Origin of the sequence: Sandarakinorhabdus sp., from assembly GCF_040398665.1 — a bacterium.
GTDB lineage: Bacteria > Pseudomonadota > Alphaproteobacteria > Sphingomonadales > Sphingomonadaceae > Sandarakinorhabdus.
In genome coordinates, this window is record NZ_JBBATQ010000014.1 from 1 (window position 1) to 54,432 (window position 54,432).

The 54,432-nt window shown below is 66.0% G+C and carries 54 protein-coding genes and 1 pseudogene (1 of these 55 only partly in view); 23 read left to right on the forward strand and 32 right to left on the reverse strand.

Annotation, left to right across the window (positions count from 1 at the left end; all coding sequences use genetic code 11):
* Nucleotides 1-51 precede the first annotated feature (51 nt).
* The 4 genes from ABWP22_RS14605 to ABWP22_RS14620 form a co-directional block, all read right to left on the reverse strand.
* Nucleotides 52-219, reverse strand: coding sequence for a hypothetical protein (locus ABWP22_RS14605; RefSeq protein ID WP_353200718.1), 168 nt, complete (start codon nt 217-219; stop codon nt 52-54).
* A 65-nt stretch (nt 220-284) separates the two neighbouring features.
* Nucleotides 285-1,427: an aminotransferase class I/II-fold pyridoxal phosphate-dependent enzyme gene (locus tag ABWP22_RS14610; protein WP_353200719.1), complete on the reverse strand. Its 1,143-nt coding sequence runs from the start codon at nt 1,425-1,427 to the stop codon at nt 285-287.
* A gap of 41 nt (nt 1,428-1,468) precedes the next feature.
* Entirely contained in the window at nt 1,469-3,397 is a 1,929-nt protein-coding gene (locus tag ABWP22_RS14615) for a S41 family peptidase (RefSeq protein WP_353200720.1), read from the reverse strand.
* A gap of 88 nt (nt 3,398-3,485) precedes the next feature.
* Entirely contained in the window at nt 3,486-4,607 is a 1,122-nt protein-coding gene (locus ABWP22_RS14620; protein ID WP_353200721.1) for a helix-turn-helix domain-containing protein, read from the reverse strand.
* 80 nt (nt 4,608-4,687) lie between these two features.
* Between ABWP22_RS14620 and ABWP22_RS14625 the strand changes: the two genes are divergently transcribed.
* From ABWP22_RS14625 to ABWP22_RS14640, 4 genes are all read left to right on the forward strand, one after another.
* Nucleotides 4,688-5,662 (forward strand): NAD(P)H-dependent flavin oxidoreductase, encoded by a 975-nt coding sequence (locus tag ABWP22_RS14625; RefSeq protein ID WP_353200722.1) that lies wholly within the window; start codon nt 4,688-4,690, stop codon nt 5,660-5,662.
* On the forward strand, nt 5,659-6,513 hold the full coding sequence (locus tag ABWP22_RS14630; protein ID WP_353200723.1) for an enoyl-CoA hydratase-related protein: 855 nt from the start codon (nt 5,659-5,661) through the stop codon (nt 6,511-6,513). Before ABWP22_RS14625 ends, ABWP22_RS14630 begins: the two co-directional genes overlap by 4 nt.
* 547 nt (nt 6,514-7,060) lie before the next feature.
* Nucleotides 7,061-8,386 (forward strand): S8 family serine peptidase, encoded by a 1,326-nt coding sequence (locus tag ABWP22_RS14635; RefSeq protein WP_353200724.1) that lies wholly within the window; start codon nt 7,061-7,063, stop codon nt 8,384-8,386.
* An 87-nt stretch (nt 8,387-8,473) separates the two neighbouring features.
* A complete protein-coding gene (locus ABWP22_RS14640) occupies nt 8,474-8,704 on the forward strand; it encodes a hypothetical protein (RefSeq protein WP_353200725.1) in 231 nt (76 codons plus the stop codon).
* A gap of 272 nt (nt 8,705-8,976) precedes the next feature.
* Here the strand turns inward: ABWP22_RS14640 and alr are convergent, their stop codons facing one another.
* Both alr and ABWP22_RS14650 read right to left on the reverse strand, forming a co-directional pair.
* Nucleotides 8,977-10,260 carry an alanine racemase gene (gene alr, locus ABWP22_RS14645; protein WP_353200726.1) on the reverse strand — a complete coding sequence of 428 codons (1,284 nt, stop codon included), beginning with the start codon at nt 10,258-10,260 and terminating at the stop codon, nt 8,977-8,979.
* Nucleotides 10,257-11,783, reverse strand: coding sequence for an N-acyl-D-amino-acid deacylase family protein (locus ABWP22_RS14650; protein WP_353200727.1), 1,527 nt, complete (start codon nt 11,781-11,783; stop codon nt 10,257-10,259). Before ABWP22_RS14650 ends, alr begins: the two co-directional genes overlap by 4 nt.
* A 120-nt stretch (nt 11,784-11,903) precedes the next feature.
* On the opposite strand from ABWP22_RS14650, the gene fumC reads away from it, so the two are divergent.
* On the forward strand, nt 11,904-13,289 hold the full coding sequence (gene fumC, locus ABWP22_RS14655; RefSeq protein ID WP_353200728.1) for a class II fumarate hydratase: 1,386 nt from the start codon (nt 11,904-11,906) through the stop codon (nt 13,287-13,289).
* Nucleotides 13,290-13,293: 4 nt separating this feature from the next.
* On the opposite strand, the gene madM is transcribed toward fumC, so the two are convergent.
* From madM to ABWP22_RS14675, 4 genes are all read right to left on the reverse strand, one after another.
* Complete coding sequence (gene madM / locus ABWP22_RS14660; RefSeq protein ID WP_353200729.1) at nt 13,294-14,055, reverse strand: malonate transporter subunit MadM; 762 nt, start codon at nt 14,053-14,055, stop codon at nt 13,294-13,296.
* A complete protein-coding gene (madL, locus tag ABWP22_RS14665; protein WP_353200730.1) occupies nt 14,052-14,408 on the reverse strand; it encodes a malonate transporter subunit MadL in 357 nt (118 codons plus the stop codon). The genes madM and madL overlap by 4 nt, the downstream gene beginning before the upstream one ends.
* A complete protein-coding gene (locus tag ABWP22_RS14670; RefSeq protein ID WP_353200731.1) occupies nt 14,408-15,934 on the reverse strand; it encodes an amidase in 1,527 nt (508 codons plus the stop codon). The genes madL and ABWP22_RS14670 overlap by 1 nt, the downstream gene beginning before the upstream one ends.
* Before the next feature lie 75 nt (nt 15,935-16,009).
* A complete protein-coding gene (locus ABWP22_RS14675) occupies nt 16,010-16,393 on the reverse strand; it encodes a metallopeptidase family protein (protein ID WP_353200732.1) in 384 nt (127 codons plus the stop codon).
* 33 nt (nt 16,394-16,426) lie between these two features.
* On the opposite strand from ABWP22_RS14675, the gene ABWP22_RS14680 reads away from it, so the two are divergent.
* Nucleotides 16,427-16,711 carry a 4a-hydroxytetrahydrobiopterin dehydratase gene (locus ABWP22_RS14680; RefSeq protein WP_353200733.1) on the forward strand — a complete coding sequence of 95 codons (285 nt, stop codon included), beginning with the start codon at nt 16,427-16,429 and terminating at the stop codon, nt 16,709-16,711.
* A gap of 70 nt (nt 16,712-16,781) precedes the next feature.
* Here ABWP22_RS14680 and ABWP22_RS14685 read toward each other — a convergent pair whose 3' ends face one another.
* From ABWP22_RS14685 to mutM, 7 genes are all read right to left on the reverse strand, one after another.
* Complete coding sequence (locus ABWP22_RS14685; RefSeq protein ID WP_353200734.1) at nt 16,782-16,955, reverse strand: YegP family protein; 174 nt, start codon at nt 16,953-16,955, stop codon at nt 16,782-16,784.
* A 53-nt stretch (nt 16,956-17,008) separates the two neighbouring features.
* Nucleotides 17,009-17,872, reverse strand: a complete 864-nt coding sequence (locus ABWP22_RS14690; RefSeq protein ID WP_353200735.1) for an SIMPL domain-containing protein — start codon at nt 17,870-17,872, stop codon at nt 17,009-17,011.
* A gap of 261 nt (nt 17,873-18,133) precedes the next feature.
* Nucleotides 18,134-18,913 (reverse strand): SDR family NAD(P)-dependent oxidoreductase, encoded by a 780-nt coding sequence (locus ABWP22_RS14695; protein WP_353200736.1) that lies wholly within the window; start codon nt 18,911-18,913, stop codon nt 18,134-18,136.
* A gap of 80 nt (nt 18,914-18,993) precedes the next feature.
* Nucleotides 18,994-19,860 carry a DMT family transporter gene (locus ABWP22_RS14700; protein ID WP_353200737.1) on the reverse strand — a complete coding sequence of 289 codons (867 nt, stop codon included), beginning with the start codon at nt 19,858-19,860 and terminating at the stop codon, nt 18,994-18,996.
* A 132-nt stretch (nt 19,861-19,992) separates the two neighbouring features.
* Nucleotides 19,993-21,396, reverse strand: coding sequence for a chromosomal replication initiator protein DnaA (dnaA, locus tag ABWP22_RS14705; RefSeq protein WP_353200738.1), 1,404 nt, complete (start codon nt 21,394-21,396; stop codon nt 19,993-19,995).
* A gap of 712 nt (nt 21,397-22,108) precedes the next feature.
* Nucleotides 22,109-22,375, reverse strand: coding sequence for a 30S ribosomal protein S20 (gene rpsT / locus ABWP22_RS14710; protein ID WP_353200739.1), 267 nt, complete (start codon nt 22,373-22,375; stop codon nt 22,109-22,111).
* 172 nt (nt 22,376-22,547) lie between these two features.
* The gene (mutM, locus tag ABWP22_RS14715; RefSeq protein WP_353200740.1) at nt 22,548-23,369 is read right to left on the reverse strand and encodes a bifunctional DNA-formamidopyrimidine glycosylase/DNA-(apurinic or apyrimidinic site) lyase; all 822 of its coding nucleotides are present in this window, start codon (nt 23,367-23,369) and stop codon (nt 22,548-22,550) included.
* A gap of 71 nt (nt 23,370-23,440) precedes the next feature.
* On the opposite strand from mutM, the gene ABWP22_RS14720 reads away from it, so the two are divergent.
* The 5 genes from ABWP22_RS14720 (at nt 23,441) to ABWP22_RS14740 (ending at nt 27,924) form a co-directional block, all read left to right on the forward strand.
* The gene (locus ABWP22_RS14720) at nt 23,441-24,172 is read left to right on the forward strand and encodes a class I SAM-dependent methyltransferase (protein ID WP_353200741.1); all 732 of its coding nucleotides are present in this window, start codon (nt 23,441-23,443) and stop codon (nt 24,170-24,172) included.
* A gap of 7 nt (nt 24,173-24,179) precedes the next feature.
* Nucleotides 24,180-25,718, forward strand: a complete 1,539-nt coding sequence (locus ABWP22_RS14725) for an AarF/UbiB family protein (RefSeq protein WP_353200742.1) — start codon at nt 24,180-24,182, stop codon at nt 25,716-25,718.
* A 155-nt stretch (nt 25,719-25,873) separates the two neighbouring features.
* Complete coding sequence (gene purS / locus ABWP22_RS14730) at nt 25,874-26,104, forward strand: phosphoribosylformylglycinamidine synthase subunit PurS (protein WP_353200743.1); 231 nt, start codon at nt 25,874-25,876, stop codon at nt 26,102-26,104.
* Nucleotides 26,101-26,766, forward strand: coding sequence for a phosphoribosylformylglycinamidine synthase subunit PurQ (gene purQ, locus ABWP22_RS14735; protein WP_353200744.1), 666 nt, complete (start codon nt 26,101-26,103; stop codon nt 26,764-26,766). Before purS ends, purQ begins: the two co-directional genes overlap by 4 nt.
* A 237-nt stretch (nt 26,767-27,003) precedes the next feature.
* Nucleotides 27,004-27,924, forward strand: coding sequence for an MBL fold metallo-hydrolase (locus ABWP22_RS14740; RefSeq protein ID WP_353200745.1), 921 nt, complete (start codon nt 27,004-27,006; stop codon nt 27,922-27,924).
* A 389-nt stretch (nt 27,925-28,313) separates the two neighbouring features.
* Here the strand turns inward: ABWP22_RS14740 and ABWP22_RS14745 are convergent, their stop codons facing one another.
* Nucleotides 28,314-29,090, reverse strand: a complete 777-nt coding sequence (locus ABWP22_RS14745; RefSeq protein ID WP_353200746.1) for a queuosine precursor transporter — start codon at nt 29,088-29,090, stop codon at nt 28,314-28,316.
* 96 nt (nt 29,091-29,186) lie between these two features.
* Between ABWP22_RS14745 and ABWP22_RS14750 the strand changes: the two genes are divergently transcribed.
* Together ABWP22_RS14750 and ABWP22_RS15680 are read left to right on the forward strand one after the other, a co-directional pair.
* Nucleotides 29,187-30,467: a DNA polymerase Y family protein gene (locus ABWP22_RS14750; protein ID WP_353200747.1), complete on the forward strand. Its 1,281-nt coding sequence runs from the start codon at nt 29,187-29,189 to the stop codon at nt 30,465-30,467.
* 678 nt (nt 30,468-31,145) lie between these two features.
* Nucleotides 31,146-31,256 (forward strand): annotated as a pseudogene (locus tag ABWP22_RS15680) (PEPxxWA-CTERM sorting domain-containing protein); the annotation flags it as partial.
* On the opposite strand, the gene ABWP22_RS14760 reads toward ABWP22_RS15680, so the two are convergent.
* Together ABWP22_RS14760 and ABWP22_RS14765 are read right to left on the reverse strand one after the other, a co-directional pair.
* Nucleotides 31,231-32,562 (reverse strand): NAD(P)/FAD-dependent oxidoreductase, encoded by a 1,332-nt coding sequence (locus ABWP22_RS14760; RefSeq protein ID WP_353200749.1) that lies wholly within the window; start codon nt 32,560-32,562, stop codon nt 31,231-31,233. The pseudogene ABWP22_RS15680 and the gene ABWP22_RS14760 overlap by 26 nt on opposite strands.
* A 102-nt stretch (nt 32,563-32,664) precedes the next feature.
* Nucleotides 32,665-33,069, reverse strand: coding sequence for a SnoaL-like domain-containing protein (locus ABWP22_RS14765; RefSeq protein WP_353200750.1), 405 nt, complete (start codon nt 33,067-33,069; stop codon nt 32,665-32,667).
* A gap of 90 nt (nt 33,070-33,159) precedes the next feature.
* Between ABWP22_RS14765 and purL the strand changes: the two genes are divergently transcribed.
* Nucleotides 33,160-35,313, forward strand: coding sequence for a phosphoribosylformylglycinamidine synthase subunit PurL (gene purL, locus ABWP22_RS14770; protein WP_353200751.1), 2,154 nt, complete (start codon nt 33,160-33,162; stop codon nt 35,311-35,313).
* Between the two features lie 64 nt (nt 35,314-35,377).
* Complete coding sequence (locus ABWP22_RS14775) at nt 35,378-35,731, forward strand: DUF4112 domain-containing protein (RefSeq protein ID WP_353200752.1); 354 nt, start codon at nt 35,378-35,380, stop codon at nt 35,729-35,731.
* A gap of 27 nt (nt 35,732-35,758) precedes the next feature.
* Here the strand turns inward: ABWP22_RS14775 and nadC are convergent, their stop codons facing one another.
* The 3 genes from nadC to ABWP22_RS14790 are packed head-to-tail and all read right to left on the reverse strand — an operon-like array spanning nt 35,759 to nt 38,461.
* Entirely contained in the window at nt 35,759-36,589 is an 831-nt protein-coding gene (gene nadC, locus ABWP22_RS14780) for a carboxylating nicotinate-nucleotide diphosphorylase (protein ID WP_353200753.1), read from the reverse strand.
* Nucleotides 36,582-37,574: a quinolinate synthase NadA gene (gene nadA / locus ABWP22_RS14785; protein WP_353200754.1), complete on the reverse strand. Its 993-nt coding sequence runs from the start codon at nt 37,572-37,574 to the stop codon at nt 36,582-36,584. The genes nadC and nadA overlap by 8 nt, the downstream gene beginning before the upstream one ends.
* A complete protein-coding gene (locus ABWP22_RS14790) occupies nt 37,574-38,461 on the reverse strand; it encodes an MBL fold metallo-hydrolase (protein ID WP_353200799.1) in 888 nt (295 codons plus the stop codon). The genes nadA and ABWP22_RS14790 overlap by 1 nt, the downstream gene beginning before the upstream one ends.
* A gap of 106 nt (nt 38,462-38,567) precedes the next feature.
* Here ABWP22_RS14790 and ABWP22_RS14795 point away from each other — a divergent pair, with 106 nt between their 5' ends.
* The 8 genes from ABWP22_RS14795 to ABWP22_RS14830 all read left to right on the forward strand — a co-directional run bounded on the left by ABWP22_RS14795 (nt 38,568) and on the right by ABWP22_RS14830 (nt 45,970).
* On the forward strand, nt 38,568-39,797 hold the full coding sequence (locus ABWP22_RS14795; protein WP_353200755.1) for an NAD(P)/FAD-dependent oxidoreductase: 1,230 nt from the start codon (nt 38,568-38,570) through the stop codon (nt 39,795-39,797).
* A gap of 14 nt (nt 39,798-39,811) precedes the next feature.
* The gene (locus ABWP22_RS14800) at nt 39,812-40,930 is read left to right on the forward strand and encodes a pyridoxal phosphate-dependent aminotransferase (RefSeq protein WP_353200756.1); all 1,119 of its coding nucleotides are present in this window, start codon (nt 39,812-39,814) and stop codon (nt 40,928-40,930) included.
* Between the two features lie 91 nt (nt 40,931-41,021).
* On the forward strand, nt 41,022-42,659 hold the full coding sequence (locus ABWP22_RS14805; protein ID WP_353200757.1) for a GMC family oxidoreductase: 1,638 nt from the start codon (nt 41,022-41,024) through the stop codon (nt 42,657-42,659).
* Nucleotides 42,656-43,834 (forward strand): epoxide hydrolase family protein, encoded by a 1,179-nt coding sequence (locus tag ABWP22_RS14810; protein WP_353200758.1) that lies wholly within the window; start codon nt 42,656-42,658, stop codon nt 43,832-43,834. Before ABWP22_RS14805 ends, ABWP22_RS14810 begins: the two co-directional genes overlap by 4 nt.
* Nucleotides 43,831-44,463 (forward strand): lipoyl(octanoyl) transferase LipB, encoded by a 633-nt coding sequence (gene lipB / locus ABWP22_RS14815; RefSeq protein ID WP_353200759.1) that lies wholly within the window; start codon nt 43,831-43,833, stop codon nt 44,461-44,463. The genes ABWP22_RS14810 and lipB overlap by 4 nt, the downstream gene beginning before the upstream one ends.
* A gap of 131 nt (nt 44,464-44,594) precedes the next feature.
* Complete coding sequence (locus ABWP22_RS14820) at nt 44,595-44,852, forward strand: hypothetical protein (RefSeq protein WP_353200760.1); 258 nt, start codon at nt 44,595-44,597, stop codon at nt 44,850-44,852.
* 78 nt (nt 44,853-44,930) lie between these two features.
* Complete coding sequence (locus ABWP22_RS14825) at nt 44,931-45,230, forward strand: SCP2 sterol-binding domain-containing protein (RefSeq protein WP_353200761.1); 300 nt, start codon at nt 44,931-44,933, stop codon at nt 45,228-45,230.
* Nucleotides 45,231-45,457: 227 nt separating this feature from the next.
* A complete protein-coding gene (locus tag ABWP22_RS14830; protein ID WP_353200762.1) occupies nt 45,458-45,970 on the forward strand; it encodes a hypothetical protein in 513 nt (170 codons plus the stop codon).
* A 145-nt stretch (nt 45,971-46,115) separates the two neighbouring features.
* Here the strand turns inward: ABWP22_RS14830 and ABWP22_RS14835 are convergent, their stop codons facing one another.
* The 9 genes from ABWP22_RS14835 to ABWP22_RS14875 all read right to left on the reverse strand — a co-directional run.
* Complete coding sequence (locus tag ABWP22_RS14835; protein ID WP_353200763.1) at nt 46,116-47,318, reverse strand: OmpA family protein; 1,203 nt, start codon at nt 47,316-47,318, stop codon at nt 46,116-46,118.
* Between the two features lie 144 nt (nt 47,319-47,462).
* The gene (locus ABWP22_RS14840) at nt 47,463-47,915 is read right to left on the reverse strand and encodes a DUF2793 domain-containing protein (protein ID WP_353200764.1); all 453 of its coding nucleotides are present in this window, start codon (nt 47,913-47,915) and stop codon (nt 47,463-47,465) included.
* 13 nt (nt 47,916-47,928) lie between these two features.
* On the reverse strand, nt 47,929-50,070 hold the full coding sequence (locus ABWP22_RS14845) for a GTA baseplate fiber-binding domain-containing protein (RefSeq protein ID WP_353200765.1): 2,142 nt from the start codon (nt 50,068-50,070) through the stop codon (nt 47,929-47,931).
* A 12-nt stretch (nt 50,071-50,082) separates the two neighbouring features.
* Complete coding sequence (locus ABWP22_RS14850) at nt 50,083-50,520, reverse strand: peptidoglycan endopeptidase (protein ID WP_353200766.1); 438 nt, start codon at nt 50,518-50,520, stop codon at nt 50,083-50,085.
* Complete coding sequence (locus ABWP22_RS14855; RefSeq protein ID WP_353200767.1) at nt 50,520-51,326, reverse strand: phage/gene transfer agent baseplate hub protein; 807 nt, start codon at nt 51,324-51,326, stop codon at nt 50,520-50,522. The genes ABWP22_RS14850 and ABWP22_RS14855 overlap by 1 nt, the downstream gene beginning before the upstream one ends.
* Entirely contained in the window at nt 51,313-53,658 is a 2,346-nt protein-coding gene (locus ABWP22_RS14860; RefSeq protein WP_502951135.1) for a phage distal tail protein, Rcc01695 family, read from the reverse strand. Before ABWP22_RS14860 ends, ABWP22_RS14855 begins: the two co-directional genes overlap by 14 nt.
* Nucleotides 53,658-54,212, reverse strand: coding sequence for a tail tape measure protein (locus ABWP22_RS14865; protein WP_353200769.1), 555 nt, complete (start codon nt 54,210-54,212; stop codon nt 53,658-53,660). The genes ABWP22_RS14860 and ABWP22_RS14865 overlap by 1 nt, the downstream gene beginning before the upstream one ends.
* Nucleotides 54,205-54,420 carry a phage tail assembly chaperone gene (locus ABWP22_RS14870; protein WP_353200770.1) on the reverse strand — a complete coding sequence of 72 codons (216 nt, stop codon included), beginning with the start codon at nt 54,418-54,420 and terminating at the stop codon, nt 54,205-54,207. The genes ABWP22_RS14865 and ABWP22_RS14870 overlap by 8 nt, the downstream gene beginning before the upstream one ends.
* On the reverse strand, nt 54,417-54,432 hold the 3' end of the coding sequence (locus ABWP22_RS14875) for a GTA-gp10 family protein (protein WP_353200771.1). The gene runs 320 nt beyond the window's last position; only the last 16 of its 336 coding nucleotides appear in the window; its start codon lies beyond the right edge, outside the window — the gene reads right to left on this strand; the stop codon is at nt 54,417-54,419. Before ABWP22_RS14875 ends, ABWP22_RS14870 begins: the two co-directional genes overlap by 4 nt.

A 54,432-nucleotide genomic window follows, 5' to 3' on the forward strand; every position in this document is an offset into this window, starting at 1 on the left:
CATTTCGCTTCTGCGGGCAATGACGGGGTATGGAACTTATGAGTTCACGGCCTAACGCGTCAGCGCATAGTAAATGACGTAAAACCAGCCGAAAATCCCGTGGATCACGGCCCACAACAGGGATTTGTGCAGGCTCCAGCTGATGGTGATGGCCAGCGCCGAGCCGAAGCCGATGCCGGTGGAAACCACATTGCCGCCATTCACGTGCCGCTCTGCCATCATCCGGTTCCCAGCATCTTGCCCTTGCCCATGTGCACTACTCAAGCAACACAGTCAAGCATGGGTCATGGCCGCGTGCGCGCCGCATTCAGCCGCGCCGCGCCAGCATCCAGCACGGCATCGGATTTGGCAAAGCACAGCCGGATGAACGGCGTTTGCCCACCATCTGACCCACCATCCGGCATGAATGCACTCAGCGGGATCGCCGCGACGCCGGCGCTGGCGACGGCCATCTCGCAGAAATCGCGGTCACGCATCGTCACGCCGGATGCGGTCAGATCGGCCATCACGAAATAGCTGCCCTGCGCCGGCAACAATCGCCAGCCGCCGGCGCTGAGGGCTGCCACCAACCGATCGCGCGCCGCCACGAAGCGTGCGCGGGTCGCGGCGAAATAGGCATCCGGCAACGCCAGCCCGGCCGCCACCGCCACCTGCAGCGGCGGCGGCGTGGTGAAGGTGAGAAACTGGTGCACCTGCGCCACACGCTCGGCCAGCGCGGTCGCTGCCACCACCCAGCCAACCTTCCAGCCGGTGAGCGCCAGCAGCTTGCCAGCCGAACCGATCTTGATGGTGCGCGCCGGCGCCAAGGCGAACGGGGAGGCATGCGGCGCGGCGCCGACGATGACTTCCTCCCACACCTCATCGCTGATGATGATCAGGTCGTGCGTCGCGGCCAGTTCGGCAATCGCCGCCAGCATGGCCGCGCCGGCGATGCTGCCGGTGGGATTGTGCGGCGTGTTCAGCAGAATCGCGCGGGTGCGCGGAGTGATGGCGGCGGCAATCGCCTCGGCACTGGCCTGCCAATCCGGCGGAAGCAGATCGACGAACACCGGCACCGCGCCGGCGCGGCGCACCAGCGGCGCATAGGCATCGTAAGCCGGCGCAAACAGGATCACCTCGTCATCGGCAGCGGCAACCGCCATGATGCTGGCCGCCAGCGCCTCGGTGGCGCCAGAGGTGACGATGACCTGGTCGGGCGTGAGCGCCAGCCCTTGCCGCCGCGCGTAGAATGCACACACGGCCGCGCGCAATTCGGGCAGCCCCCGCATCGGCGGATATTGATTGTTGCCGTGCAGGATCGCATCGGCTCCGGCGGCCAGCACCGCATCGGGCCAGCCGAAATCCGGAAAGCCCTGCCCCAGATTGACCGCGCCATGCGCACGCGCCAGGCCGGACATATGTTCGAAGATGGTGGTGCCGGCCTGCATGGCGCATGTCTTGCCATGCAGGCCGGCAAACGGCCAGTGGGTCAGGCCGCCGGGCGCAACTGATGGCTGTGGCGCATGATGAACGGCTGGCCGGGGCTGCGGCTCTGCCGGGTGATGCGCAGGGTTTCGCCGTCGCGGGTCAGGATGGTGCGCACGATCACGGCCTTGCCATTCTCGTTGCCAGTGCCGTCCAGCACGAGGGTGAGCGCGCCATCGCGGCTGCGGCGCAGTTCGGAAACCGTCATCGTTTCGCGACTGTCCTTGCCGGTGACGACCAGCGCCTTGCCATCTGGCGTGAACGTCCAGGTCTCGACGCTACGCACGGTCTTGCCCGGGCCGTCATCATAGGTCCAGGCCAGCGAAAGGCCCGTGGCGGTCAACAAGGTCGGCAGGCTTTCACGGCTGTCGTCGCCATGATCGCGATAATCGAGCCGGCCGGTCCAGTTGCCGGCGAGCGCCTTGGTCAGTTCCGCGCCCGCATCCAGCGGGGCCGCCGGCTGGTCGAGCGCGCGCGCCACCTCCACCGCGCGATCCCGCCCGGCGCTGAAGTCCGCCAGGGTCGGCACCACCAACAGATCCGCCGCCACCCCGCGCCGAGGCGTGAAGCGGGCGATGTTGGTGCGGTTCCATGCATTGGGCACGCGCAGCTTGATGCCGCTGGCCGGCAGGGTGACCAGGAAGATCTGCCCGGCGGTCGGCCCTTCGGCACTGCCCGAGCCTTCCTCGCCGACCAGCGTCGCGCCGCGCCGTTCCTTCAGCCAGGCGATGGTGCGCGTGGCGCCAGAGCCGTTCTGCGGCCCGGTCAGCACGGTCAGCCGCCCGGCGAAGCGCTGCGCTGCCGGCAGCACCTGATGTTCGATCGTGCTGTCATCATCACTGGTTTCGTCGGTGCCAGCCGGAATGCGATCAAACATGCCGTCAGCGGTGCGCACGAAATCCGTCTCGGGCGGGTTGAACAACGCGGCCGGATCACCCCAGCTTTCGATATGTTCGGGCAGATCGCCAAAGCGGATCGCCTTGTAACGCACCGGTTTTGACCAGGTGAACGGCGCGTCGAACAGATAGCGCGCCAGTGCAATCGACACATCTTCCGATCCGCCGCCGTTGTTCCTGAGATCGAGGATCAGATGCTCGGTGCCGGCAGCCTTCATCGCCATGAAGAAGCCGCCCAGGTACGGCGTGGGCGCCACCGGATTGCGGTAGTTGACGAAGGTGTCGATGCGCAGCCGCGCCGTCTTGCCGGCCATGCGCCAGCTGATGCCGTTGTAGAATTCCACGCGGTGGTTGCCGCCCGCCGGGGCCAACTGCGTCCAGGCGTCAAAGCTGATCGGCGCCAGTGTGCTGCGCTCGATCCCTGCCGCGCCCGGCATTTTCCAGGCGATATCCCAACTGGTCGGCGCGCCGAACAGGCCGGGCCAATATTCATCCAGATCGCTGCCCGACAAATCACTGTCGTCGGCGATCTTCACGGCGACATGCTGATCGGTGTCACCATCATATGACACCAGCGGCGCCAACGCGGTGAGGATGTGCGGGACCTGCCGACCATTGATCGCCGTGATCTCGGCCCCCCGGGGCAGCGCGCCCGACACCACGATCATCCGCCCTTCGATCAGGGCAAAGCGCAGCGGCAGGTGGCTGGCATTGGTCTTGCGCCAGCGTTCGATGGCGGCCGGCAATTCCGGCTTGCTGTGGTCACAGTGGATGCTGGCCACCAGGCGCGCGATTTCCCGGTGCAGCGCGAGCGTGCTGATCGGCGCGCGCGCCAGCGCCGCCAGCCGGACGAAATTTGCGTCCACTTCGGCCTTGGGCACATAACGATAGAGGCCGGGATGGATCGTCTCCATCGCGCGGCGCAGCAGGGCGACGTCGGCGCTCGCCTGCGCCGGGCTGAGCAGCGGGTTGGGCATCTCGGCCGCAATGGCTGGGGCGGCGGCAAGCAGAACGGCAACAAGGGCAGAGCGGAACATGGCGGGCCTTTCGGGATGGCATTGAACGCCACGTCCCTGGCCGATCCGCCGGGGCCCTTCGCCCGAAACGCTGAAAATCATGCGCCTTTCAGGATCTGAGACGTGCTTTCGACGGCGTTGTCCCGGCAAATTCGGCAAAGGCCCGGTTGAAACTGGCCTTTGATCGAAAGCCGGCGTCCATCGCCATCGCCAGAATCGCGCGTGTGTCGGCTGGATCGGCCAGCCACCCCTGCACTTCGCGCACCCGCCGCCGGTTGATCACCGCGTTGAAATTGGCACCCAGCCCATCATTGAAGGCGCGCGCCAGATAGTTGGTGTTGGTGCCCAGCGCGCGGGCCAGGCTGGCGGCGGTCAGATCCGGATCTTGCCACAGCGCCTGTGCCTCGATCTGCGCCACGAACCGCGCGCCCATCGCGGCCCAATCCTTCGCCGTTGCCGATTGCGGCTGCGCGGCCACCATCGACGCTGCGGCCACGGACAGGGCCGAATCCGTTGGCAATGGATAGCGCGTGCCGGCATGGCGCCAGCCTTCCACGCCGAGATAGATGACCAGGCCGGAAAAGAGCATATACAGCCAGAATTGATCGAAATAATTGCGCCCCGGATCGCGCAGGTTGGCAGCGAAAAAGCCCAGCCACACGCCCACCACCAGCGCAATCGCGATCAGGAAATTGCGCAGCCACAGCACATCGAAATCCACCGCATCCGTCACATTCTCGCCCAGCCAGCGGCGATAATCCGCCCAGCAGCGCCAGGCCATGCGGCCATAGACGGCCATCGACACAAAGCAGCCCAGGGTGAAGGCGGGATCGATGAAAGGCGCGTGCGCGGCGCCGTCCCACCAGTTCTTGGTGGCCAAAGGCAACGGAAACACCAGCGCGTCGGCCGCAAACTGCACGGCAACGGCCAGGAAATGCGGCCATACAAGCGCCGGGGCCCGCCCGGTCAGGTTGGCCGCATAAAGCCAGAGCAGCGGCCCGAACGCCATCGTATAGCTGAACGGCGCAAAACTGAGCCACGGCCAGGCATCATAAAAGCCGGCAAAGCCGATGATATAAGGCGTGATCAGCGCTGCCACCGCCACGATCAGCAGCGCCAGCCAGCGATTGGCGGCGCGATTGGCCGGCGCGCGCCACAACAGGCCCGCCAGCACCAGCCCCTGCACGCAGCCCAGCAGCAGCGTGATGCTCAACACGCCAAATTCGATCATCGGGCCAATCCTCCCACAATCGCGGCATTGCTGCCAGCGAACACGCGGGTTAGCCTGCGGCAAAACTTGGGGAACACAGCATGAAGACGCGCATCACGGAATTGTTCGGCATCCAGCACCCGATCATGCAGGGCGGCATGCATTATGTCGGCTTTGCCGAAATGGCCGCCGCGGTTTCCAATGCCGGCGGGTTGGGCATCATCACCGCCCTCACCCTGGGCACGCCCGAAAAGCTCGCCGCCGAAATCGCCCGCTGCAAGACGATGACCGCCAAGCCGTTCGGCGTGAACCTCACCTTCCTGCCCAGCGTCACCCCGCCGGATTATCCCGGCCTGATCAAGGCGATCATCGATGGCGGCGTGAAGGTGGTGGAAACCGCCGGCAACAACCCGGCGAAATATCTGCCGGCTTTGAAAGAGGCCGGCATCAAGGTGATCCACAAATGCACCAGCGTGCGCCACAGCCTGAAGGCGCAGGCGATCGGCTGTGATGCGGTGTCGGTGGATGGTTTCGAATGCGGCGGCCATCCCGGTGAAGATGATGTCGGCAACTGGGTGCTGCTGCCGCGCGCCGCCGAAGAACTGGAGATCCCGTTCGTGGCCAGCGGCGGCTGCGCCACCGGCAGCCAGTTGGTGGCGGCGCTGGCGCTCGGCGCCGAAGGCGTCAACATGGGCACCCGCTTCATCGCCACGGTCGAAGCGCCGGTGCACGACAATGTGAAGGCCGCGCTGGTCGCCGCCACCGAACTGGACACCCGCCTGATCATGCGCCCGCTGCGCAACACCGAGCGCGTGCTCAACAATGCCGCCGTCGAACGCCTGCTCGAAAAGGAGCGCACGCTGGGCGCAGACCTCAAGTTCGAGGATATCATCGCGGAAGTCGCCGGCGTCTATCCGAAGATCATGCGCGATGGTGACATGGATGCCGGCGGCTGGAGCTGCGGCATGGTCGCCGGCCTGATTCACGACATTCCCACCGTGCAGCAATTGATCGACACCATCATGGCCGATGCCGAACGCATCATCAGCCAGCGCCTGAACCGGTTCGCTGCATGAGCGAGCTATCCTCCGGTCCGGCTCGCGCACCGAGCGACATTCTCTATGATCTGGCGGATGGGGTGGCGACCATCACCCTCAACCGCCCCGAAAAGCTGAACGCGCTCACCCCGCAGATGCTGACGGACTTTTTCGCCGCCGTCGCCCGCGCCGGTTCCGATCCGGATGCAAAGGTGATCCTGATCACCGGCGCCGGCCGCAGCTTCAGCGCCGGGCTTGATCTGGGCATCATCGGCACCGGCGGCGGTGGCCGTGTGGAGACACACCCGGAAACCGCGCCGCAATGGGGCGACGATATCGGGCCGAAGCTGGCGCCCTATTACAGCGGCGGCTGGCCAGTGCTGATCACCTGCCGCAAGCCGACCATCGCGGCCGTCAATGGCCCGGCGTTCGGCTGGGGCTTCATCCTCGCCCTGCACTGCGACATCCGCTTTGCTGCGCAGTCGGCGCTGTTCAACGCCACCTTCGCCCGCATCGGCGTGCCCGGCGAAAAAGGCTCGGCCTGGCTGCTCACCCGCCTCATCGGCCAGGCCCGCGCCATGGACCTGCTCTACACCGCCCGCCGCTTCGACGGTGCCGAGGCCAAGGCGCTCGGCCTCGTCAACGACACATTCGCCGATGATGAGCTGCTGGCCCACGCCAAGGCCTACGCCCGGAACATCGCCACCTTCAGCGCCCCGCGCAGCCTCGCCGCAATGAAGGCGCAAGTATGGACCGCGCTCGACGAAGATTATTCCACGGCCTTCGCCGCCGCCGACCACGAGCAGGATCAGGCGACGAAAACCGAAGATTTCCGCGAGGCCTTCACCAGCTACCGCGAAAAGCGCGCCCCGCTGTTCACGGGGCGGTGATTCAGGAGCGCTGAATCAAGGGGCGCTGGCCGGGCTGGCAAGCGCCGCGACTCGCGCTGCGGGCGCAGGCGTGGCCCGGATCGCCGTGAAACCACAGCAGCGTGCGTGACTGCGCCGTGAATAGTGCGTTCACCCCGAGAAATGTTTCAGCCGGCCGAGCCGGCCGGTCCGCTGCCTGCGGCGCTGTGCCGGGGCTTGGGCCCGATCTGTGACCCGCAGGAATCCCAAACCAAAACAAGGCCATGAATTCACCGGACTGGTGGCTTAATTCACCATGAATCGGTCAATCAACGATTTTGTGCAATGCAATATCGCCAGATGACGGCGTCTATGCGGCTCTATCATAAATATTTTTGCAACAATATGATCGCACCATGGCTACACCGAACTGAATGACTGTAAATCCACGGCATGAACCGCAATCATATTTTGGCCTGATATCAGGGCAATGAATATTGGCGTGCTTGATTGCCAAAGCAAAGGCCCGCTCAACAACCAATTTCCACAAGCACAAATTATTACACAGCAGTAACCAAGGAGGAGGACGATGATGGATATTCTGACCAATCCTGACGAAATGCTGGAAAAAATGCTGAACAGCCTTGGCGCCGATTCGGTTGCCGAAGGCGGAGCGGCCCTGGAAACCGGGCGGCGGATCATCACCTTCAATCCCGACGCGATTGCGCAAGGCCGCGCCAGTCTCAATGATCTCGCGCCGGGCAGCATCGCCTCCTCATCGGATTTCGACGGTGATGACATCACGGCCGAAGGGCTGTCGGGCGCATCGGGCCTGGTGTTCGAAGAGCTTGGCGTCGCCATCCTCGATGAAGCATCCGGCATGGCCGCCAGCAGTTTTGGCGACGGCAGTTCGGCAACTGCGGCCTTTTCCGCCAATGAACCCGAAATCTTCATGTTCCCGGCCGGCGTCGATCCGGCCGAATATCTGCGCGGCTTTGCCGCCGCCGCGGCGCGCATCCGCGATGATCTGGCCGCCGGTGGCGGTGGTGGCGGCGGCGAAGGCGAAGGCGCCGACGATCCGGCCAGTGCCGTGCTCGGCAACACCTGGGGCATTGTGGCTGTGCGCGCCAACACCAGCCGCTTCACTGGCCGCGGCATCAAGATCGCGATTCTCGACACCGGTTTCGATTTCCGCCACCCGGATTTCGCCGGGCGGGCCATCGTGCACCGCAGCTTCATCAGCGGCGAGACCACGCAAGACGTCAACGGCCATGGCACGCATTGCACCGGCACCGCCGCCGGCCCGCGCGCGCCGGCCGGCAACATACCGCGCTATGGCGTGGCCTTTGAAGCCAACATCTTCATCGGCAAGGTCCTGTCCAACACCGGCGGCGGCACGTCGGCGTCGGTGCTGGCGGGCATGAACTGGGCCATTGCCAACCGCTGCGAAGTCATCTCCATGTCGCTGGGCGGCGGCGGCGGGCCTTATGCCTATTACACGCAGGCCGGGCAGCAGGCGCTCAATGCCGGGTGCCTGATCATCGCGGCCGCCGGCAACAGCAGCAACCGGCCCGGCACGATCAGCCCGTGCGGCGCGCCGGCCAATTCGCCAACCATCATGGCCTGCGCCGCGCTCGATCCCAATCTGGGCGTGGCCTATTATTCCAACGGGGGCCCGATCCAGATCGCTGCGCCGGGCAGCAGTGTCTTTTCATCGGTGCCGATGCCCACCCGCTATGGCCCCAAGACCGGCACCAGCATGGCCACCCCGCACGCCGCCGGCTGCGCGGCGCTGCTCGCCCAAGCCACCGGCCTGCGCGGCAATGCTTTGCGCGCCGCCCTGCGCGCCCGCGCCCGCCCGCTGCCCCTCCCGGTCACCGCTGTTGGCAGCGGCCTGGTCCAGGCGGTTCAGTAAGCCCAGTCTGCATAGTTCGAAACCTGCGTCTCGATGGCATCGGCCAAACCGATATCATCGAGACGCAATTCGGAGTATCATCCCGACATGGCCGATCCCGTGGAGTATATCGTCACCCTGGCGCCCGGCGCTCCGGCCGCCGCCGTCGCCGACGCCCTGCGCGCCAAGGGCTTCACCGCAACCAGCGTGCTCGCCGAGCTGGCAATGCTGGTCGGCACCGCCGATCCCGACACTGTCGAAGCCTGTAAATCGATCGACGGCGTCACCGCGGTCGAACCCAGCCAGCCGATCCAGCTGCCACCGGGCGACCCGCAGTAAGGGCCAGCGCTTGGCGTCAGAAATTTCCAAACTCGATTGCAGTTTGATCGAAGCACTTCAACTCCCTCCCCTTGCGGGGAGGGCGACTCGGCGCCAGCCGAGCAGCCTGCCCCGGACTTGATCCGGGGGGTGGGGGTCCCCGCCTGCTGTGACTCAAGGGGCTACCCCCACCCCGCTCGCGCCAAGGGGAGCGAGTCGCCCTCCCCACAGCCGTAGGCGACCGAAGGTCAACGGGGAGGAAGTTGGGCGCCTCAGCCCGAATGCGATCAAGTCTAGGCCTTCAACACCCGCGGCAGCCCCGCCCCCAGCATCGCCAGCAGTTCCGGGCCATAGCCGCTGCCAGCCGCCTCGAATTCCGCCTGGGTGATGCGCTCGCCCCCTTGCGCGCCGAACAGCACGACCTCGTCGCCCAGCGCGACCCGATCCTGCCGCCCGGTCACATCGACCATCAGCGTGTTCATCGTCACCCGGCCGACAATCGGAAAGCGTTGCCCGCCGATCAGCACCTGCGGATTGCGGCCCAGATCGGCGGGAAACTCAGGCCGGTTGGCATGGCTGAAGCTGCGGCGGAGGCCGTCGGAATAGCCGATGGGGATATTGGCCAGCCAGCTTTCGCGACCTAAGCGGAAGGTGCGATCATAATTCACCGTTTGCCCGGCGGGATAATGGTTCACCGCCGCCACCCGCGACTTGATCGCCATCGTGGGCAGATAGTCGCTGGTCTTCACCGAACCGGGATCGCCATAGAGCAGCCCGCCAACACGCACCATGTCCAGCCGCGTGGCAGGGTGTTGCAGCGTGGCGAAGCTGTTGGCGGTGTGGCGCTCGACCGCGCCCAACCCGGCGCTGCGCAGCCAGGCCAGATCGGCTTCATAACGCGCCAGTTGCGCCAATATGTCCGGGCCTTCCTCGCTGGGGAAATGCGTCATCACCCCGCGCATCTGCAGCCCCGGCAGTGCCAGGATCGCCCGCGCGTCGGCCTTGCCATAATCGGTGGACAGCTCGATGCCGTTGCGGGACATGCCGCCGCTGTTCAGCGCCAGGATCACCGGCAGCGCCCGCCGTTTGCCATACTGCCGCCACAGCATCGCCAGCCGGGCGGCGGCATCGGCATTGCCGATCGCTTCCTCGATATTCAGCGCGAAACCATCCGCCATCTCGTCCGGCGTGGCGGTGCGGATGCGCAGCAGCCGCCCGCGAAACCCGAGCGTGCGCGCCACCATCGCCTCGTCATTCGACGTGATCGCCACTTCGGTGATGCGCTTGGCGATGATCGATCGCATCAGCAGCGCGATGCCGTTCCCGTACGCATCCGCCTTCATCACGGCGCACAGCCGGGCGGGGCCGACAACGGACCGCACCCTGTCGATATTGGCCTCAAATGCGGCGGCGTCCACTTCCACCCAGCCGTTGCGCCGCGTCGCGCGTGCCAGCGTCAGCCGGTGATTGTCCGCCACCAGCACCGGCGAAGCCGCCGCGCCAGCCGCCAGCAGCGCGCCGGCGCCAGCCAGAAGCTGCCGTCGATCAATTGCCTTGGCAATCACCTTGGCAATCATGGCGCGCCGCGCTTCAGATACTGGCCCGGAAACGCGCCCGTCGCCGCGCCATCGCGATAGACCACCTGGCCGGCCACCATCACCATGTTCATACCCACCGCCAGCGCGTTGGGCTGCTGCACCGTCGCCTTGTCGGCGAAACGCTCCGCATCGAACAGCACCAGATCGGCGGTATAGCCCGGCTTGATCAGCCCGCGCCCGGCCAACCCCAGATGCGCGGCGGTCAGCCCGGTCATCTTGTGCACGGCCTGCGCCATGCTCAGCAATTTGTCCTCACGCACATATTGGCGGACGATCTTGCCGAAGGTGCCGGCGCCGCGCGGATGGCGGCCACCGATGCCGCCATCGGAACAGATGTTGCTGTGCGGCCAGGCGATGAAATCCGCCACATCCTGCGGGGCCATCGCCGTGCCGATCACCGATTCCACCCGGGTCGCTTCCGGGTGGGCAATGCGCCAGGCCTCTGCCGTCTGGATCAGCCACAAATAGGTCTTTGCCGGCTCCTCGCCGCGCATGGCGGCAATCTCGGCGATGGTCTTGCCCGCCAGCGCCGGATCGGGGGCGTAAAAGCCGATCAGCATGCCGGCCGGCGTCGTCAGCTCCGTCAACGCAAAGCGCGCCGCGGCGATGTCGGTGAAATCGCGCTTGGGAAACAGCACGGTCAACGTGGCCTGCCAATATTCATAGGGGTAGACATCCGCCGTCACCTGGATGCCGCGCGCGCGGGCAGCGTCCAGCTTGGCGAGCACCGCCTTGGCACCACCCCAGCGGCTGACCATGCCCAGCTTGATGTGCGAGACCTGCACCGGCACGCCGGTTTTCGCGCCCAGATCGATCAGCTCATCCAGCGCCGCATCCACCGCCACATCCTCGCTGCGGATATGGCTGATGTACCGCCCGCCGCCGGCTTGCGTGGTGCGGGCCAGCGCCAGCACCTCATCACGGCTGGAATAAATGCCGGGATCATATTCCAAGCCGGTGGACAGGCCGAGCGATCCCGCCTTGATGTCGGCGGCGAGCAGCGCCTGCATCTTCGCCACTTCACCCGCCGTCGCGACCCGCTTGTAATCCTTGCCCATCACCGTATCGCGCACGAAGCCGTGCCCGGTATAGGCCGCGACATTGATGGCGGCAGGCCTGGCGTTGAACGTGGCGGCCATTTGCGCAAACGGCGCATCGCTGCCGCCATCCTGGCCAACCACGATGGTCGTCACCCCCTGCGCCAGCAGTGGCAACATGGTGCGATCGGCATAATCATCGCGATCATGGTGGCTGTGGCCATCGATGAAGCCCGGCGCCAGCACCAGGCCCTTGCCATCGATCAGCGTCTCGCCCGGCTGCGGCGCCAGATCGCCGACCGCAACGATGCGGCCCCCATCGATGCGCACCGATGCCTGCCGGGGTGCCGCGCCCGATCCATCCTGCACCACCGCCCCGCTGATCAAGGTGGTCGCCGCCACCGCGCCAGCCCATAGCACGCCAATCAGCGCCGCCGCGCCGCCCCCCAACATCCTGACCTGCATCGCTTCACCCCCCTGTTGCCGCGCAGTGTGGCAGGGGCGGGCGGCGATGACCACTCGTTGTTGATGCAGGCGAAGATTCCGGCCCTCGCCGCGCGACCGCGCCGGCCCTAGGCTCCGGCCATGGCCAACACGCGCATCGAACAGGATTCCATGGGGCCGATCGCAGTCCCCGCAGCCCATCTGTGGGGCGCGCAAACCCAGCGCAGCCTGGAAAATTTCCGCATCGGCACGGAGCGGATGCCGCCGCCGATCATCCATGCGCTGGGCGTGATCAAGCTGGCCGCGGCGCGCACCAACGCGCGATTGGGCGGGCTCGATCCCGCCATCGCAGCCGCCATCGCCGATGCTGCAATGCGGGTGGCCGATGGCCGGCTGGACGCCGAATTCCCGCTGCTGGTGTGGCAGACCGGATCGGGCACCCAGACCAACATGAACGCCAATGAAGTGATCGCCAATCTGGCGAGCGAAGCGCTGGGCGGCATGCGCGGCGCGAGATCGCCGGTGCACCCCAATGATCATGTGAACCTGTCGCAATCCTCCAACGATGTCTTCCCCACCGCGCTGCACATCGCCGCGGCGCGCGAAATCACGGATCGACTGCTGCCGGCCTTGCACGCCCTGCACGCCGATCTGGCCGGCAAGGCGGCAGCGTGGGGCGACATCATCAAGATCGGCCGCACCCATGGCCAGGATGCCACGCCGCTCACGCTGGGGCAGGAATTTTCCGGTTACGCCGCGCAGGTGGCAGGCGGCCTCGAACGGATCCTGCTGGCGCTGCCCGGCCTGTATGAGCTGGCGCAAGGCGGCACCGCGGTCGGCACAGGCCTGAACGCGCCGCCGGGCTTTGCCGAAGCCGTCGCAGCCGAAATCGCTGCCTTCACCGGCCTGCCCTTCGTCACCGCCCCCAACAAGTTCGCCGCTTTGGCGGGCCAGGATGCGCTGCTGTTCCTGCACGGCGCGCTCAACACGCTGGCCACCAGCCTGCACAAGATCGCCAATGATATCCGCCTGCTCGGTTCCGGGCCACGGTCCGGGCTTGGCGAACTGGCACTGCCGGAGAATGAACCGGGCAGCTCGATCATGCCCGGCAAGGTCAACCCCACCCAGGTCGAGGCGCTGACCATGGTGTGTGCGCAAGTGTTCGGCAATCAGGCCAGCTTGAGCTTTGCCAACAGCCAGGGCCTGCTCGAACTCAACGTCTATCGTCCGGTGATGGCCCATGCCTTCCTGCAAAGCGTGCGCCTGCTGGCCGACGCGTCGCGCAGCTTCACCACCAACCTGCTGGCTGGCCTGGAGCCACGCCGCGACAACATCGCCCGCGGGGTCGCAAATTCGCTGATGCTGGTCACCGCGCTTGCACCCAGAATCGGCTATGACGCCGCCGCCAAGATCGCCAAGACCGCCCACACGCAAGGCCTGACGTTGCGGGAAGCCGCGATCAGAAGCGGGTTGGTGAGCGGGGCGGATTATGATGTGATCGTGGACCCGGCCAAGATGCTGGGGTGACGGCCTAACCCAGCACCGCCTTCACCGCCAGAAACAACACCGACGGCCCCATCAGGCAGCCCAGCCCGGTGTAGAAGGTGGCCGTCATCGCGCCATAGGGCACCAGTTTGGGATCGGTCGCGGCCAGGCCGCCGGTCACGCCGCTGTTGGTGCCCATCAGCCCGCCATAGACCATCGCGCTGGCCGGATTGTCGAGGCCGATGCGCCGCGCCACCAGCGGCGTGGCGATCATCACCAGCACCGCCTTCACCAGGCCGGCCGCGATGCTGAGCGAGATGATATCGGAGGCCGCCCCCAGCGAGGCGCCGGTGACCGGCCCGACGATATAGGTGGCGGCACCCGCGCCGATCGTGGTGATCGCCACCGGATCGCGCACGCCAAAGCCATAAGCCACGACCGCCCCGCACAGGAACGAGACCACGACGCCCAGCGGGATCGACAGCGCTGCCACCCAGCCGGCGCTGCGCAGATCGGACAGGCGCACGCCAAAGGCCGTGGCGACGATGGCGAAATCGCGGAGCATCGATCCACCCAGCACGCCGACCCCGGCCAACAGCGGCCAATCCGCCACGCCCTTGGCGCCGCCGGTCTGTTCGCCGGCCACCCAGGCCAGCAACAGCCCCAACGCAATGGCGATCGCCGATCCGTGCAGCAGCCCGCGCGTGAGATGGCGGGCGATCCAGTAGGCCAGCGCCATCACCAGCCCGACGAACAGGAAGCCGACCAGCAGGCCATTGCTGGCAGCGAATTTTTCCAGGACCATCATTTGCGTGCCATCCGCGCCAGCACCGGCACCAGTGCAAAGCCGGCCACCACCGCTGCCACACCCGCCAGCATCGCCATCGCGCCGCCCGACACCGCCGCCGCCACATTCTGCTGCGCCGCCATGGCGACGATGATCGGGATATACATCAGGCTCCAGAAATCGACCCCGTTGCCCGCCGGCGTGCCAGGCCGCAGCGGCGCAGCGCGCAGATTGGTGCAGGCGATCATCAGCAGCATCGCGATGCCGACGCCGCCCACATTCGCTTGCAAACCCAGCGCCGCGCCAAGCAGATCGCCGACATAAAGCCCGACCAAAGTGCAGCCGGCCAACACGGCCACGCCATAGACCACCATCAGATCAACGCCGGCGGCAGGCGGCTGATCACCGGCCGCATTGCCTGTTCATAGGCGTGCGCCAATTTCAGGCAGGCCAGATCGGCGCCGCGGCGGCCGATGATCTGGATGCCGGCGGGCAGGCCGTCTGCAGAGAATCCCGCCGGGGCCGCCAACGCTGGCAGGCCGGTCATCGTCACCAGGAACGTGCCCAGCATCCATTCGTGATAGCTGCGCATCGTCTTGCCGGCGACCTCGGTGGGCCACAATTGTTCCACCGGAAACGGCAGCAACTGCACCGCCGGTGCAATCAGAAAATCGTGGGTTTCGAACAATTTGTCCACCGCCCGCGTCCAGGCCGTGCGCACGGTGGAAGCATTCAGCACCTGCGCGCCGGTGATGGTGCGGCTGTTGGCGATTTCCCAATGCGCCTGCGGGCCGATCAGGTCGCGCGTCGCCGGATCGTCGGCATAGCGTTGCAGGCCGGTGCCCGACACCCAGGATCGCAGCAGCATCAGCGCCTGCCACACCGGCTCGATCGCGTGATCGACCTTGGCGTCATCCACCACGCAACCCAGGCTGCGAAACGCCGGCAGCGCACCCTCACAGATGCGCATCACTTGCCCGTCATGCGGCACGCGCCCGCCCCAATCGCCCAGCCAGCCGATGCGCACGCCCTTGTGGTCTGCGCCGAGCGGCGCGGCAAAGCTGCGCGCATCCACCGGCAGCGCACCCAGCACCCCCGGATGCGGCCCGGCCATCACCGACAGGACCAGCCCCAGATCAGACACGCTGCGCGCCATCGGGCCCGACGTGCTCATCTTCGAAATCCACTGCTCGCCGCCTTCCGACGGGATGGTGCCCAGCGTGGTGCGAAACCCGAAGACATTGTTCCACACAGCCGGATTGCGCAGCGAACCGCCGAAATCCGATCCATCGGCCAGCGGAACCATGCGCAAGCCCAACGCCACCCCGGCCCCGCCGCTGCTGCCCCCGGCGGATTTGGCCGTGTTCCAGGCATTGCGCGTCGGGCCATAGACGCGATTGATGGTGTGCGATCCCAGGCCGAATTCCGGCGCGTTGGTCTTGCCGATGAACAGCGCACCCGCGCTGCGCAACCGCTGCACCATGATGCCTTCGCTGGTGGGGATATTGTCCTTGTTGACCAGCGAGCCGTTGGTGGTGCGGATGCCGATCACGCCGGCCAGATCCTTCACCGCCCAGGGCATGCCGAACAGCGGCCCCGGTGCCGCGCCCGCCGCCAATTTCGCATCCATGGCGCGGGCCTGGCCCATCAGTGCATCGCCATCCTGCAGCGCCACCACCGCATTGTGCGCCGGATTGTGCCGCGCGATCTGCGCCAGCACGGCCGCGAGCGCTTCCACCGCGCTCACCTTCTTCGCCGCGATCAACCCGGCCAGTTCACGCCCCGGCATGGCCAGCAAGGGATCGAGCGGCGGGGCTTTTGCGTTCGCCACGGCCGGCGCCAGTGCCAACGCACCGGCCCCGCCCAGAAATTGCCGCCGTGTGCCGGAAAATCCGTTCATCCGCCCCTCCTCGCGCCCCCCGGCGCTTCACTGCAACTTGTTGCCGATGACCGGCACGCTGGCAAGCGGCCCGAATTACTGCGCCGCCGCCTCGATCGCCTCCATGTCGTCATCGCTCAGCCCGAAATGATGGCCGACCTCGTGCACCAGCACATGCGTCACCAGCCCCTCCAGCGACTCTTCGCCCTCCGCCCACAGATCGAGCAGCGGCCGGCGATAGAGGAAGATCATGTCCGGCAGCGCGCCCGACGGTTCATCGCCCTTCAGGCCGACATGTCGGCCCCAATAAAGCCCGAGCAGATCCCACGGCGTCTCCAGCGCCATGTCGGCCATCACCTCCGCGTCGGGGAAATCCTCGACGCGCAGGATCAGGCTGGCGAGATGCTGCCGGAACAGCAGCGGCAGGCGCTCGACCGCGGCTTGTGCCAGGGCTTCGATGTCGGCAAGGGTGGGGGCCATCAGCATCTGCCACCCTTAGAAAGGATCATGGCCATGGTCGAGAGACTGGACACCGCGGCGCGTGCCGCGCTGGCGGCGGCACTGCCGGGCTGGCGGATCGATGGCGAGCATCTGAAGCGCAGCTTCAAGTTCAAGGATTTCAGCGCGGCCTGGGGCTTCATGAGCCGGGTGGCGCTGCTGGCCGAGGCCCAGGATCACCATCCCGAATGGTTCAACGTCTACAACAAGCTGGACATCGCGCTGACCACCCATGAGGCCGGCGGCCTGTCGGTGCGCGATGTGAAACTGGCCAAGGCCATCGACGCGCTGCTGGGCTGAACCCTGCAAACAGGAAGGCCGGCACCCAAGGGTACCGGCCGGCCCATGTTCAGGCTGTTCGGATCAGCCTTCAGACCTCGACGGTCGGGGCGTCGGGCCCGTTTTTCTTGATGGATTCAATGGCGTTGATCGCCGAGGCTTTCGATGCATAGCCTTCGGTCGAGAACATCGTCTCGCTGTTGTACTTGAACCGCACCCGATACTCGCCGGCCTTGTCCTTGTAGATTTCGAACTTGTGGGCCATGTGCCACTCCTCCCCCAGTTACAAACCAAGGATAATCCGCGTCATCGGCAGCGTCAACCGGGCCCGCCGAGGCCATAGATCACGCAGGCCTGCGCGGTCAGTTCACGCAACGGTGGCTGCAAGGTCACCTGCACGGCTTCGGCGCGGTCTTGCAGCGACGGCGGCGGCGGCGGTGCAGCCATGGCCATGCGGCTGCCGGTCACCATCACCTGCGGCGCGTCCACGTCGGTGGCCGCTGCGGCATCGCCATAGCTTGGCCAGCCGGCCAGCACCTGCGTGGTGCACACGCTGCCTGAAGGGTCGATGATCTTCACCGGCCCCAGCCGCGCGCCGGCGGCCGCGCTGGCCTGCCGGGCGCGGCGGGCGGCATCCTTGACCGCCGCCTCATACAACCAGCTTTTCAGCTCGTTTTCGGGTTGCAGATCAAAGCTTGGCCGGTCGATGGCGGACGGCTGCGCCGCCACCGCCAGCCGATAGGCCCGCTCCAGCAACGCCATGTCGCGCACTTCGATGGCCAGTTCGGCGGTCACCTCATAGGCGTCGATGCGATCGGCGCGCTGGTTGTCGACCAAACTGCCATCCTTCTGCCGATACTGGTCATAAAGCGGGCGGGTGGACAGGCTGGTGTTCAGCCGCACGCGCTCGGCGCCCAGCGCGGCCAGCGCCGCATCGAGTTCGCGCGCCCGGGCGGTGGCGGCACTGGATGCAGCCGCCGCGGTCTTTTCCACCACCGAGAATCGCGCCGCGAAGCGCGCGCGATTCGCCGGCACTTCGGTGCGGACATGGCCCATCGACGCAATCACCGGCTCCTTCATCCACCACGGGGCGGGAATATAGGGCTGGCCGATGATGGCGGGCGGGGTCTGCGCCAGCGCAGGCGCGGCGATCAGGGCGGCGAGGAGGGCGAGGTTTCTCATGCGCAGCAGCATGGCGCGGCAATGGTTGCGCTTTGATGAATGGGCCGGAATGGTCCTCCCCTGCCAGGGGAGGTGCCGAGCGCAGCGAGGCGGAGGGGTGGGGCAAGGATCGAGTGCAGGCCCGGTGAGCGCGGCCGGCGGCAAAGCCACGCCGTCAGACGACACAAAAAAGGCGGCTGGAGAGCCGCCTTTTTCGGTCGCTGGCCGATCTTGCCGGGGTCGGAAAACAGCGCTGCGCGCTCGTTTCGCGCCCGGCTGCGATCAGCGCGGCGCCATCCGAATGGCCCCATCCAACCGCACATCCTCGCCGTTGAAATAGGAGTTCCGGCACATCTCCACGGCGAGGCTGGCATATTCCTCCGGATTGCCCAGCCGCTTCGGGAACGGCACCTGCGCGCCCAGCGCGTCCTTCACCGGCTGCGGCGCGCCTTGCAACAAGGGCGTGTTGAAGATGCCGGGCAGGATGGTGTTGACGCGGATGCCTTCACTGGAAAGGTCGCGGGCGATCGGCAGGGTCATGCCGACGACGCCACCCTTCGATGCCGAATAGGCGGCCTGGCCGATCTGGCCATCTTCGGCGGCGACGCTCGCCGTGTTGACGATGGCGCCGCGCTCGCCATTTTCCATCGGCGGCAGGCTCAGCATGCCGGCGGCGGATTTGGCGATGCAGCGGAAGGTGCCGACCAGATTGATCTGGATGATGCGGTCAAACGCCTCCAGCGGGAAATGCTTGATGCTGCCGTCTTCCTTCGACCGGCTCGCGGTCTTGATGGCGTTGCCGGTGCCGGCGCAGTTGATCAGGATCCGCTCCTGGCCGATGGCAGCGCGCGCCTTGGCAAAGCCGGCATCCACCGAAGCCTCATCCGTCACGTTCACATTGCAGAACACGCCGCCGAGTTCGGCAGCGACGGCCTCGCCCTTTTCGGCATTCATGTCGAAAATCGCCACCTTGACGCCGTGGCTGGCCAGCAGCCGCGCCGTCGCCGCGCCCAGGCCAGAGGCACCGCCGGTGATCACGGCCGACAAACCTTGCAGTTGCATTTCTCTCTCCCCATCTCGTTGATGTTGCGGTTATGGGCAGGCCGCCGCGCCCACGCAACCTTTCCAAACCGCCAGCCCGATCAGGGTCGCGCCTGCCGCCGGATCTGCGCCTCGCGCACGGCCAGATAGATGGTGGAAGCCAGGATCAGCGCGCCACCGGCCAGGGTGAGCAGATCATAACGCTCCCCGAACAGCAGCACGCCGGCCGCGGTGATCAGGCCAAAGCGCACGAAATCCAGCGGCAGCACCGCCGAGGCTTCGGACAGCGAGAAGGCGCGGGCCAGGGTCAATTGGCCCGCAGCCGCCATCGCGCCAATGCCAGCGAGCAGTGGCCACACGGCAAGCGGTGGCGGTGTCCACACGAACAATGCCACCGCCAGGCTGGGCAGGGTGGTCAGGATGAAGGTCCAGGCGGCGACGGCGCGGCTGTCGTCCACGCCGACCAGCGTGCGCATGGCGACAATCGAATAGCCGGTGGACACCGCCGAAATGATCGCCGCAAGGATGCCAGGGGTGAGTGGCACCGAACCGGGGCGCAGCACCAGCAGCATGCCGGCAAAGCCCACCGCCAGCGCCGCCACCCGCCGCGCGCGAATCACTTCGCCGAGCATCAGCACCGCGCCGATGGTGCCGAACAGCGGCGCCGTGTAATTGATCGCCAGCACATCGGCGAGCGGGGCATTGGCCACCGCATAGAAGGTGCCCATGGTGGCGATGAAGCCCGATGTCGCCCGGCCCAGATGCACGCGCAGCCTTGTCCACCGAATCAGGCCGGGCGTGCCAAGGATCATCGGCAACAGGAACAGCAGGCCCAGCGCATTGCGGAAAAACACGATCTCGAAACTGTGCAACTGGCGCGCGGCATAGCGGATCATCACCCACATCGCGGCAAAGGCGAAGCAGGACAGGATGAACCAGAACGGACCAGAGCGGGACAGGCGCTGCACACAGCCGGGTTAGGCGCTTGGCGGCCGGCGTCAACCAGAGCCGATAGCACGCAGCTCGAAACGTTCAACGCCCTCCCCCTTGCGGGGAGGGAGCCGAGATGATCCGATCAAATCGCAATCGAGGCTACGGCCTCAGCCGTCCAGCAGTCGTGCCAGGGTGGCGACGTCGCTGTCGATCTCCGGGTCCTTGCCGCGCAGTTCCTCGACCTTCTTCACCGCGTGCATCACCGTGGTGTGATCGCGGTTGCCGAAGCGCCGACCGATTTCCGGCAGGGATCGCGGCGTGAGCTTCTTGGCGAGATACATGGCGATCTGGCGCGGCCGGGCGACTTCCCGCGAACGGCGTTCGGACAGCAGCTCGGTCAGCTTCAGGCCGTAATAATCCGCCACCTTGCGCTGGATCTCGTCGATGGTGAGCTTCTTTTCGTGGGCGCGCAGCAGATCGGCCAGCGTCTCGCGGGTGAATTCCAGCGTGATCGGCTTGTTCACCAACAAGGCGAACGCGGTGACGCGATTGAGCGCGCCTTCGAGTTCCCGTACATTGGCCGTGATCTTGCGGGCCAGAAACTCGATCACATCGTCGGGCACCTGGGCGCGGTTGGCCAATGTGCTCACCTTGGCATGCAGGATGTTCAGGCGCAGCTCGTAATCGGCCGGGTTGATATCGGCAACCAGGCCCCAGGCCATGCGCGACAGGATGCGATCCTGGATGCCTTCCAGATTCTGGGGTGAACGATCGGCGGTGATCACCAGGCGTTTCCCGGCGCCGATGATCTCGTTCATCGTGTGGAAAAATTCTTCCTGGGTCGATTCCTTGCCGGCAATGAACTGGACATCATCGATCATCAACAGATCGACCGAGCGCAGCCGCTGCTTGAAGCTGATCGTGTCCTTGGCGCGCATCGCGGCCAGAAATTCCACCATGAACTTCTCGGCCGACAGATAGGCGACCTTGGCATCGGGGTGGCGGGCCAGATAGGCATTGCCGATGGCGTGCATCAGGTGGGTCTTGCCCAGCCCGGTGGTGCCATGCAGGAACAGCGGGTTGAAGCCCGGCGCACCCGGTTCGGCCATGGCGAGCGCGGCATTGTAGGCCAGCTCGTTCGATTTGCCGACGACGAAATTGTCGAAATTGTAGCGGGCATCCACGGGCAGCGTCTGGCGCACGGCCGCCAACGGGGCAGGCTTGGCGGCCGGGCCGGCCGCCGCTGCAGCGGCGCTGCCGCCGACTTCGATCAGCACGCGGCGGATGGCAGGGCGCTGGGCAGACCAATGGCGGCGGAGCAGATCGGCAAAATGGCTGGTCACCCAATCGGCCGCAAAGGCTGTCGGCGCGGCCAGCCGCACCGTGTCGCCATCGGCAGTCAGCAGGGCCAGCGGCGCCAGCCAGGCATCGAAGCTGTGATCCCCGGCATCCTGGCGCAGGGCGATGCGCACGCGGGCCCAAAGCTCGCCGGGAACGTCGCGATCCAAGGCCGCCGCGCTGTCCAGCGCCAGCGCCGTCGGCTCACGCCCGGCCGGAACCACCACCGGCATGACAGATGCAGACGTTGCAGATGCAAGAGTCGCAGATGCAAAAGACGACAACACGCATTCAACCCTTCTGCCGCCCCCGGCCAAGACAGGCACCCCACCGGGGCGCCCCATTGTTTCATCGTTCGTCCGCACGTGGCGCCATGCCTTGCCGCGAGGGCGCAAAAGGGCACCCGCGCCCAGATCAAGGCACAGCCGGAATCGTGTCTCTGCGATTGACCCTGATGGCGATGGGGGCGCCGGTCGGGTCCAACCGAGGGTCAATTAAGCAAGCGACGGGGGTGCCGGCAAGCGACCAATTTGCATCCAGAGCCAAATAAAAGGATTGACAGGCCTGTAACCAGCGCTCCTTCGAGAGCCTTCCAAGCATCTGGAATCATGCGCCGAATCGGACGGGATGTGCGGGCTTCGACAAGCCGGCAGAACCGCCAAGTGCTTGGTTTTTTGTGTCAAAGCAATGAAGCTTTCGTGACAGACATTTTTTCGGCCGCAACGGCCCATGCTGTGCAATGTCCGCCATGGTGCCGCACCCGTTCCGGGAACGTTCTCGATACACCTGCCATCCGGGTGATCATCCGGCCGCGAATCGGCCAAAGCTGGTCAAACCCGGCGGCGAATCGATCGACGTTGCGCCCATGCAACAACGGGGCCCGCCGCAATGGCGAACCCCGTCATGGATCGAAATGGCCGCAGCGCCGCGTGCGCTGCGCGCGCGTCAGGCGGTGAGCGCCTTCACCCGGCTGGCGAGCCGGCTGATCTTGCGCGACACGGTGTTCTTGTGAAGCACACCCTTGGCCACGCCGCGCATCATTTCGGGCTGGGCAGCCTTCAGCGCTTCGGCAGCGGCGGCGCCGTCACCGGCGGCCAGGCTCGATTCGACCTTCTTGACGAAGGTGCGGATGCGGCTGACGCGTGCCTTGTTGATGGCGGCGCGGCGGTCGTTGCGGCGAATGCGCTTTTCAGCCTGGGGCGTGTTGGCCATTGGTGTCCTGCAATGTCATCAGTGAAAATAAGGTGATCAGTGAAACTTGGGCATGCGGTTGGCCTGTACCGGACAGACCGCATCGACGTTTACCACGTAGGTTCACGCCGGAAGCCGAGCGCTGTAGGTGAGGCAGCCAGCATCGTCAAGCGATTCAGATCACGGGTTCCGTTCAGGGCCGCGGCTGGCAGGCCGGGCAGAAGAAGCTGGAGCGGCCCGATTGCACGATGCGTGCCACCGGCGCGGCGCATTGCGCGCACGCAGCGCCCTCGCGGCCATAGACGGCGAAATCCTTCTGGAAATAGCCCAGCGTGCCATCGGGCGCTGCATGATCGCGCAAGGTCGATCCGCCGGCCGCAATCGCCTCGTGCAGCACGGCCGGGATCGCCGTCGCCAACCGCTGCAACTGCGCGGCCGGCACCGTGCCGCCCGGCGTTTCGGGATGGATGCCGGCGCGGAACAGCGCCTCGCACACATAGATATTGCCCAGGCCGGCAATCAGCCGCTGATCGAGCAGCAACGCCTTGGCGGGCGCCAGCCGGCCGGCAAAGCTGCGTTGCAGCAACGCCAGGCCGAAATCCGGCCCCAACGGCTCCGGGCCGATGCTGGCCAGCAGCGGGTGCTGGTCCGCAACGTGGGTTTCCACCAGATCGAGGCTGCCGAAGCGCCGCGCATCGTTGAAGGCCACCACGCGGCCATTGCCGGTTTCGAACACGACATGATCATGCTTGCCGATCACATCCGGATCGACGCGCATGCGGCCCGACATGCCCAGATGCAGCACCAGCGTGTCACCGCGGTCGGTTTCGATCAGGCCATATTTGGCGCGGCGGCCCAATCGCACCACGGTCGCCCCGGTCAGCCGCTGGCCCAGCGCTTCCGGCAAGGGCCGGCGCAGATCGGGGCGGTGCGCGACGACGCGCGTGAAGACTTGCCCTTCCCACACGGGGGTGAGGCCCCGCATCACCGTTTCAACTTCAGGCAGTTCAGGCATCCCCGCGACATAGGCGGCGTTTGCATGGCCGCCAAGCCTCGGCTAAGCCGCGCCTTCGAAAAGGACAGGTGATGAGCGAGACCGTCAGCTTCGGTTACGAGGAAGTGCCCCCTGCGGAGAAGACCCGCCGGGTGGGCGAAGTGTTCCGATCCGTCGCCAAGCGCTACGACATCATGAACGATCTGATGTCGGCGGGCATGCACCGGCTGTGGAAGGATGATTTCGTCCGCATGGTCAATCCGCGCGCCGGCGAGGATATCCTGGACATGGCCGGCGGCACGGGCGACATCGCCTTTCGCCTGGAGACATCGGGCGCCAATGTCACCGTGGCCGATATCAACCCGGCCATGCTGGATGTCGGCATGGCGCGCGCCGCCGAGAAGGGGCTGACCAGCCTGATCTGGCGCGAGCAGAACGCCGAAACGCTGGATTTTCCGGATCGCAGTTTCGATGCCTACACGATCGCGTTCGGCATCCGCAACGTCACCGACATTCCCGCCGCGCTGGCCGAAGCGCACCGCGTGCTGCGCTATGGCGGGCGGTTCTTCTGCCTGGAATTTTCCACCACGACCTGGCCGGGCTTTGCCGACATCTATGACGTCTATTCCGAAAAGCTGGTGCCGCGCATCGGCGAGTTCGTCGCCAAGGACGGGGACAGCTACCGCTATCTGATCGAATCGATCCGCCGTTTCCCGAAGATGCCGGAGTTCGCCGCGATGATCCGCACCGCCGGCTTTGCCCAGGTTCGCCATCGCCCGATCCTGGGCGGCGCGGTCGCCATCCACAGCGGCTGGAAGATCTGATTACCCGATGCTGATGGCCATCAGGCATCTCGGGCGGTTGCTGCGCTGGGGCCGGCGCATGGCCCGCCACGGCGCCTTGCGGCCGTTTGAAGACGCGCGGCTGCCCGCATCGATTCGCCTGGTGGCCCGCATCGCGCGGCTGGGCAGCGGCGCGCCCGCCACCCCGGATTTTGCCGGCGGCCTGGCGGCGGTGGGGCCTGCCGCCATCAAGCTGGGCCAGGCGCTTGCCACCCGCCCCGATCTGATCGGGCTGGAGGCCGCCGCCGATCTCGCCCGCCTGCAGGACAATCTGCCCCCGGTGCCGTTCAGCGCCATCGAAGCCCAGATCAACGCCGCGTGCGGCGGCCGCTGGCAGGACAGGTTCCAGAGCATCGATCCGGTCGCCGTCGGCGCGGCCTCGATTGCGCAGGTGCACCGCGCCGTCACCAGCGAGGGCCGCGCGGTCGCGCTCAAGCTGCTGCGCCCCGGCATCGAAGCCGATGTCGCCTCCGCGCTGAAAACCTATGAATGGGCGGCCGGGCACCTCGAAGCGCTGGGCGGCGAATTTGCCCGGCTGCGCCCGCGCGCCGTCATCGCCACCTTCAAGGGCTGGATCGAGGCCGAACTCGATCTGCGCCGCGAAGCCGCCAATTGTTCCGAAGTCGGTGAAATCCTCGCCGGCGAAGCCGATTTCGTCGTGCCGGCGGTCGATTGGCAGCGCTCGACGCGCAAGATGCTGGTCATCGACTGGATCGACGGCGTCAAAGTGTCGGATCGTGCCGCCATGGCCGCGCTCGACATCGATCGGGCGCATCTGGCGCGCGTGCTGGTGCACGGCTTTCTGGCCCAGGCCATCGCCAAGGGCTTTTTCCACGCCGATCTGCACCAAGGCAATCTGTTCATCATTCCGGCGGATGAACGCTGCGACCATGCCCGCATCGGCGTGATCGATTTCGGCATCGTCGGCCGCATCAACCGCCGCGCCCGCCTGTATCTCGCCGAGATCCTGCACGGCCTCGTCACCGGCAATTATGCCCGCGTCGCCGAGATTCATTTCGAGGCCGGCTATGTGCCGCCGCACCACAATCCGGCCGCCTTTGCCACCGCGCTGCGCGCCGTGGGCGAACCGATCCGCGGCCGCCAGGCCAAGGATATTGCCATCACCGGCCTGCTCGAAGGCCTGTTTTCCATCACCCGCAGCTTCGAGATGCCGGTGCAGCCGCACCTGCTGCTGCTGCAGAAGACCATGGTGATGGTCGAAGGCGTCGCGCTGACCATCGATCCCCAGGTCAACATGTGGGAAGTCGCCGAACCCTATGTGCGCGATTGGGTGCGCGACGAGATGGGCCCCGAAGCACTGATCGCCGACACATTGGTGCTCAATCTGCGCGCGCTGAACCAGTTGCCGCGCATCTTCCGGCAATGGGTCGCTGCCAACCCCATGCCCGGCGCCGCGCCGCCGCAAGCGCCGCTGCCGCCACTGCCGGCGCGCACGCCGGGTTGGTCGACGGGATGGGTGCTGCTGGCGGCCGGCGTGGGTGCGGCCGCGGTCGCCCTGTTCGGGTAACCCCACCAGCCCCTCCTGGCTGGGGGTGGGGCGCATTTCGCGCTTGAACCAACCGACGCCCCTCCCGCAGCCAAGAGGGGCTGGGGGTGGGCTTTGCCAGTTGAACGGTCCCCGCCACCTTGCACCCCCCGCCCCGGCAGCGTATGCCGCCGCGCATGAAAGCAACCGTCACCGTCACCCTGAAAAATGGCGTGCTCGATCCCCAGGGCCGGGCCATCGAATCGGCCCTGAAGGGGCTGGGCTTCGACGGCGTCGGCGACGTCCGCGCCGGCAAGATCATCGAGCTGGAGCTGGCCGATGGCACCAGCCGCGAAACGGTCGAAGCCATGGCCAGGCAGTTGCTGGCCAACACGGTCATCGAAAATTTCCGGATCGACATGCCGTGAAGTGCGCGGTCATCGTCTTTCCCGGCTCCAATTGCGACCGCGATCTCGCCGACGCCATCACCAAGGTGACGGGCCGTGCCCCCGCCATGATCTGGCACCGTGAAACCACCCTGCCCGATGGTCTTGATTTCATCGGCATCCCCGGCGGATTCTCCTACGGCGATTATCTGCGCTCCGGCGCCATGGCCGCCCGCTCGCCGGTCATGCAGGCGGTGGTCGCCGCTGCCGGCCAAGGCCGCGCCGTGCTGGGCATCTGCAACGGGTTCCAGGTGCTCACCGAAACCGGCCTGCTGCCCGGCGCGCTGATGCGCAATGCCGGGTTGAACTTCCTGTGCCGCGATGTGCGGCTAAGGATCGAAAACAGCCAGTCGATCTTCACCAGCCATTATGCCGCCGGGGACGAGATCGTGCTGCCGATCGCCCACCACGACGGCAATTATGTCGCCGACGCCGCCACCCTCGATCGCCTCGAAGCCGAAGGCCGCGTCGCCCTGCGCTATGCCGAGCCGGTCAACGGCTCGGCCCGCAACATCGCCGGAATCCTCAACGATGCCGGCAATGTGCTGGGCATGATGCCCCACCCCGAACGCGTCATCGAGGCCGAACAAGGCGGCACCGACGGCCGCCGCCTGTTCGAAGCTGCCCTGATGGCGCTGGCCTGATTCTTCCCTCTCCCCCTGCGGGAGAGGGCGAGAGACGCCGCAGGCCGCCCGGGGTGAGGGGTTGCCCCAAGAAGACATGCCTCCGGCGGGCAGGGGTGACCCCTGCACCCATTTGTTTTGTTTGCGCCCATGCCCCGACCTTCGTCCGTGACGGCGCGCTCGAGCAATGGGTCCCGGCTTGCGCCGGGATGGCGAACATCGGACTGTGCATGTTCCGGAACAGAGGGAACAAATTTCATGCACACCCGCCGACACTTGCTCGCCCTCGCCGCCGCTGCCGCCATCGCCCCCCGCGCTGCCGCCCAGACGCCGGCTGATCAACTCGTGCTGCTCGGCACCGGTGGCGGGCCGACGCCCAAGGCCCTGCGCGCGGCGCCGGCCATGGCGCTGATGATCGGCGGGCAATTGCACATCATCGATGCCGGCAATGGCGTCGCGCGCCAGGCGGTGCTGGCCGGGCTGCCGCTGAAGTCCCTCGCGCATGTGTGGATCAGCCATCTGCACAGCGATCATGTGGCGGACGCCTTCACCCTGCCCTGGCTGGCCTGGGCCGGCGCACTGACCACGCCGGTGACCGTGCATGGGCCAAAAGGCATGGCAGCGATGGCCAAACATTGGCTGCGCTTTGCGAAGACCGACATCGACACCCGCATCGCCGATGAAGGCCGGCCCGACCTGCGCAAACTGCTCGGCGTGGCCGAAGTGCAGCCCGGCGTGCAGTTGCGCACCGGCGCCCTCACCGTCACCGCCGCCCGCGTCGCCCACCCGCCGCTGACCGACAGCTTCGCCTACCGCTTCGATTGGGCCGGCAAATCGGTCGTCTACAGCGGCGACACCGCCCCCAGCCCGGCGCTGATCGCACTGGCGCGCGGTGCCGACCTGCTGGTGCACGAGGTGATGTACCTGCCCGCGCTCGATCGCCTGATCGCCAGCGAATCCAACGCCGCCACGTTGCGCGAACATCTGATCGCCAGCCACACCACCGCCGAACAAGCCGGCGAAATCGCTGCGGCTGCCGGCGTCAAGCGCCTGCTGCTCACCCACTTCGTCCCCGGCGGCGATGCCAGCGTGCCGGATGCAGCCTGGGTGGACGCGGCAAAGCGCGCGTTTTCGGGCGAAGTGATCGTCGGCCGCGATCTGCTGCGGGTGGCGCTGTAGGCTTGATTGCGTTGCAATTGAAGCGCCCTGGCTCCCTCCCTTCAAGGGAGGGCGACTCGGCGCCAGCCGAGCGGGGTGGGTGATCCTGGCTGTGGCCACGCAAAACACCCACCCCGTGGCCTCGCCTGCGGCTCGTCTCTCGCCCTCCCTTGAAGGGAGGGCGCTTTGTCGCTGCAATGTGCCTGCAAACGACCCCAAGTCGGCAGGGCCTGTCCTACACCGCCAGATGCTGCCATCATGGCGCTGCCCGGTGATGGTGTGCGGGCGATGTTTTTTTGGTTAAGCCAGCAAATAAAACGCTGTATCCCGCCCGATTCGTCAAATCGGTCAAAACTGCCCACCGGAAACCGGCCGCTCTTTCACAATCGAATGAAGATCAGCAGGCGCGCCTAAACCCGCGTCTTGAACGGCGTGAAATCCGTGCCGGTGTCGAACACATCAAGGCCTTCCACCGCCTTGAACCACGCCACCACACGGTAGGTGACCGGGGTGAGCAGAATCTCCCACACGACTTTCAGCACATAGTTGGTCAGCAACACCTGGATGACCAGCGATGTCTCCCAGAGGCCGGCGAAGGCCAGCGGGTAGAAGATCAGCGAATCGACGCCCTGGCCGACCACCGTCGAACCGATGGTGCGCGTCCACAGCAGCTTGCCCCTGGTGAGCAATTTCAGCCGCGCCAGCACGAAGGCATTGGCCATTTCGCCAGCCCAGAAGGCGATGATCGAAGCGATGAAGATGCGCGGCACCTGGCCGAACACTTCGGCGAGCGCGCTTTGCCCCTTCCAGGTCGGATCGGGCGGCAAGGCGACCACGACAAAGCTCATGGTGGCGGCAAAGATCGAGGCGGCAAAGCCCACCCACACCACGCGGCGGGCGCGGGCAAAGCCATAGACTTCGGTGAGCACATCGCCGAGCACATAGGACAGCGGGAAGAACAAGATGCCCGCGCCGAAGGTGACCGTGCCCCAGCCCGGCAGATCGAGCTGGGCCGGTTTGCCGGCGCCGATCAGGTTGGAGCAGATCAGGATCACGGCAAAGGCCGCCATCGCCAGATCATAATAGCGCAATTGCCGCCCCGCGATGGCCTCGGCCGAAACGGCGCGCACACCGGCGGGTTTTTCGGCCTGCGCCAGCAGGGCGCGATCATCGGGGCTGGTCGTCATGGGGCCTCACCATACAGGCTGGTGCGCCTGGGAAAACTACGCATGTGACGCAGGGCAAATGTTCTAATTATGTTCTGGTTGTGCTATGCTATTCGAATGGCCGAGTCCCAAAACTCTCTTGCGCCTCTCCGCTGGCTCTATCTCGATCTCAACAGCTATTTCGCCAGCGTTGAGCAGCAGATGAACCCCGAATTGCGCGGGCGGCCGGTGGTGGTGGCGCCGGTGATGACCGACAGCACCAGCGCCATTGCCGCGAGCTATGAAGCCAAGGCCTATGGCATCCGTACCGGTACAAAAATCTGGGAGGCGAAGGCCAAGTGCCGCGATGTGGTGATCGTGCCGGGCCGCCACGAAGATTATGTCCGCTATCACCACAAGATCATCGCCGAGGTAAACCGGCATGTGCCGGTGACCGCCGTCTGCTCCATCGACGAGGTCGCCTGCCGCCTGATGGACAATGAAAACAGCCCGGCGGCGGTTGCCGCCCTCGCCGCGCGGATCAAGGCCGGGCTGGCCGCCAATGTGGGCCAATGTCTTACGGCGTCCATTGGCGTTGCCTCCAACCGGCTGCTGGCCAAGATGGCGGCCGACATGAAGAAGCCCGACGGGCTGACCATATTGACTGAGGATGTGCGCGCCGCCCGCCTGTCGGCGCTGCCGCTGTCCGACATTCCCGGCGTCGGCCGCGCCATGGAAAAACGCCTCGCCGCCGCCGGGCTGGTGACGATGGCGCAGTTGCTGGCGATGACGGCGGCCCAGGCAAGACAGGCCTGGGGCAGCGTGTGGGGGGAACGGCTGCACCGCCTGCTGCACGGCCACGAAGTCGCCGATGTCGTGCACGACCAGAAAAGCATCGGCCACAGCCATGTGCTGGGACCAGAGAAGCGGCCCTTGCGGCAGGCGCGGTTGGTGGCGCGGCGGCTGGTGATGAAGGCCGGCACCCGCCTGCGCCGCGCCGAACGGCGCACCAGCTGGATCGGCCTCTATGTGAAGGGCGAGACGCGCGGCACCAAATGGAAGGCCGGTCGCAAGCTGCCCCAGGTGATGGACAGCCTCAGCCTGGTCGAGGCGATGGACGGGCTGTGGGCGCAGATGGAACGCGAATTTCCCCATCATCGCCTGTTGCAGGTGGGGGTGGTGCTGGCCGATCTGTCCCCGGCCGCCGCCGCGCAGGCCGATCTGTTCGATTCCGGCGCCTTGCTGTGCGCCCGCACCGACGAACGCCGGCTGGCGCTGTCCCGCGCCATGGACAAGGTCAACACCCGCTTCGGCCGCGATGCCGTCACGCTGGGCCACGACAACCGCGGCGTCACACGATCGCGCGGGCCGGCCATCGCCTTCACGCGGATTCCGGACATCGCCGAATTTCATGAATAATTAGCTTGATTTATGATTAACAACTTTTAGGGTAACGATCGTCAATATAAAAGGAGCGCGCGGCAGATGATGAAGCATATTCGGCTACTGGCTGGCGTGACAGCGTTGGCGACGGTGGCACCGGCGCAGGCGGCGGTGATTCTGGACCAGTTCATGCCGATTGTATCAAATCAAGTAAATTTTCTGGCTGTCTCGGGCGTGTCCGACGAATGCACGGCGAACTGCTTCTTTCCGGATGGCTGGCTCCTTGATGATTTCACGCTGAGCGGCACGACGGTTCTGACCAGCGTTTCGGCGCTGATCTTCAGGCTAGGCGCCCCAAATCTGGGCGGCATCGATTCATGGCAAGTCGGCTTTTTCACATCGCCATCGGCAGCGCTCACCAGCAATGTCGGCGATGCCGGCCACGCATCGGTGGCCGCCGGCAATTATCTGACCCTGGCTGGCCCGGGCTCACCCTATCGGAATACAGCGGTGCTGGGCGAAGTGACCCTGCCGATCAATGTCGTTCTGGGGCCGGGCAGCTATTGGCTGGGGGTCAGACCCCGGAACAGCAATAATTCCAGTCAGGTCTATGTTATAACCAGTGGGGGTTTGGTGGGCCAATCCGGCACCGTCGTGGGCATCCAGGCTGGCTTTCAGTACAACCTGCCGGGCGGCGCGTTCTACCGATTATCTGGCACGGCCGTGCCGGAGCCGGCAAGCTGGGCGATGCTGATCGCCGGCTTTGGCCTGGTGGGCGCCACCGCGCGCCGGCGGCGGATCAGTGGAGTTTCAGCTTCGGCCTGACCACCTGGTTGACGTGGCCGACGAGCATGAGGAACAGGCCCTTCATCCAGCCGTGGATGGCGACAAGGTGCATGCGGTAGAGTGAGGTATAGACGAACCGCGCCAGCCGGCCCTCGACCGCCATCTTGCCGCCGACGAGATTGCCCATCAGGCTGCCGACGGTGGAATAGCGCGCCAGGCTGACCAAAGAGCCTTTGTCTTCATAGACAAAGGGTTTCAGCGTCTTGCCCGCCACTAGCGCCTTGATGTTGTGGAACACCGTCTGCGCCATCTGGTGCGCGGCCTGGGCACGCGGCGGGATCGGGCGGGTCGCGCCGGGCGGGGTGTAGCTGCAGCAATCGCCGATGGCGAAGATGCAATCATCGCGCGTCGTTTGCATCGTGTCCTTCACCAGCAACTGGTTGTTGCGCGTCGTTTCCAGCCCGCCGATTTCGTGCAGGAACGCAGCGCCCTTCACGCCGGCGGCCCACACGCGGATGTCGGCCGGGATGACGGTGCCATCCTTGATGTGGATGGCATCCGGTGTCGCCGCCACCACCTGCGTGGCGGGCAGCACTTTCACCCCCAGATTCTCCAGCTCGCTGTGCGCGGCCGCCGCCAGTTTTTCGGGCAGCAGCGGCAGGATGCGCGGACCGGCCTCCAGCAGCGAGACCTGCAAGCGGTTGCGATCGAAGACTTCGAGGCCATAGAAGCCCAGCGCATCGGCCGCGGAATAAAGCTCGGCCGCCAGTTCGACCCCGGTGGCGCCGCCGCCGACGATGACGACCTTCACCGACGCATCGCACGCGGGATCGGCCACCATCATCCGCGACACGCGCAGGCATTGATTGAGCAATTTGCGGCGGAAGCGATCGGCATCGGGCCGGCTTTCCAGCGCCAGGCAATGATCCTTCACCCCGGGGATACCGAAATCGTTCGACACGCTGCCGACGGCGAGCACCAGATAATCATAGCGGATACGGTGGCGGCCGATCACTTCGCTGCCATCATCATCCTTGATCGGCGCGATGATGACCTGCTTTGCCTCGCGGTCGATGGCTTCCAGCGCGCCATCGAAATAGCGATAGCCCCAGCGATAGGCGTGGCCGCGATAGCCGACCTCATCGAGATTGGCATCCAGGCTGCCGGCGGCGACTTCGTGCAGCAACGGTTTCCAGATGTGGGTGGCGTTGCGATCGACGAGAATGATGTCGAAATCGGCGCGCGGGAAATGCGCGCCGAGCTTGGTCACCAGCTCCAGCCCGCCAGCGCCGCCGCCGACAACAACGATCTGCGTCTTTTTTCCGTCTGCCCGTGTGCGCGGCATGGCTGCCCTTCATTGCTGCTGCGCCGCGTCATAGCCGGCGCGGGCGCAGAGCGGAAGGTGGCCAGATGGCGGGGACAGCAAGGCTGCCCCCGCCCCACCGGCTCAATAGAAGAACCGCTCCTCGATGATCCTGCCGTCTTCCACCGTGTAGAGCGCGATCTCGTCCATCTGGATGCGCTGGCCGCTGTCCTTGTTGGTCACGTCCATCTTGAAGCGCACGGTGAACTGGTCGCCGTTCACCCAGGGCCCTTCGGCGGAACCGCTGTGGATTTCGTGGGCGCCGCTCCACCATTCGCTCTTGGCGCGCACCGCATCGATGCCATCGCACACTGCCATCGGGCCGTCGCCGGCTTCGAACGAGATGATATCGTCATCCCAATAAGTGTCGCCGATGGCTTCGAATTCGCCCGCCTTGGCCAGCGCCACGACATGCTCGGCGATGGCGCGAATATCCGCGGCTTCGTTGCCGAAATCGTCGCCCGAATCGATACTGGTCTGGTCGCTCATCACCGTCTCCCATCCCGAGTCGCGCACCCGGATGTGGAAAACATGCCATGCCCGCATGACAAATCGGCAGTCGGCGGCTATGCGCCGGCCATGAGCATGATCACCGCCGAAATCGTCGCCGCCCACGGGTTCACGCCTGAGGAATATGATCGCGTGCTCGCCGCGATGGGCCGTGCGCCCAATCTGCTGGAACTCGGCATCTTCTCGGTGATGTGGTCGGAACATTGCAGCTACAAATCCAGCCGCATCCACCTCGCCAAGCTGCCGACCAAGGCGCCGTGGGTGATCTGCGGCCCCGGCGAGAATGCCGGGGTGATCGACATCGGTGACGGCGACGCGGCCATCTTCAAGATGGAAAGCCACAACCATCCCAGCTTCATCGAGCCGTACCAGGGTGCCGCCACCGGTGTGGGCGGCATTTTGCGTGATGTGTTCACCATGGGCGCGCGCCCGGTGGCCAATTTGAACGCCTTGCGCTTTGGCGCCATCGATGCACCGCGCATGCGCCATCTGGTGAAGGGCGTCGTCGCCGGCATCGGCGGCTATGGCAATTGCGTCGGCGTGCCGACGGTGGGCGGCGAGACGATTTTCCACCCCAGTTACAACGGCAACATCATCGTCAACGCCATGACCGTGGGCGTGGCAAAGGCGGACAAGATTTTTTACTCGGCCGCCGCCGGGGTGGGCAATCCGGTGGTCTATGTCGGCAGCAAGACCGGCCGCGACGGCATCCACGGCGCCACCATGGCCAGCGCCGAATTTGACGAATCCTCCGAAGAAAAGCGCCCGACCGTGCAGGTCGGCGACCCGTTCACCGAGAAATTGCTGATCGAGGCCTGCCTGGAACTGATGGCGTCGGACGCCATCGTCGCCATTCAGGACATGGGCGCGGCGGGCCTGACCAGTTCGTCGGTGGAAATGGCCAGCAAGGGCGGCGTGGGCATCCGCCTCGATCTCGATCGGGTGCCGTGCCGCGAAACCGGCATGACGCCTTATGAGATGATGCTGTCCGAATCGCAGGAACGCATGCTGATGGTGTTGAAGCCCGGCCGCGAGGATTTCGCCGCCGCGATCTTCCACAAATGGGAACTGGATTTCGCGGTGATCGGCGAAGTCGTGACCGGCGGTGACCTGACCATGACCTTCCATGGCGAGGTGGTGGGCCGCATCCCGCTCGATCCGCTCGCCGATGCGGCGCCAAAATATGATCGTCCGCACGTGCGGACCCCGGCGCGCGCGCCTCTGGCTGATGTGCCGGACAGCACCGACATCGCCGCCGATCTGCTGACGTTGATGGGCAGCGCGGATCTGTGTTCGCGCCGCTGGATCTGGGAGCAATATGACAGCCAGGTCGGTGCCGACACGCTGCAGCGCCCCGGCGGCGATGCCGCGGTGGTGCGCGTGCATGGTACGAAGAAGGCGCTGGCCATCACCACCGATTGCACACCGCGCTATTGCTTTGCCGATCCGCGTGAGGGCGGCAAACAGGCGGTCGCCGAAAGCTGGCGCAACCTGATTGCCGTGGGCGCGAAGCCGCTGGCGATCACCAATTGCCTGAACTTTGCCTCGCCGCAGAATCCCGTGATCATGGGGCAATTGGTCGGCTGCATCGAGGGCATGGCCGAGGCGTGCCGCGCGCTGGATTACCCGGTCGTGTCGGGCAATGTCTCGCTGTACAACGAAAGCCGGGCGACCGGCGGCGGCAATGCGATCCTGCCGACGCCGGCGATCGGCGGGGTGGGGCTGCTGGCGGATTATGCCGGGCAGATGACGATGGGGTTCAAGGCCGCGGGTGAGGTGATCTGGTTGATCGGCAGCGCCGGCAACCATCTGGGCCAAACCCTGTGGCTGCGCGAAATCCATGGCCGCGAAGAGGGACCGCCGCCGCCTGTCGACCTCGCCGCCGAGCGTGCCGCCGGTGATCAGGTCGCAGCGCTGATCGCAGACGGCACGGTGACGGCGGTGCATGACCTGTCTGACGGCGGCCTCGCGGTGGCGCTGGCCGAAATGGCCATGACCAGCGGGCTGGGTGCCATCGTGGACGTCACCATGGATGCAACCACCGCCTTTGGCGAGGATCAGGCGCGATATCTGGTTACCGCGCCGGCTGATGTTGCCATCGCCGGGGCGACGCGCATCGGCAGGGTGGGCGGTGATGCGCTGGTGCTGAACGGCACATCAGTGTCGCTGGCCGCGCTGCGCGGCGTGCACGAGGCTGCATTGCCGGCGATGATGGCGGGCTGAGCGCCCCTCTGAAGTTTTGGTGCCGCACCTTGTAACGCCGTGCAGCGGGGCCAGATTCAGCCCCATGAGCACGCTCGCCTTCACCGCCTCCAACGCCGCCGCCGCGAAGCTCCGCATCGCGCGACTCGAACAAATGCTCGAAGGCATGATCCGCCTGCCGATCATTGGCCGCCGCATCGGCCTCGACGCGCTGATCGGCCTGGTGCCCGGCATTGGTGACGCTGCCGCCGGCGCGCTCGGTCTTTATGTGATCTGGGAAGCCCGCAATCTGGGTGCGTCCAACGCCACCTTGCTGCGCATGCTGGCCAATGTCGGCATCGAAACGGCATTGGGCAGCGTGCCTGTGGTCGGCGATGTGTTCGATGTGTTTTTCCGGTCAAACACGCGCAACCTCAAGCTGATCAAGCGCCTGCTCTGACCCTTCTCCCCTTGCGGGAGAGGGACCTTATGCAAAATCCAGCCCGATATCGGCGGCCGGCGCGCTCTGGGTGATACGGCCGACGCTGATGAAGGTCACACCGGTCTCGGCAATCGCGCGGATCGTATCCAGCCGCACGCCGCCCGACGCTTCGGTGGGCACCCGGCTCGCCACCAGCGCCACCGCCGCGCGCAGGGTGGGCACATCCATATTGTCCAGCAACAGGCGATCCGCGCCCGCCACGATCGCCGGTTCGATCTGGTCGATCCGGTCAACCTCCACGACCACGCCACTCAGCCCCGCCGCCTTGGCGGCGCACACCGCCGGCGCGACGCCGCCAGCCACGGCGATGTGATTGTCCTTGATCATCACGCCGTCATCCAGCCGCAGCCGGTGATTGGTGGCGCCGCCCATGAGCGTCGCATATTTCTCCAGCGTGCGCAGGCCGGGCAGCGTCTTGCGCGTGTCGAGTAGCACCGCGCCGGTGCCGGCAATCGCCTCGACATAGCTGCGGGTGACGGTGGCGATGCCGGTCAGATGCTGCACCGTGTTGAGCGCCGAACGCTCTGCCGCCAACAGCGCGCGGGCATTGCCGGAAATCCGCAAAATCGCCGTGCCCGCCGGCACCGCCGTGCCATCCGCGACCAGCCGCTCAAGCCTACATTCGGGATCGAGCGCCTGGAAGAAGCCTTCCGCCAGCGCGATGCCGGCCAACACCACATCATCCCGGCTGGCCATCACCGCATCCAGCCGCGCGTCGGCCGGAATCACCGCGTTCGACGTGATGTCGCCGCCAGTGCCAAGGTCTTCGGCCAGCGTCGCCGCGACGAACGCGGCCGTATCGAAGCCGTCAATCACCGGTCACCCGCACCGGCGAGACACTGCCGGCCATTTCCAGCATACGATCCAGCGACAGCTTGGCGCGCAGCCGAACGTCTTCCGGCACTTCGATCTGCGGGGTCAGGTCGCGCAGGCTGAGGTAGAGCTTGTCCAGCGTGTTCAGCGCCATGAACGGGCACATGTTGCAGCCGCAATTCCCGTCCGCGCCGGGCGCGCCGATGAAATTCTTGTGCGGCGCCGCCTTCTGCATCTGGTGGATGATATTGGGTTCAGTGGCCACGATCAGCGTCGGTTCGGGCGAATTCAGCGCGTAATTCAAAATGCCGCTGGTCGCGCCGACATAATGCGCCAGTTCCAGGATCGGCGCCGGGCATTCCGGGTGGGCCAGCACCGGCGCCGCCGGGTGCAGCGCCTTCAGCTTCAGCAGTTCGGTCACCGAGAAGCGTTCGTGCACGATGCAGGTGCCATCCCACAGCAGCATGTCGCGGCCGGTCTTGCGGTTGAGCCAGGCGCCGAGATGTTTGTCCGGCGCGAACAGGATTTTCTGTGTCGAGGGCAACTGGTTGATGATCTTTTCGGCCGACGAGCTGGTGACGATGATGTCGCTTTCCGCTTTCACCGCTGCCGAGCAGTTGATGTAGGTCAGGCTGAGATGATCAGGATGGGCGCGGCGGAAGCGGGCAAAATCGTCGGGCGGGCACGAATCCTCAAGGCTGCAGCCGGCCTTCAGATCGGGCAGGATTACTGTCTTTTGTGGCGACAAGATCTTGGCGACTTCGGCCATGAACTTCACGCCGCAAAAGGCGATCACGTCGGCCTCGGTGGCGGCGGCCTTGCGCGACAGGTCGAGGCTGTCACCAACGAAATCGGCAATGTCCTGAATTTCGGGCGCCTGATAATAATGTGCCAGGATCACCGCGTTGCGTGTCGCCTTGAGCGCCAGGATTTCGGCCTTCACGTCGATTGCTGGGCCACCGCCAAGCAAGTTCAAACGGGCATCCATCAAGTGTCTCCTGTGCGGGACCAAATTTCGCCGCTGCGGGCCACCTGCCCGCGTGTTTCCAGATCAATCAGATGCGCCAGCACGCTGCGGCCCGCGGCGGGGTGCAGCCGCTTGTCGACCATGGCATACATGGCGGCGACCATCTGCGGGATGGTTACCAGCCCTTCGCCAATCGCGCGCAGGATCTGGGTTTCGCGCTGGCGGCGGTGGGCGAGCAGATGTTTCACGAAGCGCTGCGGCTCCGTCACCGGCTCGCCGTGCGTCGGGTGATAGATCGCGTCGTCGCGGCCGATCAGTTTCTGCAAGCTCGCCATGTAATCCGCCATGTCGCCATCGGGCGGGGCGACCACCGTGGTGCTCCAGCCCATGACATGATCGCCGGTGAACAGCGATTTTTCCTGTTCCAGTGCAAAGCACAGATGGTTGCTGGTATGGCCCGGCGTTGCCACCGCGGTCAGGGTCCATCCCGGCCCAGATACACGGTCACCATCGCGCATCACCTGGTCGGGCGCATAGCTGGCATCGAAGCCGGCATCGGCGCGCGGGCCATCATCGCTGAGCACCAGCGGCGCGCAGCCGACAATCAGCGCGCCGGTCGCAGCCTTCAGCGCCGGCGCGGCGGGTGAGTGATCCATATGCGTGTGGGTGATGACGATGTGCGACACCGTCTCGCCGGCCAGCCCATCCAGCAAGGCGGCGACATGCGCCGGATCGGCCGGGCCGGGATCGATCACCGCCACCGTGCCACCGGGCTGCCCGACGACGAAGGTGCCGGTACCAGTGAAGGTGAAGGGCGACGGGTTGCGCGCCAGCAGCCGGCGCACCAGCGGCGATCGCGGCACCAGCAGGCCATAGGCAGCGCTGTCGGGGTGGGCGGCAAGATCCATCCCCCTCATGTGGCAGCGGCGGGCGGCAATTGGAAGGGGCCGCAACAGCCCGGCTTGATGCCGATGCCAGCTTGCCGCATGCCTGCACGCACGAAAGGATCGGACAATGCAGAGTTTTGATGTGGTGATCGTGGGCGGCGGCCATGGCGGCGCGGCCATGGCGGCACAACTGCGCCAGCGCGGCTACGCCGGCAGCATTGCCATGCTCACCGCGGAGCCGGAACTGCCGTATGAGCGACCGCCGCTGTCCAAGGAGTATCTGGCCGGCGAGAAAAGCTTCGATCGCATGTTGCTGCGCCCGCCGGCCTTCTGGGCCGAACGCCATGTCAGCATCCTGACCAGCACACGCGTCACTGCGGTCGATCCGGCGGCGCGGATACTCACCACCAGCGCCGGGCCGATCCACTATAGCATTCTGGTCTGGGCAGCCGGCGGCGACGCGCGGCGCTTGACCTGCGCCGGCCATGATCTGGACGGCATTCATGCCATCCGCACTCGCGCCGATGTCGACGCGCTCAGCGCCGATTTGCAGACCGGTTCGCGTCATGTGCTGGTGATCGGCGGCGGTTACATCGGCCTCGAATCGGCTGCCGTGCTGACCAAGCTTGGCCACCGCGTCACCCTGTTCGAATCACTGGACCGGGTGCTCGCGCGCGTTGCCGGGGCCGAATTGTCCGGCTTTTATGAAGCCGAGCACCGCGCCCATGGCGTGGTGATCGAAACCGGCACCAGCGTCACCGAAATCACCGGCGCTGCCGGCCGCGCCACCGGCGTCACGCTCGACGATGGCCGCCATATAGCCGGCGATCTGATCATCGTCGGGATCGGCATCGTGCCGGCCGTGCAGCCGCTGCTGGCGGCTGGGGCGGTGGGCGGCAACGGTGTCTGGGTCGATGAATTTTGCCGCACCTCGCTGCCCGATGTGTTTGCCATTGGCGATTGCGCGCTTCACGCCAACAGCTTTGCCGGAGGCGCGCAGATCCGGTTGGAGTCGGTGCAGAACGCCGCCGACATGGCGGCAACCGTGGCGCGGGGGATCATTGGTGATCCGACCCCCTATCATGCGGTGCCGTGGTTCTGGTCCAACCAATATGACCTGCGCCTGCAGACCATGGGTCTGAGCCTTGGCCATGATGCGACCGTTTTGCGCGGTGATCCGGCGACGCGCAGTTTTTCGCTGGTCTATCTGAAAGCCGGGCGGGTGATTGCGCTCGACTGTGTGAATGCGGCGCGCGATTATGTGCAGGGCAAGGCGCTGGTGGAACAGGGCGTGATTGTCGCGGCCGACGCGTTGGCCGATGTGACGGTGCCATTGAAAAACTGGCATCCGGCATGAGGGAGAGCGGGCAGATGGCGATTTCACGGCGGGGTGCATTGGGGCTGGCGGGGGCTGCAGCGGCCGCCGCGCCGGCAAGCGGCATCACGATCAGGCCGATGCTTGCCGATCCGGCAGGTTTTGCCCCAGCGCCGGGGATTGCCCATCTGAAATACAATGAAAATCCAATGGGGCCACCGCCATCGGCATTGCAGGCCATGGCCGATCTGGCGCGCAGCAGCTGGTATTATGCCGATGATGCGGAGCCGCGGCTGGCGGCCATGATTGCGGCGCGGTTTGGCGTGACGCCATCGCAGGTGGTGCTTGGCCACGGCAGTTCGGAGGTCATCACGTCGGCAATGCTGGCCTGGGGAAAGCGCGGCACCATCATCATCCCGGAACTGCAATTTGATGAGCCGCTGATCTTTCCCAAGGCCCAGGGACTGAATTTCCGCCGCGTCGCCATGGCGCCCGATCTGGGCATCGATCTCGCTGCACTGGCCCGCGCCGCAGCCGCGCCCGACGTGGTGATGGTGTATCTGTGCAATCCCAACAACCCGACCGGCATGGTGCTGCCGGCGGCCGAGCTTGCAGCCTTCGCCCGCAGCCTGCCGCCGCGCGTCACGCTGCTGATCGACGAAGCCTATATGGAGCTTGCCGATGATCCGGCCGGCACGACCATGCTGCCGCTGGTGCGATCGGGCGCGAACATCATCATCAGCCGCACATTTTCGAAACTGTTCGGCATGGCAGGGCTGCGCATCGGCTATGCTGTTGCGACGCCGGACAATGCCGTCGTGCTGAAACAGCACCGGCTGACCATCAGCCTGAATGCGCCGGGGCTTGCCGCCGCCATAGCGGCCTGGACCGACACGGATTTCCAGCAGCGGAGCCGCACGCAGATCATCGCGGCGCGGCAGCTGTTGCGGGACGCCGTGATGCGCGCCGGCACGGTTGCCCTGCCCAGCCAGACCAATTTCCTGTTTGTGAAAGTGGCCGATGCCAATCGCTTTGCCGCCGCCATGGCGCAGCGCGGGATCTTGGTGCGCAGCGCATGGGAACCAGCATGGCCGACCTGGTCGCGCGTATCGACCGGGCGGCTGGCCGATGTCGAACGCTATGCCAAGGCGCTGCCAGAACTGGTGAACATCTGACGCTGGCGCGACCATCCTCCCCAAGCTGGCGGTTTGCGCAGCCTCTCAAGCCGGGATAGCGTGACGCAAATTGGTCTTGGGAGTTTTCGCCATGGGCGAGCCATATGATTTCATCATTGTCGGTGCTGGCTCTGCCGGCTGTGCGCTGGCCAATCGCCTGTCAGCCGATCCCGGCACTCGGGTAGCGCTGCTGGAAGCGGGCGGCAATGACAACAACATGTTGATCCAGATGCCGGCCGGCATTGCCCAGATCATCCCGCCCGAAAAGCCCAGCCCTTTTGATTGGGGTTTCTGGACCGAACCGCAGGCCCATCTGGATAACCGGGCGCTGTATTGGCCACGTGGTCGCGCGCTGGGCGGATCATCATCGATCAACGGCATGGTCTATATCCGCGGCCATGCCAGCGATTACAACCGCTGGTCCCAGCTGGGCCTGACCGGCTGGGGTTGGGACGATGTGCTGCCCTATTTCCGCAAATCAGAAGATAGCGAGCGCGGGTCGGACGAATTTCATGGCGAAGGTGGCCCGCTCCACACCAGCCGCAAGGGCGCGCTGCCCAATGTGCTGAATGAAGCCTTTGCCCAGGCTGCGGTGCAGGCCGGCTATGGCCGCACCGATGATTTCAACGGGCCGCAGTTCGAAGGCGTCGGCCAATATGATGCCACCATAAAGGGTGGCGAGCGTTTTTCGGCCGCCAAGGCCTATCTGACCGACGCGGTGCGCAAGCGGCCGAATCTGTCGATCATCACCGGTGTGCAGGCCCGGCGCGTGCTGTTCGAAGGCAAGCGCGCCGTGGGCGTGGAATACAGCCAGGCGGGCACCACAAACCGCGCCTTGGGCCGGGAGATCATCCTGAGTGGCGGCGCCGTGAACAGCCCGCAGCTTTTGATGCTGTCCGGCATCGGCCCGGCAGCGCATCTGCGGGAATTCGGCGTTGATGTCGTTGTGGACAGCCCCGATGTCGGCGGCAATCTCCAGGATCATCTGGATGTGATCGTGCAATGGCATTGCAGCCAGCCCATCACGCTCAACAGCAATTCGAAATTCATCAACAAGATGTTGGCGCTGGGCAAATGGGCCTTCGCGCGTACCGGCAATGGCGCGCACATGCCCACCCCGATGGGCGCGTTCCTCTCCACCCGCGAAGGGTTGGCGGCGCCGGATATCCAGATGCACTTCATGCCGGTGATCGGCAATCCGCACGGCCGCGGCACCATGGGCGGGGGCCATGGCTATCAGTTGCATGTCTGCCAGTTGCGCCCGGAAAGCCGCGGCACCATCCGTCTGAAATCGCCCGACCCGCTGGCATATCCTGCCATCGATCCCAATTATCTCAGTGCGCCCGAAGATGTCGAAACGCTGGTGAACGGTGTCGAAATGGCGCGGCGCATCGGTGGCCAGCCGGCATTTGCAGCCTATAATGCCGGTGAAGCCTGGCCAGGCCCGGACGTGACCGACCGCGCCGCGCTGCTGGCGAAAATGCGCGGCTGGGCGGAGACCATCTATCACCCGGTCGGCACCTGCCGGATGGGCGTGGATGATGCTGCCGTGGTCGACGGCCAGCTTCGCGTGAACGGTGTGGAAGGCCTGCGCGTGATCGATGCCAGCGTGATGCCCTATCTGGTATCGGGCAACACCAATGCGCCAACCATCATGATCGCCGAGAAGGCGGCCGACATCATCGCGGCGCGCACCAGGCTGGAACGCAAGCTGGGACTCGCCGCATGAGCGGCTTTTCCAACGCAGCCGGCGTTGGCGATTTCACCATCCCGGTGAACGAGGCCGAATGGCAATGGATTCGCGAACGCGTGGCCGCCTATCGCTGGTTTGAAGAGCCGCCGAATGCCGGCTGGCAGCACGGCGCCAACCGCGACTATATGCAACGATTGCAAGCGCATTGGCTGGAGCGTTTCGACTGGCCGGCAGCCGTCGCGCATTTGAATCGCCTGCCACATCTGCGCATTGCCGTGGGCGAGGATGGCGGCCAGCCCTTTCACCTGCACGCCGTTCATCTACGATCAAGCCGGCCGGACGCGCGGCCGCTGCTGATCGCCCATGGCTGGCCGGGATCGATCCTGGAATTCGATGCCATCATCGAACGGCTGGCCGAACCGGAAGATCCCGCGCAGCCGGCCTTTCACGTCGTCGCACCGTCGCTGCCCGGCTATGCGTGGTCAGACCGCCCGTCGGCGCCGATCGGCCCGCGCGAGGTTGCACGCCGCTATGACGCGCTGATGCTGGCGCTGGGCTATGATCGCTATATCTATCAGGGCGGCGATTGGGGTTGCGTGATCGGCGGGTGGATCGGGCTTGATTCGACGCGGGTGGAGGCGATCCATCTCAATGGCTTCGGCCTGCGCCCGGCCGACATGGCGCCCACCACGCCTGATGAAGCCGCGTGGCTGGGCAAGGCCGTGGCCATGCGCGATACCGAAACCGCCTATCTGCAGTTGCAGGGCACCAAGCCGCAGAGCCTTGGCTTTGCAATGATGGATTCGCCGATGGGGGTTGCTGCCTGGTTTGCCGAAAAATTCGTCGGCTGGAGCGATGTGGCAGGAGATTCAGGGCGGGGCGATTACACCGATCCGCCCTTCACCATGGATCAGTTGCTTGCCAACATCATGATCTACCTGACGACGCGCAGTTTCCTGACCGCGACATGGATCTATCGCGGCATGTTCCTGGAAGGCGGCTTTGCGATGCCGGCCGGGCGCAGGGTTGAAGTGCCCACGGGCGTGGCGGCCTTCCCGCGCGATTTGCTGGCCTTTCCGCCACGCGCCATGGTGGAGCGCGGCTACAATGTCGCCCACTGGACGACGATGCCGCGCGGCGGCCATTTCGCCAGCCTGGAGGAACCGGAACTGTTCCTGGCCGACGTCCGCGCCTTTGCTGCGGCGTTGTGAGCCCGGTCTGGGAGGTTTCGCCGGGGCTGACCGACTATCCGGCGGCGCTGGAACGCATGCGGGCAGTTGCGGCCGGCATCCGCGCCGGCACCGAATCGGAACGCATCTGGCTGGTCGAGCACGCACCGATCTATACCGCCGGCACCAGCGCCGATCCGGCCGAACTGGTGGAACCATCGCGATTCCCGGTGTTTGCTGCCGGGCGTGGCGGCCGCTACACCTACCATGGTCCGGGGCAACGCGTGGTTTATGTGATGCTCGATCTGGCGGCGCGCGGCCGCGACGTGCGGTGCTTCGTCGCTGCTCTGGAACATTGGCTGATTGATGCACTGGCCGATTCTGGCGTGGCAGGCCGGATCATAGCGGGCAAGATCGGCGTGTGGGTGGATACCGAAGCTGGCCCTGCCAAGATCGCCGCCATCGGAATTCGCGTTCAACGCTGGGTCAGCCTGCATGGCATATCGATCAACATCTGCCCCGATCTCACTGATTTTTCAGGCATTATCCCATGCGGCCTGTTCGATCCGGTCACCAGTCTCGCGGCGCTGGGCCGCCCGGCCACGCTGCCGGCGTTCGACGCCAGCCTGGCACGCCACTTTCCGGCCTTGCTGGCGCGGCTCGTCGCATGATGAATTCCCTGCGCAACGTCACTCTTGCAGGATTTCGCGGGCCTCGCTAATGCATACCTCAGTTGGGGGATTAAGGCCGTGCCAACCCAACTCGTCCTGGGTTCAGGCGACACCGTCCAAGGAGTTTGAACATGACCATCATCGAAAAGCTGAAGACTGCCTCCATCATCGCTGGCGCCGCCCTGCTGGTCGTCGCTTGCGGCGAAAAGAAGGCTGAAGAAGCCGCTCCGGCCGCCGAAGCTCCGGCTGCTGAAGCTCCGGCTGCTGACGCCGCCACCACCGAAGCCGCTCCGGCTGCTGACGCCATGGCGCCGGCTGCTGACGCCGCTGCTCCGGCCGCTGACGCCGCTGCTCCGGCTGCTGAAGCCGCTCCGGCTGAAGCCAAGTAATTTCGCCTTTTCTGGCAAATTGCTATAGGAAGGGCCGTCCCAGTCGGGGCGGCCCTTTTTCTTTGCAAAGGATAACAAATGAGCCTGGAACAGATCACCGAACAAATGACCACCCGCATGGGCGCCGGTGGCCAGTTCAAAAAATCGGTGAAGTTCGATTTCGGCAGCGATGGCCTGGTGCGCATTGATGACACGGTCAGCCCGGTTGTGGTGACCAACGAAGATGGCACGACGGCCTGCACGATCAAGGTCACCATGGCCGATTTCATGGAGATCGCCACCGGCAAGCAAAATGCCCAGATGGCCTTCATGATGGGCAAGCTGAAGATCGAGGGTGACATGTCAGTTGCTCTGTCGCTCGGCACCATCTTGGGCTGAGTCGCGCGCCGCCGAGCCGGCCCCAAGGCGCGGCTCGGCAGCACTGCTCCCACAACGGAACCAAGATGACCTTTCGATTCACGCTGTGGTTGACAGGATTGAGTTTGATACTGGCTGGGGCTGCTGATGCCGCGCCGGCCAAACGCAGCCCAGCGCGAAGACCGGCGCCCAGGGTTGTGCCAAAACCCGCGATCGCAACGCCCGCCCTGCCGTTTACCCCTGGCATCATGGTGCCCAAGCCGGTGGTGTTGGCCAAGCCAACGCCGATCGAAGCCCGCGCCCACGCGGTCTGGATGCTGCGCGCCGCGCTGAATGTCGCCGCCTTGCAGTGCCAGTATTCGCCGTTTCTGCGCACAGTGGACAATTACAACCAGATGCTGCGCAAGCATGGTGCCGAATTGACTGCAGCGCAGGCAACGATGGTGGGCCATTTCAATCGCACCGTGAAGCGCGGCGGCGCGGCCAGCTTTGATCGCTATAACACCCGCAGCTACAACAGTTTTTCCACGCTCGATGCGCAGTATAACTTCTGCTGGGCGGCGAGCCAGGCGGGCGGGGCACTGCGCGTTGCCAATGTCGGCAGCATGGCCAGCGTTGCCGAAACCATGGGGCCGCAACTGCGCGCCGCATTGCAGGTGGTGCCGCCGGCAGCAGGACTGATGGTGCCGCCACCGGCGCCCTTCCCTGATTTCACGATCGCCGAGAGTTTGGCGACAGAGGCAACTGCCGATCAGGATTGAACCAGCGGTTCGGCGTGATGCACGGCCGTAGCCAATCGGGCACGGCCATTTTCCAAGCTGGCATGTTTGCGAAGTCTACCGGGCGCACGAAAAAGGGGCGCGGCGATTGCTCGCCGCGCCCCTGATTCTTGTGCCCGCGGGCCGCTTACTGCGGCTGGCAGGGACCAGTCGGAGCCGGAGCCGGCGCGCCGCTGAAGCTGATCTCCACGCGGCGGTTCTGCGGTTCGCGCACACCATCGGCGGTATCAACCAGCGGGCGGCCTTCGCCGAACGCTTCGGTTGCGATCGCATCGGCACCAACGCCCTTGCCGGCCAGATAGGCCTTCACGGCATCAGCGCGGCGCTGCGACAGCGCAACGTTGTACGCATCGGCGCCCGACTTGTCGGCGTGGCCGGCAAGCGCAATCCGGGTCTGGCCGGTGGCGGCATATTGTTCAGCCGCACGGTCCAGGATCGCCGCTGCTTCGGCGGTGATCGCCGACTTGTCCCAATCGAAGAAGACCAGGAACGGACCCGGGGTCACGGCAGCAACCGGGCACGGCGGCAACGGCGGCGGCGGCGGCGGCGGTGGCGGGGGAGCCGGCGGAGCCGGGGGCGGCGGCGGCGGGGGCGGCGGTTCAGCTTCGAAGAAGTTGTAGGTCAGCGTCAGCAGCACGCTGTGGCTGCGGAAACGCGTATCAACCGGCCGGCCGTTGGTGGTGAAGACATTCACGTCGGTGACGTTCATGTAACGATACTTCAGACCGATATCGATATTGTCGCTGACCGGCTTGTACACGCCGGCCAGGATGTTCCAGGCAAAGGCCGTGTCGGAATCGTTGACGAACACTTCGCCGGGCACGCGAATGCGGCCGAATTCCTTGATCCGGGCGATACCGGCACCAGCACCGACATAGCCGCCGGCGTCCTTGCCCTTGCCGCCGAAATCGACGAGGCCGTTCAACATGAACGCCAGCGCCGACGCCGAACCACCGGCATTCTGATAAGTGCCCACTGGCGGCGCACCGAGGATGCTCGCACCGGCCGCATTGGTGTAGCGGATCGCCGGGGTGATTTCGTTGACGAAGGTGGTGCGGTTCTTGCCGCGGATGTAGTTCAGCGCGAATTCGGTGCGGAAGCCGCCGAAATCATAACCGATGTTGCCGCCGGCATCGAAGCCTGGAAAATAGACCTGCTTGATGGCGTTGCGGACAGGTGCAGCGCCAGTGGCGGTTGCAATATCCAGATCCTGATTCTGGATCAGGTTAACGCCTGCTTCCAGGCCAATATACCAAGCCTTGTCCTTCGCCACGGCTGCGCTGGACAGCGCCGTTGCCGCGAGAACGAGGCCGATCGCAAACTTGCGCATCGTATTCCCCTTTTTGCCTGCCAGCACCATACCGGCTTCCCATTGCCTCTACTCTAGCGTAGCAATGGCATGCAAGTAGGGATTGCCCCCCAGTGTTGCCGCGGGGCCACAGGTAATAGCGGAAAAACCGCCGCTTACCGAGGTTCAGATCAGCAATCCCTGCTGTTGCAGGGCAGTCACAAGCTCAGCAAAAGCCGATCGCACTTCACTGTCAACAGTCGCGCCGCCACTGGGCAAGACGGGCGCAGCCGCCGCATCCACGCGCCGCAGCAATTGCCAATTGCCGGCATGCACCAGCACAACTGCATCATCGGCAACCAACACAATCTGCCCATCGCGCGGCGTCTGGGCCAACCAGGCACTGTCTTGCCAGTGCATCAGCGTGCCGGCCGGATGGGCCCATGCCGCTGCGCCCGTGGCCGGCACGATATGGCATTCACCCGCCATCGGACTGGCCGGCGGTATGGCAGCGCTGCGGGAGGCCACCACAAGCGCCACCAGCCGATCTAGCGCCAGCAGCGCATCATTGTGGGTCACATCCTTCTGGCCTTGTCCGGCTGCAAGCAGCGGCAGCGCCAGGCGCGGGGTCTCAGGCATGTCCGTCTCCCGTTCAGTCAAGGGCAAATGTGGCGGTGCGCCCCGGCGCGGCACCCAGTTGTGTCACCGCCAGCCACAAGGGCCCCGCCCGGTCCGGGCAGCGCCAGGCCGGCGCCGCCACTTCGGCCTCTGCGACCACGCCGACGGCATCGCGCAACTGCACCCGAAACGCGGTGCGCACTTCGCCAGGCGGTACGTCCACCAGATCGGGCCAGCCAAAGCCAGCACGGCTTTGCGCGATCCAGGCGAACTGCAACTGGCCATCACGGCGCGCGACGTGCAGATGTACCGGCGCCAGCGGCTGCAAGCCGGCGCCGCCCACCATCACGTCGATCGGGGTGGTTGCTGCATCGCCTGCCCCGGCCGCACGGAGCAGGATGGTTTGGCCCAATTGTTCCAGCGACAAGGGCAGCGCCAGCAGCGCGGCAGGATCGAGCATGACAAAGCGTTCACCTGCCACATGCCCGGCAACCGCCCATTCCGTACCGCGCCGGCCGCGCAACAAGCCGGACAGGCGAAACCGCTGTGGTGCCAGCGCCTGCACCGTACTGAACTGGATCAGTTCATCGCCCAGCAGCGCCAGATTGGCTCCGGCCAGCACCGATGGCTCCGGTCGACTTTCCAGCCACATCGCGTCGTTCAGCAGCTCGACTTCAACATTGAATCTGCGGTCCCAGCCGGCAGGCAGCACCGGGGGCAGGGCACTCAACGCTTGTCCCATCGCCGCCGGCATCGGCAGCATGCCGGCATCCTGCCAGCTGATTCCGCCATCCTGGCTGATCAACACCGCAGCGCGACGCCAGCCGGCACCTTCGCCAGCCCCGGCCAGCCACAACCGCGGTGATGCGGGCAGCTCGCCGGGCAGTGGCGGCAGATCCATCGCCATAAGGCGCGTTGGTCCGGCTGGCCGATCATCATGATCAAGCACGCGGCCGGCATCGCCGGGCAGCAGCGGCGCCGGCAGGGCCGGCACCCGCACCAGATCCAGCGACAGCACAAAGCCGGCAAAGCGAACTTCGCTTACCCGCCAATCGCTGGCATCAATGCGCAGCACATCGCCTGGCTGCACCCCCAGAAACCGCCAAGGCAGGTGCAGGGTGCGGCGCTGGCGCGCCGCCGTCAGCCGCTGCAAGCGATTCTGGCCCAACTGCTTCGCCGCAGACGCTGTCAACACCAATGGCAGCGCCAGATTGTCCATCCGCGCGCCGGCGCGATGACGGGCGCGTTGCAGGCCGGGCTGGTAATCGCGGGCCGCATCGAAATAGCCCAGCTCCACTGCATCGGCCGCCGCATGGCTGGCCCCGCGGCGCTGGCGATCGCGCGCCTGATCGCTGCCCGGTGCGCGCGCGTTGGCGGCATCGCCGGGCTGCACCACGACCGACGGCAGGCCGGGGCCAACAATGGCGCTGCCCGCCGCCAGCACCGCGCCGGCCGCCTGCACCGCCGGTGCCAGCGCATCTGCCAGCGGCCCGGACTGGCCGAGATAAAGGCCATCCACCGCTGGAAATGCACCTTGCACCGGCAACGTAACCCCAGCCAACGCCGCGACATCGGTCATGGCCGCGCCAAGATCGACTGGCTGCGCATCGGCAAACACTTCAAACGCCAGATTGGGCAGACGATTGCCAAACTCGACCAGCGGCAGATCATCGAACACCGCCACGGCCAAGCCGCGAAACGCCGGCGCATCGCCTTCGGCCGCCGCAATCAGCGGATCGGGCAATTGCCGTTCGCTGCCGAGCGCCAGGCGCATGGTAACGGGCTGCAACCATTGCCCGCCGGCATCGCGCAGCAATTTGCCATCGGCCCACACCCGGCCAATGCCAATGATCGGCCCGCGCGCCAGCAGCACGGCAAAACTGGCCGAATAGCTGGGGCCGCTGCTGCCCGAACTGCGCTTGCCGCCGCGTGCCGCCGTTTCGCGGATCGGGGACGCCCAGATGACATTGCCGGCCAGGCGCATGCGGCCGCGCACCACGGCAATCGGTTCGCCATAGCTGGCGGCCTGTATCTCAGGCGGGGCCGCGCGCGCGCCGCTGCGCTGCCGGCCACCCGACAGCCGCGCGTCGACCACGCCGCCCAGCAATGTGCCGATGATGCCGCCCACCGGGCCGAGCACGGCACGGCCGACCACGCCAAGCACCAGACTGGCCATCGCACGCCTCCTTCAACGAACGCCGGGAAAGGCCCAGGCCGCCACCACGGCCCAATCATCAGGTGCCGGTCCTTCCACCACGCGTCCCAGCCCGGCGTGGGCGTGAATGATGCCGGCGTCGCTCAAAACCGCGACATGGCGGTGACCGGCAGCGAGGCGATATTCGATCAGATCGCCGGGCTTGGCGCGCTGCATCCCGCCCCGCACCCGGCGCAAGCCGAGCGCGCGGCAGGTGTCGGCCAGCAGCGCGCCATGATCGCCACCCAGCACATAAACGGGAAGCGCCGGCAGCATGATTCCGGCACCAGCCGCCGCCAGCAGCGCCACGCCGATACAATCCAGGCCCAGGCGCGGCATGCGGCCCTGCGGGCGAAAACGCGTGCCAAGGCCAGCACGCGCCGCCGCCAGCGCCGCGCGCCGGCGGCGGGAGAGCTTTGCCGACGCGCCCATCAGATCTGATACCGGATGAGCAGATCGGCGCCCGGCACATGGGGTTCGCCGCGGAAATTGGCCGCGTTGCCAAACCGGTCGTGACAGGTAGCAAAGCGCTTGTCACACCCCTCCCGCAGCAGCACGCGCGTGCCGAAGGCCAGCGCCAGCGGTTCGTCGAGCAGCAACCAGCCTTCATCCGCGGCAATCAGTCGCCGTTCCAACCCGGCTTGCGGGCCATCGAGCACCAGCAGCGCACCCTGGGCGTGATCGGCCGCGATGACCCCGTCGGCGCGCACGCGATCGGGCTGGGTGCCAGTCAAGGCCACGATCCGCTCGCGTCCGCGCAGGCTGACCCGACAGCGCGCATCGCCCAGCTCGGCGCGGCATTCCGGCGAGCAGGTTTCGACTGCGCTGGCCGCCAGCGCCGCGCCCGGGCCAATCAGTTCGGCGGTGAACCCGGCATCGGCGCCGTCGCCCACCGTCACCTCGCCCAGCGTGCCAGTGGCGAGGCTGTGACGGCCAGCGCCAGGGTCACGCCAATCGACAAGCAGCAGCTCAAGGCGCGCGCCGTCCCAGCGGCCGGCCAGCAGATCGGCGGCGGTGAGCGCTCCGGCCGACAGCGCGCCCGCCACTTCCATGGCGTCGCTATCCAGCCCGTCGCCCAGCACCACGGCCGATGGCGTCATGCCCGGCCGCGCCAGGTGCAGCAGGCCATCAAACAGTAACGGCCGATCATGGCTGGTGAAGCCCAAAGCGACGCCATCGCGGCGCACCAGCCGCCAGCACAGGGCCAGATGCGTGAGTTCCGTGTCAAGCATCGCCATCCTCGCGGATCTCGATCAACGGCACACCGGGCAATTCGCCTGCGCGCCAACCGGCGATCGAAACCGCCAGCCGATCGCTGGCGAAGCGTACCGGAACGTCAAAACGATAGCCGGCGCTCACCACGGCGCCGGCCGGCGGGGGCACCGCAAAATCGATGTGACCGCCGGCCTGCAGCGTCCAGCCGGTCTGTGCCTCGCCGTTCACCGCCACCACCACGGATTCGGGCCACGGCCGGGTGATGCGGCGGCGCTGCGGCGGGTCATCGGCCAGGCCAGCATCGCCATAGTGCTTGACCAGCGCAAAGCGCGTGTTGCTGCCATTGCTGCTGCCCAGCGATTGATCGGTCGCCGCCGGATCGCTGCCATTGGCCGCCGAGCTGTTGTCCAATGGATCGAGAAAGCGAAAGCCGTGGGCCTGGCCGCGTCTGGCCCGGAAAAACGCCAGCAACTGCGCCAGATCGGCTTCGGACCGTATCCCCAGCCCGGCATCATATTCCAGCCGCGCATCGGCCCATTCGGCATTGCGCTGTTCTGCGCCTGAGCCCGTCACCACCACTTGCGTGGAGAAAGCCGGGCCGCCCGCCGCGCCGAAGCCCAATTGCAGCGGAAAGCGCACATCATGGAACGCCGGCATGGCATCGTCTCCATCAGCCAGAATGAAAGGCGTGAAACCGTCGCGCGCCACCTGCGGCCAGGCCCAGATGAAGATCTCAGCGGCTGGTGACTGTGCGGCTGCGGCCGCAATCAACGGCCAGTGCGCAGGCGCATCGGCGGCGTTCAGCACAAAGCCCGCCAGATAATGCTGGCTGGCGAGCGGATAACCCAGCCGCGCGTTCACTTCGCTGCGCGCACGCGCTTGACCGGCGTGGTTGGCGCTGGTGACGAACGTGTAATCCTCCAGCTGCAAAACATCGAACGTCGGGTGCGCCCAGGCCGCGGGCAGATTGGCGCGCGCCAGATCGGGACGATCATCCAGCAACACTTGCGGCGCGTAAAATAGCAGATGCGTGCGCACACCCGGTGCCGCCGCGTGCGCGGCGTTCACCATGCCGGCGGTCGCTTCGGCCAGCCTTGCCCCGCACCAATCCAGATATGCCTGCTCGGCCGGCGATTTGCCGCCCCGGATGTCGGCGATGGCCGGCGCCGCCTGCCCGGTTTCAGCCTGCCAGCGTGCGGTGGTGGCGGCATCATAAAGGCAGGGCCGCGCATCCGGGCCCACCCACCACCACGGCTCCCCCACCTGAAAGGCCGGCGCCATGCCTGCCGGCACCAACGCCATGGCCGCGCCAGCCACGCTGCAAAGCCAGGCCTGAGCGGGCGCGCTGCACGGCGACAGCAGCGCTGACGGTGGCACCCAGCCGGTCAGGCCGATCACGCCATCGCTGTCGCGCTGCGCCCAGTCGGCCGGGCAATGCGCTGCGAACAATTCCATCGACAGCGACAGGATCAGCACAAAGCCCAGTGCATGGGCGCGCATCAGAAAATCCGCATGCCAAGCCGTTGCCGGTCCACAAAGCGGCCGCGCCGGATCAACCAGATAGACATCGCCCTCTGGGTGCAACGCCATGAAATGGCTCATGCCCAGATAATGGGTGATCGGGCCGCGCCAGCCGAGCAACAACGCCTGATCCAGGATGCGTTCGGGAGACTGATTATAAAGGTCATCATAGGCGGTGCACAGCCGCCAATCATGCGGCGGCAGCGATGGCCGGCCAGCCTTCAGCACCGCACCGTCACCATCAAGTGCCAGCGTCGTCAGCCGCACCTCGGCGGTGGCCACGGCAGCCAACGGCGCATCGCTGCCGTCGTAACCGGTCGGCACCAGGCTGACGAACATCCGGTCGATATCACCGGCCCACACCGGATCGGCCTCTGCGGGCAACAGGAAGCCGCCGGCAAGCGCATCGAAATCGAGACGGACCTCGGCATCGGTGGACGTGCCGCTGGCATAGTTCCACAGCCGCACATACCAGGTGCGCGCAGCGCCACCGGCATCGCGCCCTTCGATGGTGAGCACCGGACCGTTGATCGCATCAAGCGGCAGCACATCGCCGCTCGATTGCCAGCGGAACCGCCACAACAGCCCGCGATAATCGCGGCGCGTTTCCAGCGCACACAGCTTGTGGCTCCAGCGGTCGGCCGATTCCCAGATCAACCCGGCCAGATCGTTCCGGCGCTGGAATTCCAGCGCCACGACCACAGTCTCCGGCCCGTCCGTCACCACGCTGGCCATCATGGGACGCGGAAAATCCACCAGCCACCAGCGCGGATCGAAACGCCGCACGGCGCGCGTCGCTTGCCTGTCGGCGGCGCTGGCCAGCCACCAGCGCATCATGGCCGCACCTTTTCCAGTGCACGCGCCACGGCCCGCGCCACCTGGTTGCCGGTCTGCTGCATCACCGCCGGGCCCGCATCGCGCGGTGCCGCGACATTCACCGTGATGTTGACCGTCCGCGCGCTGCTGGTGCCATTGGCCTCCACCCGGCCTGCCGCCGTCGGCACGAACAGCTCCGGCCCGCGCTCGCCGACCATATAGGCGCGCCCGGCGCTCACCGATCCCCCCGTGGCGCGCCCCGGCAGGCCGAGCAGGCCGCCGATCAGGCCGCCGGCGCCATGGCCACGGCCCCCGAAGATCGACCCGAAATCAAGCCTCAGCGCCTGTTGGGCAATGTCGCCCAGCACCGAAACGCCGATCCGCCGCAGATCATCGAAGCCCAGTTTGCCATCGGCCAGCGCACGGCTCAGCGAGCGGCTCAGCCCGGCACCGGCGCGGTTCAGACCGGCCGCCAACGGGCCATCAAGGGTGCGCTGCACTTCGCCCACACCGGCGAGAAAGCCGCCCGTATCGGCCCGCAGCTTCACCACCAACTCGTCCACATCATCCATCGGGGAATGCCTCCATCAAGGCTGCCAGCTTCGCTGTGTCGGCCGGGGCCTGCGGCTGGGCATCCAGGCCCAGGTCGAGGCCCAGTGCCGTCACCAGCTCCGCCGGCGTCGCAGTCCAGAACTCGCCCGGCCGCCAGCCCAGCGCGGTAGCCGCAACGTGCGCGGCCCGCCGCGCGGCGCCAGAAAAATCCTGAGCGGCAAACATCATCGTCCGGCCAAG

What these genes read in the sequence shown, in the direction of transcription:
- ABWP22_RS14605 (WP_353200718.1), bottom strand. Translation starts at nt 219, where the DNA reads ATGGCAGAGCGGCACGTGAATGGCGGCAATGTGGTTTCCACCGGCATC.
- ABWP22_RS14610 (WP_353200719.1), bottom strand. Translation starts at nt 1,427, where the DNA reads ATGCAGGCCGGCACCACCATCTTCGAACATATGTCCGGCCTGGCGCGT.
- ABWP22_RS14615 (WP_353200720.1), bottom strand. Translation starts at nt 3,397, where the DNA reads ATGTTCCGCTCTGCCCTTGTTGCCGTTCTGCTTGCCGCCGCCCCAGCC.
- ABWP22_RS14620 (WP_353200721.1), bottom strand. Translation starts at nt 4,607, where the DNA reads ATGATCGAATTTGGCGTGTTGAGCATCACGCTGCTGCTGGGCTGCGTG.
- ABWP22_RS14625 (WP_353200722.1), top strand. Translation starts at nt 4,688, where the DNA reads ATGAAGACGCGCATCACGGAATTGTTCGGCATCCAGCACCCGATCATG.
- ABWP22_RS14630 (WP_353200723.1), top strand. Translation starts at nt 5,659, where the DNA reads ATGAGCGAGCTATCCTCCGGTCCGGCTCGCGCACCGAGCGACATTCTC.
- ABWP22_RS14635 (WP_353200724.1), top strand. Translation starts at nt 7,061, where the DNA reads ATGATGGATATTCTGACCAATCCTGACGAAATGCTGGAAAAAATGCTG.
- ABWP22_RS14640 (WP_353200725.1), top strand. Translation starts at nt 8,474, where the DNA reads ATGGCCGATCCCGTGGAGTATATCGTCACCCTGGCGCCCGGCGCTCCG.
- alr (WP_353200726.1), bottom strand. Translation starts at nt 10,260, where the DNA reads ATGATTGCCAAGGTGATTGCCAAGGCAATTGATCGACGGCAGCTTCTG.
- ABWP22_RS14650 (WP_353200727.1), bottom strand. Translation starts at nt 11,783, where the DNA reads ATGCAGGTCAGGATGTTGGGGGGCGGCGCGGCGGCGCTGATTGGCGTG.
- fumC (WP_353200728.1), top strand. Translation starts at nt 11,904, where the DNA reads ATGGCCAACACGCGCATCGAACAGGATTCCATGGGGCCGATCGCAGTC.
- madM (WP_353200729.1), bottom strand. Translation starts at nt 14,055, where the DNA reads ATGATGGTCCTGGAAAAATTCGCTGCCAGCAATGGCCTGCTGGTCGGC.
- madL (WP_353200730.1), bottom strand. Translation starts at nt 14,408, where the DNA reads ATGGTGGTCTATGGCGTGGCCGTGTTGGCCGGCTGCACTTTGGTCGGG.
- ABWP22_RS14670 (WP_353200731.1), bottom strand. Translation starts at nt 15,934, where the DNA reads ATGAACGGATTTTCCGGCACACGGCGGCAATTTCTGGGCGGGGCCGGT.
- ABWP22_RS14675 (WP_353200732.1), bottom strand. Translation starts at nt 16,393, where the DNA reads ATGGCCCCCACCCTTGCCGACATCGAAGCCCTGGCACAAGCCGCGGTC.
- ABWP22_RS14680 (WP_353200733.1), top strand. Translation starts at nt 16,427, where the DNA reads ATGGTCGAGAGACTGGACACCGCGGCGCGTGCCGCGCTGGCGGCGGCA.
- ABWP22_RS14685 (WP_353200734.1), bottom strand. Translation starts at nt 16,955, where the DNA reads ATGGCCCACAAGTTCGAAATCTACAAGGACAAGGCCGGCGAGTATCGG.
- ABWP22_RS14690 (WP_353200735.1), bottom strand. Translation starts at nt 17,872, where the DNA reads ATGAGAAACCTCGCCCTCCTCGCCGCCCTGATCGCCGCGCCTGCGCTG.
- ABWP22_RS14695 (WP_353200736.1), bottom strand. Translation starts at nt 18,913, where the DNA reads ATGCAACTGCAAGGTTTGTCGGCCGTGATCACCGGCGGTGCCTCTGGC.
- dnaA (WP_353200738.1), bottom strand. Translation starts at nt 21,396, where the DNA reads ATGCCGGTGGTGGTTCCGGCCGGGCGTGAGCCGACGGCGCTGGCGCTG.
- rpsT (WP_353200739.1), bottom strand. Translation starts at nt 22,375, where the DNA reads ATGGCCAACACGCCCCAGGCTGAAAAGCGCATTCGCCGCAACGACCGC.
- mutM (WP_353200740.1), bottom strand. Translation starts at nt 23,369, where the DNA reads ATGCCTGAACTGCCTGAAGTTGAAACGGTGATGCGGGGCCTCACCCCC.
- ABWP22_RS14720 (WP_353200741.1), top strand. Translation starts at nt 23,441, where the DNA reads ATGAGCGAGACCGTCAGCTTCGGTTACGAGGAAGTGCCCCCTGCGGAG.
- ABWP22_RS14725 (WP_353200742.1), top strand. Translation starts at nt 24,180, where the DNA reads ATGCTGATGGCCATCAGGCATCTCGGGCGGTTGCTGCGCTGGGGCCGG.
- purS (WP_353200743.1), top strand. Translation starts at nt 25,874, where the DNA reads ATGAAAGCAACCGTCACCGTCACCCTGAAAAATGGCGTGCTCGATCCC.
- ABWP22_RS14740 (WP_353200745.1), top strand. Translation starts at nt 27,004, where the DNA reads ATGCACACCCGCCGACACTTGCTCGCCCTCGCCGCCGCTGCCGCCATC.
- ABWP22_RS14745 (WP_353200746.1), bottom strand. Translation starts at nt 29,090, where the DNA reads ATGACGACCAGCCCCGATGATCGCGCCCTGCTGGCGCAGGCCGAAAAA.
- ABWP22_RS14750 (WP_353200747.1), top strand. Translation starts at nt 29,187, where the DNA reads ATGGCCGAGTCCCAAAACTCTCTTGCGCCTCTCCGCTGGCTCTATCTC.
- ABWP22_RS14760 (WP_353200749.1), bottom strand. Translation starts at nt 32,562, where the DNA reads ATGCCGCGCACACGGGCAGACGGAAAAAAGACGCAGATCGTTGTTGTC.
- ABWP22_RS14765 (WP_353200750.1), bottom strand. Translation starts at nt 33,069, where the DNA reads ATGAGCGACCAGACCAGTATCGATTCGGGCGACGATTTCGGCAACGAA.
- purL (WP_353200751.1), top strand. Translation starts at nt 33,160, where the DNA reads ATGAGCATGATCACCGCCGAAATCGTCGCCGCCCACGGGTTCACGCCT.
- ABWP22_RS14775 (WP_353200752.1), top strand. Translation starts at nt 35,378, where the DNA reads ATGAGCACGCTCGCCTTCACCGCCTCCAACGCCGCCGCCGCGAAGCTC.
- nadA (WP_353200754.1), bottom strand. Translation starts at nt 37,574, where the DNA reads ATGGATGCCCGTTTGAACTTGCTTGGCGGTGGCCCAGCAATCGACGTG.
- ABWP22_RS14790 (WP_353200799.1), bottom strand. Translation starts at nt 38,461, where the DNA reads ATGGATCTTGCCGCCCACCCCGACAGCGCTGCCTATGGCCTGCTGGTG.
- ABWP22_RS14795 (WP_353200755.1), top strand. Translation starts at nt 38,568, where the DNA reads ATGCAGAGTTTTGATGTGGTGATCGTGGGCGGCGGCCATGGCGGCGCG.
- ABWP22_RS14800 (WP_353200756.1), top strand. Translation starts at nt 39,812, where the DNA reads ATGGCGATTTCACGGCGGGGTGCATTGGGGCTGGCGGGGGCTGCAGCG.
- ABWP22_RS14805 (WP_353200757.1), top strand. Translation starts at nt 41,022, where the DNA reads ATGGGCGAGCCATATGATTTCATCATTGTCGGTGCTGGCTCTGCCGGC.
- ABWP22_RS14810 (WP_353200758.1), top strand. Translation starts at nt 42,656, where the DNA reads ATGAGCGGCTTTTCCAACGCAGCCGGCGTTGGCGATTTCACCATCCCG.
- ABWP22_RS14820 (WP_353200760.1), top strand. Translation starts at nt 44,595, where the DNA reads ATGACCATCATCGAAAAGCTGAAGACTGCCTCCATCATCGCTGGCGCC.
- ABWP22_RS14825 (WP_353200761.1), top strand. Translation starts at nt 44,931, where the DNA reads ATGAGCCTGGAACAGATCACCGAACAAATGACCACCCGCATGGGCGCC.
- ABWP22_RS14830 (WP_353200762.1), top strand. Translation starts at nt 45,458, where the DNA reads ATGGTGCCCAAGCCGGTGGTGTTGGCCAAGCCAACGCCGATCGAAGCC.
- ABWP22_RS14835 (WP_353200763.1), bottom strand. Translation starts at nt 47,318, where the DNA reads ATGCGCAAGTTTGCGATCGGCCTCGTTCTCGCGGCAACGGCGCTGTCC.
- ABWP22_RS14840 (WP_353200764.1), bottom strand. Translation starts at nt 47,915, where the DNA reads ATGCCTGAGACCCCGCGCCTGGCGCTGCCGCTGCTTGCAGCCGGACAA.
- ABWP22_RS14845 (WP_353200765.1), bottom strand. Translation starts at nt 50,070, where the DNA reads ATGGCCAGTCTGGTGCTTGGCGTGGTCGGCCGTGCCGTGCTCGGCCCG.
- ABWP22_RS14850 (WP_353200766.1), bottom strand. Translation starts at nt 50,520, where the DNA reads ATGGGCGCGTCGGCAAAGCTCTCCCGCCGCCGGCGCGCGGCGCTGGCG.
- ABWP22_RS14855 (WP_353200767.1), bottom strand. Translation starts at nt 51,326, where the DNA reads ATGGCGATGCTTGACACGGAACTCACGCATCTGGCCCTGTGCTGGCGG.
- ABWP22_RS14860 (WP_502951135.1), bottom strand. Translation starts at nt 53,658, where the DNA reads ATGCGCTGGTGGCTGGCCAGCGCCGCCGACAGGCAAGCGACGCGCGCC.
- ABWP22_RS14865 (WP_353200769.1), bottom strand. Translation starts at nt 54,212, where the DNA reads ATGGATGATGTGGACGAGTTGGTGGTGAAGCTGCGGGCCGATACGGGC.
- ABWP22_RS14870 (WP_353200770.1), bottom strand. Translation starts at nt 54,420, where the DNA reads ATGATGTTTGCCGCTCAGGATTTTTCTGGCGCCGCGCGGCGGGCCGCG.